The 49,767-nt window shown below is 69.6% G+C and carries 42 protein-coding genes and 4 tRNA genes; 38 read left to right on the forward strand and 8 right to left on the reverse strand.

The features are described from left to right. The 3 genes from VKA86_18215 to VKA86_18225 form a co-directional block, all read left to right on the forward strand. A partial coding sequence (locus tag VKA86_18215) for a hypothetical protein (GenBank protein HKK73143.1) occupies nt 1-549 on the forward strand: 549 nt, incomplete at its 5' end. After that, nucleotides 546-1,811, forward strand: a complete 1,266-nt coding sequence (locus VKA86_18220) for an asparagine synthetase B (protein ID HKK73144.1) — start codon at nt 546-548, stop codon at nt 1,809-1,811. The genes VKA86_18215 and VKA86_18220, both read left to right, overlap by 4 nt. Before the next feature lie 141 nt (nt 1,812-1,952). Beyond that, nucleotides 1,953-2,150: a hypothetical protein gene (locus tag VKA86_18225; protein HKK73145.1), complete on the forward strand. Its 198-nt coding sequence runs from the start codon at nt 1,953-1,955 to the stop codon at nt 2,148-2,150. A gap of 11 nt (nt 2,151-2,161) precedes the next feature. Here the strand turns inward: VKA86_18225 and VKA86_18230 are convergent, their stop codons facing one another. Further along, entirely contained in the window at nt 2,162-2,977 is an 816-nt protein-coding gene (locus tag VKA86_18230) for a type II CAAX endopeptidase family protein (protein ID HKK73146.1), read from the reverse strand. An 88-nt stretch (nt 2,978-3,065) separates the two neighbouring features. Between VKA86_18230 and VKA86_18235 the strand changes: the two genes are divergently transcribed. From VKA86_18235 to rho, 10 genes are all read left to right on the forward strand, one after another. Continuing rightward, nucleotides 3,066-4,622, forward strand: coding sequence for an NAD(P)H-hydrate dehydratase (locus VKA86_18235; GenBank protein HKK73147.1), 1,557 nt, complete (start codon nt 3,066-3,068; stop codon nt 4,620-4,622). Between the two features lie 11 nt (nt 4,623-4,633). After that, a complete protein-coding gene (tsaD, locus tag VKA86_18240; protein HKK73148.1) occupies nt 4,634-5,647 on the forward strand; it encodes a tRNA (adenosine(37)-N6)-threonylcarbamoyltransferase complex transferase subunit TsaD in 1,014 nt (337 codons plus the stop codon). Between the two features lie 235 nt (nt 5,648-5,882). After that, complete coding sequence (locus tag VKA86_18245; GenBank protein HKK73149.1) at nt 5,883-6,857, forward strand: response regulator; 975 nt, start codon at nt 5,883-5,885, stop codon at nt 6,855-6,857. A gap of 27 nt (nt 6,858-6,884) precedes the next feature. Continuing rightward, entirely contained in the window at nt 6,885-9,917 is a 3,033-nt protein-coding gene (locus tag VKA86_18250) for an HD domain-containing phosphohydrolase (GenBank protein HKK73150.1), read from the forward strand. After that, nucleotides 9,893-10,282 (forward strand): response regulator, encoded by a 390-nt coding sequence (locus VKA86_18255; protein HKK73151.1) that lies wholly within the window; start codon nt 9,893-9,895, stop codon nt 10,280-10,282. The genes VKA86_18250 and VKA86_18255 overlap by 25 nt, the downstream gene beginning before the upstream one ends. Before the next feature lie 27 nt (nt 10,283-10,309). Further along, the gene (locus tag VKA86_18260) at nt 10,310-12,877 is read left to right on the forward strand and encodes an ATP-binding protein (protein ID HKK73152.1); all 2,568 of its coding nucleotides are present in this window, start codon (nt 10,310-10,312) and stop codon (nt 12,875-12,877) included. After that, nucleotides 12,874-13,254, forward strand: a complete 381-nt coding sequence (locus VKA86_18265; protein ID HKK73153.1) for a response regulator — start codon at nt 12,874-12,876, stop codon at nt 13,252-13,254. Before VKA86_18260 ends, VKA86_18265 begins: the two co-directional genes overlap by 4 nt. A 75-nt stretch (nt 13,255-13,329) precedes the next feature. Then, nucleotides 13,330-15,336 (forward strand): primosomal protein N', encoded by a 2,007-nt coding sequence (priA, locus tag VKA86_18270; GenBank protein HKK73154.1) that lies wholly within the window; start codon nt 13,330-13,332, stop codon nt 15,334-15,336. A 419-nt stretch (nt 15,337-15,755) separates the two neighbouring features. Continuing rightward, nucleotides 15,756-16,967 (forward strand): hypothetical protein, encoded by a 1,212-nt coding sequence (locus VKA86_18275; protein ID HKK73155.1) that lies wholly within the window; start codon nt 15,756-15,758, stop codon nt 16,965-16,967. A gap of 289 nt (nt 16,968-17,256) precedes the next feature. Further along, nucleotides 17,257-18,567, forward strand: a complete 1,311-nt coding sequence (gene rho / locus VKA86_18280) for a transcription termination factor Rho (GenBank protein HKK73156.1) — start codon at nt 17,257-17,259, stop codon at nt 18,565-18,567. A gap of 90 nt (nt 18,568-18,657) precedes the next feature. On the opposite strand, the gene VKA86_18285 is transcribed toward rho, so the two are convergent. Together VKA86_18285 and VKA86_18290 are read right to left on the reverse strand one after the other, a co-directional pair. Beyond that, entirely contained in the window at nt 18,658-19,458 is an 801-nt protein-coding gene (locus VKA86_18285; protein ID HKK73157.1) for a DUF4397 domain-containing protein, read from the reverse strand. A gap of 127 nt (nt 19,459-19,585) precedes the next feature. Continuing rightward, entirely contained in the window at nt 19,586-19,939 is a 354-nt protein-coding gene (locus VKA86_18290) for a nuclear transport factor 2 family protein (GenBank protein ID HKK73158.1), read from the reverse strand. A 242-nt stretch (nt 19,940-20,181) separates the two neighbouring features. Between VKA86_18290 and rpmE the strand changes: the two genes are divergently transcribed. The 4 genes from rpmE to murA all read left to right on the forward strand — a co-directional run bounded on the left by rpmE (nt 20,182) and on the right by murA (nt 23,842). Further along, a complete protein-coding gene (rpmE, locus tag VKA86_18295; GenBank protein HKK73159.1) occupies nt 20,182-20,409 on the forward strand; it encodes a 50S ribosomal protein L31 in 228 nt (75 codons plus the stop codon). Nucleotides 20,410-20,507: 98 nt separating this feature from the next. After that, entirely contained in the window at nt 20,508-21,569 is a 1,062-nt protein-coding gene (prfA, locus tag VKA86_18300) for a peptide chain release factor 1 (GenBank protein HKK73160.1), read from the forward strand. A gap of 32 nt (nt 21,570-21,601) precedes the next feature. Further along, nucleotides 21,602-22,432, forward strand: coding sequence for a peptide chain release factor N(5)-glutamine methyltransferase (gene prmC, locus VKA86_18305; GenBank protein ID HKK73161.1), 831 nt, complete (start codon nt 21,602-21,604; stop codon nt 22,430-22,432). Between the two features lie 144 nt (nt 22,433-22,576). Further along, a complete protein-coding gene (gene murA / locus VKA86_18310; GenBank protein ID HKK73162.1) occupies nt 22,577-23,842 on the forward strand; it encodes a UDP-N-acetylglucosamine 1-carboxyvinyltransferase in 1,266 nt (421 codons plus the stop codon). Between the two features lie 134 nt (nt 23,843-23,976). On the opposite strand, the gene VKA86_18315 is transcribed toward murA, so the two are convergent. After that, nucleotides 23,977-24,447, reverse strand: coding sequence for an HNH endonuclease signature motif containing protein (locus tag VKA86_18315; protein ID HKK73163.1), 471 nt, complete (start codon nt 24,445-24,447; stop codon nt 23,977-23,979). A gap of 1,275 nt (nt 24,448-25,722) precedes the next feature. Here VKA86_18315 and selB point away from each other — a divergent pair. Together selB and VKA86_18325 are read left to right on the forward strand one after the other, a co-directional pair. Beyond that, nucleotides 25,723-27,624, forward strand: coding sequence for a selenocysteine-specific translation elongation factor (gene selB / locus VKA86_18320; protein ID HKK73164.1), 1,902 nt, complete (start codon nt 25,723-25,725; stop codon nt 27,622-27,624). A gap of 120 nt (nt 27,625-27,744) precedes the next feature. Beyond that, complete coding sequence (locus tag VKA86_18325; protein HKK73165.1) at nt 27,745-29,397, forward strand: FapA family protein; 1,653 nt, start codon at nt 27,745-27,747, stop codon at nt 29,395-29,397. Here the strand turns inward: VKA86_18325 and VKA86_18330 are convergent. Then, nucleotides 29,394-30,782, reverse strand: coding sequence for an NFACT RNA binding domain-containing protein (locus VKA86_18330; GenBank protein HKK73166.1), 1,389 nt, complete (start codon nt 30,780-30,782; stop codon nt 29,394-29,396). The two genes, VKA86_18325 and VKA86_18330, sit on opposite strands and share 4 nt — an antisense overlap. Nucleotides 30,783-30,935: 153 nt before the next feature. On the opposite strand from VKA86_18330, the gene VKA86_18335 reads away from it, so the two are divergent. The 6 genes from VKA86_18335 to dnaB all read left to right on the forward strand — a co-directional run bounded on the left by VKA86_18335 (nt 30,936) and on the right by dnaB (nt 36,481). Then, on the forward strand, nt 30,936-31,808 hold the full coding sequence (locus tag VKA86_18335; GenBank protein HKK73167.1) for a YicC/YloC family endoribonuclease: 873 nt from the start codon (nt 30,936-30,938) through the stop codon (nt 31,806-31,808). 4 nt (nt 31,809-31,812) lie between these two features. Then, nucleotides 31,813-32,418 carry a guanylate kinase gene (gmk, locus tag VKA86_18340; protein ID HKK73168.1) on the forward strand — a complete coding sequence of 202 codons (606 nt, stop codon included), beginning with the start codon at nt 31,813-31,815 and terminating at the stop codon, nt 32,416-32,418. A gap of 106 nt (nt 32,419-32,524) precedes the next feature. Then, nucleotides 32,525-32,818, forward strand: coding sequence for a hypothetical protein (locus VKA86_18345; GenBank protein HKK73169.1), 294 nt, complete (start codon nt 32,525-32,527; stop codon nt 32,816-32,818). A 1-nt stretch (nt 32,819) separates the two neighbouring features. Then, complete coding sequence (coaBC, locus tag VKA86_18350; protein ID HKK73170.1) at nt 32,820-34,073, forward strand: bifunctional phosphopantothenoylcysteine decarboxylase/phosphopantothenate--cysteine ligase CoaBC; 1,254 nt, start codon at nt 32,820-32,822, stop codon at nt 34,071-34,073. A 12-nt stretch (nt 34,074-34,085) separates the two neighbouring features. Then, a complete protein-coding gene (locus tag VKA86_18355) occupies nt 34,086-34,928 on the forward strand; it encodes a uracil-DNA glycosylase (GenBank protein HKK73171.1) in 843 nt (280 codons plus the stop codon). 149 nt (nt 34,929-35,077) lie between these two features. Then, complete coding sequence (gene dnaB, locus VKA86_18360; GenBank protein ID HKK73172.1) at nt 35,078-36,481, forward strand: replicative DNA helicase; 1,404 nt, start codon at nt 35,078-35,080, stop codon at nt 36,479-36,481. A gap of 121 nt (nt 36,482-36,602) precedes the next feature. Here dnaB and VKA86_18365 read toward each other — a convergent pair whose 3' ends face one another. From VKA86_18365 to VKA86_18375, 3 genes are all read right to left on the reverse strand, one after another. Continuing rightward, a complete protein-coding gene (locus VKA86_18365; protein HKK73173.1) occupies nt 36,603-37,400 on the reverse strand; it encodes a 3'(2'),5'-bisphosphate nucleotidase CysQ in 798 nt (265 codons plus the stop codon). After that, nucleotides 37,397-37,789, reverse strand: coding sequence for an STAS domain-containing protein (locus tag VKA86_18370; GenBank protein ID HKK73174.1), 393 nt, complete (start codon nt 37,787-37,789; stop codon nt 37,397-37,399). Before VKA86_18370 ends, VKA86_18365 begins: the two co-directional genes overlap by 4 nt. A gap of 80 nt (nt 37,790-37,869) precedes the next feature. Next, a complete protein-coding gene (locus VKA86_18375) occupies nt 37,870-40,623 on the reverse strand; it encodes a gamma-glutamyltransferase (protein HKK73175.1) in 2,754 nt (917 codons plus the stop codon). A gap of 111 nt (nt 40,624-40,734) precedes the next feature. Here VKA86_18375 and VKA86_18380 point away from each other — a divergent pair, with 111 nt between their 5' ends. From VKA86_18380 to VKA86_18440, 13 genes are all read left to right on the forward strand, one after another. After that, nucleotides 40,735-41,559, forward strand: coding sequence for an ABC transporter permease (locus tag VKA86_18380; protein ID HKK73176.1), 825 nt, complete (start codon nt 40,735-40,737; stop codon nt 41,557-41,559). 10 nt (nt 41,560-41,569) lie between these two features. Next, on the forward strand, nt 41,570-42,325 hold the full coding sequence (locus VKA86_18385) for an ATP-binding cassette domain-containing protein (GenBank protein HKK73177.1): 756 nt from the start codon (nt 41,570-41,572) through the stop codon (nt 42,323-42,325). A 58-nt stretch (nt 42,326-42,383) separates the two neighbouring features. Next, nucleotides 42,384-43,280 (forward strand): MlaD family protein, encoded by an 897-nt coding sequence (locus tag VKA86_18390; GenBank protein ID HKK73178.1) that lies wholly within the window; start codon nt 42,384-42,386, stop codon nt 43,278-43,280. 106 nt (nt 43,281-43,386) lie between these two features. Continuing rightward, on the forward strand, nt 43,387-44,805 hold the full coding sequence (radA, locus tag VKA86_18395) for a DNA repair protein RadA (protein HKK73179.1): 1,419 nt from the start codon (nt 43,387-43,389) through the stop codon (nt 44,803-44,805). Further along, a complete protein-coding gene (gene ispD, locus VKA86_18400) occupies nt 44,802-45,542 on the forward strand; it encodes a 2-C-methyl-D-erythritol 4-phosphate cytidylyltransferase (protein ID HKK73180.1) in 741 nt (246 codons plus the stop codon). The genes radA and ispD overlap by 4 nt, the downstream gene beginning before the upstream one ends. Beyond that, nucleotides 45,542-46,024 carry a 2-C-methyl-D-erythritol 2,4-cyclodiphosphate synthase gene (ispF, locus tag VKA86_18405; protein HKK73181.1) on the forward strand — a complete coding sequence of 161 codons (483 nt, stop codon included), beginning with the start codon at nt 45,542-45,544 and terminating at the stop codon, nt 46,022-46,024. Before ispD ends, ispF begins: the two co-directional genes overlap by 1 nt. Further along, on the forward strand, nt 46,021-46,959 hold the full coding sequence (locus tag VKA86_18410) for a D-alanine--D-alanine ligase (GenBank protein HKK73182.1): 939 nt from the start codon (nt 46,021-46,023) through the stop codon (nt 46,957-46,959). The genes ispF and VKA86_18410 overlap by 4 nt, the downstream gene beginning before the upstream one ends. Then, nucleotides 46,956-48,428 (forward strand): cysteine--tRNA ligase, encoded by a 1,473-nt coding sequence (gene cysS / locus VKA86_18415; protein ID HKK73183.1) that lies wholly within the window; start codon nt 46,956-46,958, stop codon nt 48,426-48,428. Before VKA86_18410 ends, cysS begins: the two co-directional genes overlap by 4 nt. Nucleotides 48,429-48,639: 211 nt before the next feature. Then, nucleotides 48,640-48,715: transfer RNA gene (locus VKA86_18420), tRNA-Thr, on the forward strand. 135 nt (nt 48,716-48,850) lie between these two features. Then, a tRNA-Tyr gene (locus tag VKA86_18425) sits at nt 48,851-48,935 on the forward strand. Between the two features lie 175 nt (nt 48,936-49,110). Beyond that, nucleotides 49,111-49,186 (forward strand) — tRNA-Gly (locus tag VKA86_18430). Between the two features lie 79 nt (nt 49,187-49,265). Then, nucleotides 49,266-49,341: transfer RNA gene (locus VKA86_18435), tRNA-Thr, on the forward strand. Between the two features lie 285 nt (nt 49,342-49,626). Beyond that, nucleotides 49,627-49,767: GTP-binding protein (locus VKA86_18440; protein HKK73184.1), on the forward strand; the 141-nt coding region annotated here is incomplete at its 3' end.

The raw sequence follows: 49,767 nt of genomic DNA on the forward strand, positions 1-49,767 counted from the left end.
GACTTCATGGGCGGTCGGTTGGCCACTGCGCAGGACCGGCTCAAGGCCGTGGCCGCCGAGGCGCCGCGGGCGGGGTACACCAACGACGCCCTGGATCTCGCGCTCGTCCTCGTCGAACACGAGATGTCGGGCGACACCGACGAGGCGTCGCTGCTGCAGTACGGGGCGGCGCTCTACCAGAAGGCCACCCACCAGCCCGACGCCCTGGTCAACACGCTGGTCGAGATCGCCGAGGGCCCCCCGGCCGGCGTGCGCGAGCGCGCGCGGCTCGACCTGGCCCGCCTGGCGCGCGACCGGCGTGATCACGACGAGGCGATCGTCTGGGCTTCGCGCGTGGCCGACGAGGCCGCGATCTCACGCTATGCCGCCCCGGCTCTCGACCTGCAGGGCGAGGTGCTGGAAGAGGCAGGGCGTCCCGAGGAGGCCCTGGCCGTCTACGAACGCCTGGTCCTCGAGCACGAGGGCTACGTGCTCATGGACCGGATCCGCGACCGCGTCCGCGCCCTGCGCGGTGATGGCGACGGTCCGGACGAGGAGGAACTGCCATGAAGCGTCTGTTGTTGTCCGTCCTCGTCGTCCTCACGATCGCAACTCCGGCGACCGCGAACGCCGCGCAGCTGCTCGTGCCCATGGACGAGTCGCAGACGAACCACCTGAAGGCCTACGGACTCGCCTTCAAGGTGCTGAAGAAGGGTCAGCCGATCAGCTGGATGCTCAACTACCGCGGCGGTTCCTTCCTCATGCCGGCGAGCGGCTTCGTCGACGTCGAGGCGCGGCTGATGGGCGTGGAGCTCGAGCGCGTGAGCGCGGCCGACGTGGCCGCGATCCGTCGCACGGTGGCCGACGAGAACATGGACGAGGTCCTGCTCGAGGTCCCGCCGCGGATCGCGATCTACGCCCCGCCCAATCATCAGCCGTGGGACGACGCGGTCACGCTGGCGCTGACCTACGCCGAGATCGAATTCGACACGATCTTCGACACCGACGTCCTCGCCGGGGGGTTGTCGGAATACGACTGGCTGCACCTTCACCACGAGGACTTCACCGGCCAGTACGGGAAGTTCTACATGAATTTCGGGCGCACGCAGTGGTACCAGGAGCAGCAGCAGTTCATGGAAGACCTGGCCGGATCGCTGGGCTTCACCACCGTGCGCGAACTCAAGGGTGCGGTCGCGCTGAGGATCAAGGAGTACGTGTCGGGGGGCGGCTTCATGTTCGCCATGTGCTCGGCCACCGACACCATCGACATCGCGCTGGCCGGTCTGGGCGTGGACTTCGCCCCGTCGGTGTTCGACGGGAGTCCGATCGAGGCCGGATTCTCCGAGCGGCGCCTGAACTACGACAACAGCCTGGCGTTCGAGAACTTCCGACTCCAGACCGATCCGGCCGTCTACGAGTACAGCGACATCGACACGAGCAACTACGCGTCGATGCGCGGGGCCGAGGCCGACTACTTCACGCTGTTCGAGTTCAGCGCGAAGCACGACCCCGTCCCGACCATGCTCACGCAGAATCACCGCAACGTGATCAACGGTTTCCTGGGTCAGACCACCGGGTTCCAGCGGCGTGTGCTCAAGGAGCACGTGACGGTACTGGCCGAGGTCGAGGGGACCGACGAGATCCGCTACCTGCACGGCAACCTCGGGCGCGGGACCTTCACCTTCTACGGCGGTCACGACCCCGAGGACTACACGCATCAGGTCGGCGATCCACCCACCGACCTCGATCTGCACCCCGACAGTCCGGGCTATCGGTTGATCCTGAACAACATCCTGTTCCCCGCGGCCAAGAAGAAACCGCAGAAGACCTGACCCTCTCCGGCGTCGAGTTCGCTTGACACGCCGAACAGGGGCTCCGGATACTCGTCGGGCCCCACGCTGCCCACGCCCGTGGGCGGTCTCGTCGGGAGGAGGTGAGCGATCCGGACTCCGGGGGGCACGTCCGGATCGTCGATGGTGAGTCAGATCGAGAACGGGTTTCCGGACTGCCTGAAGTGCAAGACGGGTGTCCTGCTACCCCTCAGCGACTACGGACGCGACGGCGCGCCGATCCATTTCAAGGCCTGGGTCTGCAACAACCCCGAGTGCGGCTTCAACATCCGGATCGACAACGGTGAGGTCAGCCTGGGACGGTCACCCCAACTCCGCTGATCGGACGCGAGTCAGTCGTCGTCGGGCGGCGGATCGTTCCAGGCTCGCACGCACCGGAGCCGGCCGTAGGCGGCCCAGCCCACGGCGAGTGCGCAGACGGCCCCGAATGCGGCGACGTCGGTCGGCAGGTCCGGCAACGTGGTCCCGTGCGCATAGATCAGCAGGATCGTCAGGTTGTAGGCGGCGTGCAGGATCAGCGGCGCGAGCAGCGAGCCCGTGGCCTCGAACACCAGTCCGAGGAACAGGCCCACCAGCAACAGGCTGGCCAGGTTCCACTGCTGTCCGTGCCAGATCGCGAAGACGGCGCCCGTGAACACGATCGCGGCGGTGCGCCCGGTGGCCGTGCGAGCGGCCTGCTGCACCATGCCCCGGAAGACGATCTCCTCGGCGAGCGGCCCGATCACCACCACCGAGAGGATCGCCAGCACCCACTGTCCGCCGTTGGTCGGGATCGAGCGCTCCACCGCGTCCAGGTACTCGGGAGGCGGCGGGACGAGCTGCTGGTTCCACGTGGCCAGGGCCAGCACCGCGGGCACGATGGCGATCGTGATGCCGACCAGCCACAGGATCTGCGGCGGGGGAAGGGGGGCCACGCGCAGGGTCTCGCCCACTCCGACGCCCTGACGACCGAGGTAGAGCAGGGGAAGAGCGATCATCCCGGCGAGATTCGCCCCGATGCTCACCACGTGGATCGGGGCCTCGTCGAAGGCGACGGTCACGATCATCGCCACCAGGTAGGACGAGGCGACGGCCCCCATGCCGATGGCCAGGATCTGACCGGGGGACCGCAACGAGAAGAGATCGGCTCTGTCCGGTGGAGTCGTCATGCCTAGACTGTAACCGCAGACGTGGATCGAGGCTCGGGTCGACCGAACCGCCCCGGGACCTCGGGGGCGAAAGGATGCGAGCGTGTACGTGACCGACACCGCGACCGTGCGCCGCGTGGACGCGGTCACGATCGAGACCGGGACTCCCGGCTACGAACTCATGGAGCGCGCAGGGCGTTCGGCGGCCACGATCCTGCGCGTGGATCCGCGGCCGCGCCGGGGAACGACCCTTGTCGTCTGCGGCAAGGGCAACAACGGCGGCGACGGCCTGGTCGTCGCGCGCGAACTGCACCTGGCCTTCGACCGTGTGGTGGTCGCGCTGGTCGACGACGACCTCGACGGCGATGCCGGTCGCGCCCTCGCCGATGCCCGCGCGGCCGGGGTGCGTGTCGAGCTGCTCGGAGACGATCCGGCGGCGTGGCTCGATACCCTGCACGAGCGATTCCCGGGGGACGTGGTCGTCGACGCCGTGTTCGGCACGGGGCTCCGCCTGCCGCTGCGTGCGCCCTACGCCTCGCTGGTCGGCCGTCTCGGCGCGCTCGGCCGCCGCGTGTTCGCACTGGACGGCCCGAGCGGCCTGGACGGCGACAGCGGCGAGGTCGATCCGAACTGCCCGGTCGCCGACACCTCCGTGAGCTTCGGGCTCATGAAGTGGGGCATGGTGCTGAAGCCGGGCCGTCGCCACTGCGGCACGCTGCACCTCGTGGATCTGGGCTTCGACCGCGAGACCGTCGAGGCCCAGCTCGACGCCGCGACGGACGCGGCACACCACGTCGACGCCGAACTGGTTGCCGGCTGGTGGCCTCGGCGCGCGATGGACGCCCACAAGTACCGTGCGGGATCGGTCTTCGCCGTGGGCGGATCGGTGGGCATGTCCGGCGCGATGGTCCTGGGCTGCAACGCCGCCTACCGCACCGGGGCGGGACTGGTCGAGGCCACGGTCCCGCGGTCGGTCGCGTCGGCGGTCGACACGCAGTGCGTCGAGACCCTGGTGCATCCCGCGGCAGAGACCGATCAGGGGGGGCTGGCCGACTCTCTCCTGCCCGGTCTGGTGGAGCGGTCCGCCCGACACCGCGCGGCGCTGATCGGCCCGGGCGCGGGGCCCGACCATGAGACGGCGACCCTGCTCATGGAACTGATCTCCGAGGTCGACCTGCCCATGGTCGTCGACGCCGACGGTCTGAACGCGTCGAGCCGCACGAATCGTCCGCACGAGTTCGGTCCGGACACCGTCATCACTCCGCACAGTGGAGAGCTCGCGCGATTGATCGACGTTCCCGCTGCCGACATCGAGAGCGACCGCCGTCGCTGGGTCCGTGAGGCCGCCCGCCGTCTGCGGGCGACCGTCCTGCACAAGGGGGCGCCGAGCTTCGTCGCCCACCCCGACGGCCGACTGGCGGTGATCGGCTCCGGAGGCCCGGAACTGGCGTCGGCGGGGACCGGGGACGTCCTCGCCGGGGCGGTGGCCGCGCTGCTCGCGGCCGGACTCGGCCCGTTCGAGGCCGCCTGCGCCGCGGCCTTCGTCCACGGCGACGCCGGGGCACGGGCGGCCGCGCGCTGTGGAACGTCCGGCGTGATGGCCCGTGACGTCCTCGACGAACTCGCACCCGCGGTCCGCGCGCTCGAGCTGCGGCGCGTGCCCTGAGGGCGGACGCGGTGAAGGTCCTGGGGCTCGAGACGAGTTGCGACGACACCAGTGTCGCCTGCGTCGACGACGGAGGGGTGCGCTCGAATCTCGTGAGCAGCCAGATCTCCCTGCACGACCACTTCGGCGGCGTGGTCCCCGAACTGGCATCACGGGCGCACGTGCGCAACGTGCTGCCGGTGGTCGACGCCGCCCTCACCGAGGCCGGATGGACCCTGCGCCACGTCGAGGCCGTGGCCGCCACCGCCGGACCCGGCCTGATCGGCGCCGTGCTCACCGGGCTGACCGCGGCCAAGGCCCTGGCCTGGGCGCTCGAGGTGCCCTTCGCCGGCGTTCACCACATCGAAGCGCACATGCTGGCCAACGGCATCGACGCGCCCATGCCCCTGCCCGCGCTCGTCCTCGTCGTGAGCGGTGGACACACCGAGCTCGTGTGGGTCGAGGCGCCGGGGCGCTATCGTCGGCTCGGCGCCACGCGCGACGACGCCGCCGGCGAGACCCTCGACAAGGCGGCCAAGCTGATGGGGCTGGGCTATCCGGGGGGACCCGAGATCCAGCGCCTGGCCGCCGAGGGGCGGCCCGGTCGTGTCGAACTGCCGCGCGCCCTGCCGGGTCGGACCGATCTGGACTTCTCCTTCAGCGGGCTCAAGACCGCCGTTCGGCTCCATCTCGAGTCGCTCGGCCCGGCTCTCGGCGCACAGGGACTCGCCGATCTGGCCCACGGGCTCCAGGCCGCCGTGGTCGACGTGTTGGTGTCGAAGACCGAGCGGGCTCTGGACCTGCTCGAGGTCCCGCCCGCCGGACTCTGCCTGGCCGGAGGGGTCGCCGCCAATGGCCCCCTGCGCGCGCGCTTCGCCGATCTGGCCCGCGCACGGGGGCTCGCCTTCACCCCACCGCCGCTGCCCTACTGCACCGACAACGCGGCCATGGTCGCGTGGACGGGTCGTCTGCGGCTCCTCGAGCGCGGCGGCGACCCTCTCGACCTGCGCGCCTTCGCGCGGGGCATCGTCCGCTCCTGGGACTGAACGTCCACGGCGATCCTGGCGCGTTCCCTGCTGCTGCTCCGGACGACGCCGCCCGCGCCGAACCTCCGAGGGGGTCCGAGGCCTCGACTTCGCTGCCCGTTCCGGTCGGTTCGTGGTGCCAAGGCGTTGCACGACAACCAGTTGAGTGGCTTCGCCGCCCGGTGCGTCCGTCCTGTCGGCCGTTCACTCTCGCGGGCGGGGATTTCCCATTCTGCGCGGCACATCGAGGCTCCGGGTGAAAGAACGCATCCTCATCGTCGACGACGAGCCCCACATCCGCCGGATCCTGACCTTTCTGCTCGAACAGCAGGGATACCAGGCTCTCACCGCGCGTGACGGGGCCGAGGCCCTCGAGATGGCGCGATCCGAAATGCCCGATCTCGTCCTGCTGGACCTCATGATGCCCCGCATGGACGGCTTCGAGGTCTGCGATCGCCTACGGGCCGACTTCGCCACGGCCCAGATCCCGGTGATCATGGTCACGGCCAAGGGCGAGGTCACCGACAAGGTGCGGGGGCTGCAGGGCGGCGCGAACGACTACCTGACGAAGCCCTACGACAACAAGGAACTCATCGCCCGCGTCCAGAACGTGCTGACCTGGAGCCAGACCCAACGGCAGGCGAACCCGCTCACGGGGCTGCCGGGCAACCAGGCGATCGAGCAGCAGTTGCAGGAGCTGATCCAGGGACGCGAGCCCTTCGCGTTCATGTACGTCGACCTCGACAACTTCAAGGCCTTCAACGACTGCTACGGCTACCAGCAGGGCGACCGGGTGATCCGGTTCACCGCCGACCTCCTGCGCCACTGCTCCGCCGAGGTCGGTACGCCCACCGATTTCATCGGACACATCGGGGGCGACGACTTCTGTGTGATGACCGCCCACGACACGGGTGAGGTCCTCGGACAACGCATCGCCGACCGATTCGGCGAGGAGTTCACGCAGATGCTCGAGCCCGTGGACCTGTCGCGCGGTCACCTGGAGGTCCGGACGCGGCAGGGTGGTCTGCAGAGGGTGCCCTATCCGACCGTGACCATCGCCCTGGTGCTCGACGCAGGCGGAGAGTTCGAGCACTGGGCCCGCGTGGGCGATGCCGCGGCCGAGCTGAAGGCCTTCGGAAAGTCCCTGAAGGGCAACGTCGTGGTCAAGGAACGGCGCCAATCCGCCGATTCCGAATCCGTAGAACCGCCCCTCGCCGAGGGCCCGGCCTGATCCGCCGGGCCAGGAGCGCCGAGGTCCATGACGAGCCTGGTCCGTAGCTACCGCAACTTCCGCTTCCTCGTCCGCAGCGTGCGCTGGGTCGAGCTGGCGATCTGCGCGGTGATCGTCGTGTTCGCGCACGAGGTCGCCGGTCTGCAATTCGACCTCGGGCCGGTGGCCGCGGTGTTCGGGCTGGGACTCCTGTGGAACTGGGGCTTCTGGTACGCGGGTCGGCGGCACCTCCTGCACGAACGCGGGGCCGAGGGGGCCAAGCTGCTCGTGTGGAGCTGGATCGTGGCGGACGTGGTCACGAACCTGTTGGTGATCACCTTCACCGGCGGTATCGCGAGTCCCTTCCTGTTCTTCCTGGCCTTCCCGGTGGTGCTCAGCACGGTCGCGGTGGGGCGGGCGCGGGCCAGCTACGGCGTCGCGCTCGGCTCGGTGCTGGGTCTGGCTGCGATCTGGGGCATGGATCGAGCCGGCACGATCCCGCACTTCAGCGCCTATCCTCCGAGCACCGAGGAGCTCCTGCTCGACCCGAAGGTCTCGCTGTCCCTGCTCGGAGTCCTGGCCGTCACGCTCATGGGCCTGGCCTACTCGATCCATCGCTTCCGCCCGAACTTCTTCGGGTTCCAGGACCAGATGCGCGAAGGTCGCTTCCGCTTCGACGGGTTCCACGCCAGCAACCTTCGCGAGCTCGCCCTCGACGACGTCCAGGCGGTGGGGCCAGAGGACCTGCTCGAGGAGGCGGTGCAAGGACTGACCCTGCACGACAACGTGGCCTTCGGTGCCGCGGTGGTGCTCCCGGCGGGCAGCGACACGGTCGGCGGTGAACCCGGCAGCGCCTGGCACCTGGGACTGACCCGCCAGCGCGTGGTCAGTACCACCCGGCGTCAGGTCATTCCCACGTGGAGCGAGTTCGAGGCCGAACGCAGCGGTCTGTTCGAGAGTCTGAACGGTGCCGAGCCTGGGGACCTGTTCGAAGGTCCCTTCGAGGTCCTGCGGCGTGACGGTCTGTTCCCGCACTTCGACGACGCGGACAGCTACCTGGCGACGGCGGTCGGACAGAACGGACGGCCGGTGGTGATGCTGGTGGCCGGTCTGCGGCACCCGATCGAGGATCGCAGCGGACTCGTCCTGCACCTGCTGAACATCGCCGCCCAGCTGCGGCCGTTGCTGGTGGCCGAGTCGCGCCTGTCGCAGATGCGCGGCGAACTCACCGAGCTGCACAACGAGAACGAGGCCCTGAGTCGGGCGAACAAACTGCAGAGCGATTTCGTCAGCATCGCCAGTCACGAGCTCAAGACGCCGCTGACGGCGATCGGTGCCTACACCGACGCCCTGCTCATGAACGTCGAGAACGTCGACTTTCCCGAGCGGCGCGAGTTCCTGTCGGTGATCCGGCAGGAGAACGACCGTCTGCTGCGCATGGTGAACCGGATCCTCGACTTCTCGCAGATCGAGTTCGGCAACCGCACCCTGCAGCGGACCGCGATCTCCCTGGTGGACCTGATCGACGATTCGATCACGACGTTGCTCCCCCAGCTCGAGCGCAAGGACCAGCGTGTCGACGTGCAGGCCGAGGCCGACATGGCGGCGGTGGAGATCGACGCCGACCTGATGAAGCAGGTCTTCCTGAACCTGATCGGCAACGCCGCGAAGTTCAGTCCCGAGGACAGCACGATCACGGTGAGCGCGCGCGAGGAAGCCACCTCGATCGTCGTCCGCGTGCAGGACGAGGGCCCAGGGATCCCCGACCACGAGATCCCGCACATCTTCAAACAGTTCTACCGCGTGCGGCGCGAGCAGCAGGACAACTCCGAGGGCAGCGGCCTGGGGCTGACCATCGTCAGCAACATCGTCGAGATGCACGGCGGGCGGATCGAAGTCGAATCGAGGCCCGGCGAGGGTGCGTCGTTCCGGTTCCGGCTGCCGAAGCAGCAGTGCGTGAACGAGGAACGCACCACGGTCCTCGGCGACGTCACCCGCCGCGCCGAGTTCCAGCACCTCATGCGGCTGCTGGTCCGCATGCTCGCCGACTACATGAGCTGTAAGATCGTGTCGGTCATGCTGTTGTCGCACGACCGGAGCGAGCTGAGCATCCAGGTGTCCTACGGTCTCGAGGAAGAGGTCGTGAAGTCGGCGCGCGTGCCGATCGGACAGGGGATCGCGGGTCGGGTGGCCGCCACCGGACGGCCGTTGCTGATCGAGGACATCGAAGAGCAACGGGAAGCGGTCCCGGTGGGCCGGGACAATCACCCGCAGTACGAAACCAAGTCGCTGATCAGCGTGCCGCTGAAGCTCGACGGCGAGGTCGTCGGGGTCGTCAATTGCAACAACAAGGTGAGCGGCGAGTCCTTCTACCCCGACGATCTGTCGTTGCTGGTCACCCTGACCGACAAGGTCGTGCACGCCCTGGGGCGGGCGCTGCGCTACGAGGACGTGCGCGACGAGCTCGAGCGTACCGTCGATGCGCTCGAAGCCCTGCTGCGGCTCCAGCACGAGGGTGTGGGAACGTCACGGCGGGCGGCGCGCCTGGCCATGGACCTGGGCCGGCGGTTGGGCCTGACCCGCCGTCAGATCCTGGCCCTGCAGTACGCCTGCCTGATCCACGACGTGGGCATGACGGCCATCGACTCGACGATCGTCCGCAAGGCCGGTCCGCTCACCGAGCAGGAGCGCGAGATCGTCGAGAGCCATCCGGGGCAGGGGGTCGACCTGCTCGAGCCCTTCCTGTCGGCCGACGATCTCGACGAGATCGTCCGCTACCACCACGAACGCGTCGATGGCACCGGATACCCCTCGGGTCTGACCGGTGAACACATCCCGCTGCCGGCGCGGATCCTCGCGATCGTCGACGCCTACGACGCCATGACCAGCGACCGCGCGTGGCGTGGAGCTCGGAGTCCGGCGGAAGCCGCCGCGGAACTGATCGACAACGCCGGCACGCAGTTCGACGCCGAGGTCGTGCAGACCTTCCTCGACGTGCTGGCCGAGAACGCCGAACTCTCCCGACGCGAGTACATGCGTCTGAAGGAAGACCAGACATGGCTGCACCTCGCATCCTCGTAGTCGACGACGAACAACCGTTGGCCCGCATCCTGTCGTTCGCCCTGCAGAACGAGGGGTGCTCGGTCGAGGTGGCGAGCGACGGGATCGACTGCATGAACAAGATCGCGCGTTTCGAGCCCGATGCCGTGCTCATGGACATCATGATGCCCAAGCTCGACGGGCTCGAGACGATCCGTCTGCTGCGACAGAACCATCTTCACCGTGGGGTGACGATCATCGCCATCAGTGCCAAGGCGGCACCGGTCGCTCAACAGGCAGCGCTGGACGCCGGCGCCGATCTGTTCATCAAGAAGCCCTTCCAGATCGCCCGCGTGGTCGAAGACGTCATGCAGCGTCTGACCGCGGGCGACTCCTCCGGCCGCTGACGCGCCCGACGAACGGGGAAGACCGTCGTGTCCTTCGTCCACCTCGCCGGTTTCTACGACACGCTCGGGCTCGTGGTGATCGGGGCCGTCGTCGTGGTGGGTCTGGTGTCGAGGGCGCGCGGTGTGTGGTCCCGAAACACGTACCTCGCTGGCACCGACGGAGAGCCTCGGCTCCGCCCCGTGGACGAGGCCACCCTGGCCGACACGATGCTCGGGCTGACCACCGCCACCGAGCAGGGGGCGGTCCTGAACGGTCTCGCCCGCGACGTGCACGAGCACTTCGGGCTGGCCGGTGTGGTCGTCCGCGTGCGCAACACGAGGGCCCGCATCTTCGAGGCGCGAGCCTTCGCCGGGCTCGACCCCGAGGACGTGGCGCGGGTGAGCACCTTCGACGTTCCGGTCGAGGACTTCGAGGAACTCACCCGGGGCGCGTCGGTCGTGGGACGCTGCTTCTTCGTCCCCGCCGATGATCCGCATTGGTCCGACCACGTCGGGATGGTGGATTCGGTGGCCGGGGACGGTGTCCTGGTGGTTCCCTTCCACGACGAGCGCGAGGAAACCCTGGGCTATCTCCGTGCGAGTACGCGCAGCGATCCCGATGTCCGCGTGGCGGCGCAGATCCGAATGCTGGTGGCGGCCGCTGCGTCGGGGCTGGCGTCGGCGCGTCTGCGATCCATGCTGGAACGGCGAGAACTCGAGTACGCGATCGTGAGCGAACGACTGCGCGAGGCGCACGGTCTGCGCGACAACTTCGTGGCCAACGTGAGCCACGAACTGCGCACCCCGTTGACCTCGGTCAAGGCCTACGCCGAGACCCTCGCCCGCGGGATCGACGACATGGACGCCGCCACACGGCGTGAGTTCGTGGGTGTGATCGAGCACGAGGCCGCGCGCCTCGACCAGATCTTCGACGACCTGCTGGACGTCGCCCACCTCGAGGGCAGGGCGCGGCGTGTGGTGCACGATCGCATCGATCTGCGCGATCTCGCCCGAACCGTGGCCTCCGACCAGCACGACGACCTGGTGGGCGCCGGTCTCGACCTGCGTGTCTACGGACCCGAGAGCCCCGTGTACGTCCAGGGCGACGCCGATGGTCTACGCCAGGTCCTGTACCACCTGCTCGACAACGCGCGCAAGTTCACACCCGAGGGTGGACGGGTGCGCGTGGAACTGCACGAGGACGGAGGGTCGGCCGTCGTGACGGTCGAGGACACCGGGATCGGCATCCCCGAACCCGAGCGGCACCGGGTGTTCGAGCGCTTCTACCAGGTCGACGGCTCGGCCACGCGCTCCGTCGGTGGTCAGGGGCTCGGGCTCGCCCTGTGCCACGACGTGGTCGGCTGGCACCACGGCCGCATTCGGATCGAGGAGGGCGCGGAGGGGGGTGTGCGGATCGTCGTGCAGTTGCCGCTGCGTGGGCTCGTGGTGCGACAGGTGGCCGACGATCCGGCTGCCGATCCGGCCGAACGCATGCAGTGGGAGTCCTTCCTCGGGCTGGCGACCCATCTGGTGAGCGAACTCACGCGGACCCGGGTCGCATCGGTGATGCTCGTCGACGAACTCTACTCGGTGTTGAGGATCGAGGCGGCGGTCGGGCTCGACGAGGACGTGGTGCAGAACACCATGGTGGGGCCGGGCGAGGGCGTCGCGGGTCAGGTCTGGGAACGCGGAGAATCGGTTCTGGCGCCGGATCTCGACGAGGACGTGCGGTTCTCCGGTCTGCGCGACGACGTGAACTACGAGCGGCGCAGTCTCCTGAGTGTCCCTCTGCTCTGGCAGGGGCGGACGGTCGGAGTCCTGAACGTCAACGTGAAGCACGACGGGTCGGCCTTCGACGACGACGATCGTCTGCTGCTCGAGGCCCTGGCCGAGCGTCTGGTCGTGGCGCTGGATCGCTTCGAGCGGTTCCGGGCCGGATTCCAGCGACTGGCGGCGGTCGAGAGCGGGGTGCGGGCCATGCTCGACGTGGGCCGCGAGCGTCAGTCCGCGATCCGCGAGCTGTTCGCGAAGGTCGGTGTGACCACCGGTCGACGGCTGGGGCTGGACGAAGAGCAGCTCCGATCGTTGGCCTACGCGTTGCGCACCTACGACGTGGGCCTGAACGAGATCAGCGGACGGATCCTGCGCAAGGTCACGCCGCTGAGCCGCGACGAGCGGCAACGGATCGAGGAGCACGTCCGGCTCGGCGCGGAGCTCGTGGCCGACCTCGAGCCCTCGCCGCAGGTGCGGAAGCTCATCCTGCACCACCACGAGAACGTCGACGGCAGCGGGTACCCCGATGGCCTTCGCGGCGAGGCGATTCCCGTGGGGGCACGCATCGTGCGTCTGGTCGACGTGCTGAGCGCTCTGCTGCAGGACCGGCCGTTCCGCAGTGCGGTGCCGCTGGGGCCGGCGATCGGACTCGTCGAGGAGGGCGTCGGGCAGGCCTACTGCCCGCGGGTGACGCCGGTCTTCCTCGAGGTGGTCGACGAGAACGCGTCCCGTATCCGAGAAGTCCTGGCGCCGGTGACCGCGGAGTCGCCGGCCGAGATCGAACTGCAGCTGCCGACGGCAGCGGTCGAGACAGGGTCGCCGACCCGGAACGGTGGATCATGAGCAAGAGCATCCTGGTCGTCGACGACGAGATGTACATCGTCAACATCCTGGATTTCACCCTGGCCACCGAGGGGCTGCGGGTGATCACCGCGGCCAACGGCGAGGAAGCGCTGCGGCAGGCGATCGAGAACCCACCGGACCTCGTGATCCTGGACGTCATGATGCCGAAGATCGATGGCTTCGAGGTCTGCCGGGCGCTCAAGGCCAAGGACGAGACCAAGGACGTCCCGGTGATCCTGCTCACGGCCAAGGATCGTGATTCCGACCGGGAGAAGGGCCGGGAGGCCGGTGCGGACCTGTACGTGACCAAGCCCTTCAGTCCGACCCGTCTGCTCGAGGACGTGCGCTCCCTGTTGCAGATGCCGACCGTGGACTGAGCCGGCGGCGCGACGCCGGGCGCGCGAGGGCCTATACTGCCGGCCATGGACGCGTCCGCCCCGGAACCGGCCGGCGTGGACCCGGCGAGCGAACCGCGCTTCGTCGAGGTCGCGCTCGACCTTCCCGTTCCCAAGACCTTCACCTATCGCGTCGCCCCCGGACAGCGTGTCGCCGAGGGCTCGGCCGTGCGTGTGCCCTTCGGGCCGCGCAAGCTCGTGGGCGTGGTGGTCGGGGTGTCCGACTCCGCCGAGGTGCCCCGCGTGCGGGACGTGCTCGAGGTCCTCGACCCCGTCTACACGGTTCCGGAGCCGGTGCGCCGCCTCGCCCGGGACGTGGCGCGGTACTACGCATGCACCGAGGGAGAGGCCCTGCGCCCGACCCTGCCGCCGCGCCCCGGCACGAAGGGCCGGCGCTCGCCCTTCGATCCCGAACCCGACGCCACGGCCGACACCGGGCCGGAACTCACGGCGCCCCAACGGGACTGCGTGGAGCGGGTGGCGCCCGCCGTGGACACCGGACGCTTCGAGAGCTTCCTCCTGCAGGGAGTGACCGGCAGCGGCAAGACCGAGGTCTACCTGCGTCTGATCGCCCGGGCCCTCGAGCGGGGCCGCGGCGCGTTGCTGCTGCTGCCCGAGATCGCGCTCACGCCGCAGACGCTGCGACGACTGCGGAGGCGCTTCCCGGGGGAGGTCGCTCCGTACCACAGCCGGCTCTCGCACGGTGAGCGCTGCGCCGTCTGGGAAGCCGCCGCGCGCGGTGAGGTCCGCGTGGTGGTCGGTCCGCGCAGTGCCGTGTTCGCCCCGGTGCGCGACCTCGGACTGATCGTCGTCGACGAGGAACACGAGTCCAGCTACAAGGCCGACGATCGCCCCCGTTTCCACGGACGCGACGTCGCCCTGTTGCGGGGTTCGGAGGAATCGGTTCCGGTGATCCTGGGTTCGGCCACCCCCAGCCTCGAGACCGAACACAACGCCCGCGAGGGCAAACACGTGCGCCTCCGCCTCGACGATCGCGTCGGTGCGGTCGGAGGCATGCCCGAGGTGCGGATCGTCGACCGTCGTAGGGATCGCCGTGACGCGCGCGAACCGCTGGGCCGTGAGCTGGCCGGCGCGATCGAAGCAGCCCTGGGGCGTGGCGAGCAGGCCATCGTCTTCCACAACCGGCGCGGTTTCGCTCGCTACGTCCAGTGCTTCTCGTGCGGCGACGTGGTCGAGTGCCCCCGCTGCGACATCAGCCTGACCCTCCACCTGCAGGGCGACCGCCTGCGCTGCCACTACTGCGGCTACTCGCGCCGGCGCCCGGAGACCTGCGACGCGTGCGGGGCCGAGGTCCTCGACCCGCGCGGTGCCGGCACGCAGAGGGTCGAGTTGGCGCTCGAGGCCCGCTTCGGCGAGGCGCGGATCCTCCGTCTGGACCAGGACAGCACCAGCGGCCGCGACTCGCACCGGAAGATCCTCGATCGCTTCGGCCGTGGCGAGGCCGACATCCTCGTGGGGACGCAGATGGTGGCGAAGGGGCTGCACTTCCCCCGGGTGACGGTGGTCGGGGTGGTCGACGCGGACCAGGGCCTGCACTTCCCGGACTTCCGCGCGCACGAACGCATCTTCCAGCTCCTGACCCAGGTGGCCGGACGCAGTGGGCGCGGCGACCCGGGCCTGGTGGTCGTCCAGACCTTCGATCCGGAACACCGGGTGCTCCGGCGCGTCCGGGAACACGACGTCGACGGTTTCCTGGCCGAGGAGTGGGAGGAACGCCGCGCGCTCGGGTACCCGCCCCATCGACGCCTCGCGGCGGTGACGGCCACCGCGCCCGACGAGGCGCGTCTCGACCGGGTCCTGGAGCACCTGGCGCAACTCCTTCGCGCAGGACTGCCCACCGACGAGGTGCAGGTCCTGGGTCCGGCCCGGGCCGTGTTGCCGCGGATCAACCGACGCCACCGCGGACAGATGCTCCTGAAGGGGCGCCTGGGGGCCGAACGGAAGGCGTGGGTTCTCGACCGCCTGGCCCGTACGCGGGAAGAGGTGGCGGGGGGGCGCGCGGTCGACCTGGCCCTCGACGTCGACCCACTGCACCTGCTCTGAACCTGCTCTGATGCCCGGATCACGGAAGTGGCGGTGGGGCCAGCGGTTGACACGTGCCGGCACGAAGGCTATACGTTTAAGCACCGAAACCGGCACGATGGCCTCCGGAAATCGTGTCCGGCCTCCGAACTGGCCGCCGTGCCGAATCTGCACTTCCCGCTCCAGCCCAACGCCGTCGCGACCCCCGTCCCCGCGGCCTTCTCGCCCTCGGACGGGATTTCGATCGATCGACGCCGTGGTCCGGTTTCCGCGGGACCTTCCCGCCGAGCCCTCCACGTGTCGACCGACGAGCCGTAGCGGCGGGGCGACCCGAACGCGTCCGTTGCAACGGCGTCCCCACCACCCGTTCGCTCGAATCGTTCGCCGGAGACGTCCGCATGAGCGTCCGCCCGAAGTACGGACACAAGGAGTTTCTTACGATGCGCAGGACCGTCCACCTGGTGGCCTGGGCCCTGGTGCTGACCACGACCGTTCTGGTCGGCTGCAAGTCGGCCTGGGTCAGCTCGGGTCTGATCTATCGCGAGCAGCAGGGTGACTACGCCAAGGCCGAAGAGATGTTCAAGCGCGCCATCGACCGCAGTCGCGGCACCGAGGCGATCGCGTTCTACGAATTGGCGAACACGCTCGTCTACCGCGTCGAGAACGAACACCTGGCCAACGGCGAGATCGACTCGGCGCGCATCAAGATGAAGCTCGCCCACGACAGCTACATGAAGGCGGCCGAGCTGGAGCCCGAGGAATACCGCTTCGATCCCGACGCCGAGACCGAAGAGGAACGGCGTGTGGTGGAGACCGCGATCCAGTCGGCCTACGCGCGTATGTTCAACGGTGCCGTGCAGCGGATGAACAGTGGCCGCATCGACGAGGCGATCACCTGGTTCGATATCGCCTATCTCGCCGACCCGCGCGGCGCTTCGGGCTTCGAGGCGGCTCTACTGCGCAACCAGCTACGCTACAACCAGGTGGTGGACGAGGGCGGCACCGATCCCGACCCGGAGCGGCTGCTGGCCATCCTCGCGGACCTCGACCAGCTGGAGGTCGATTCCGAATGGGAGGCATCGGCCGAGAAGAAGGCCGAGCTGGTGAACGCGAAGGCGCGGATCCTGCGTGGGCTGGGTCGTGAGAGCGAGGCCACCGCTCTGTACGAGGGGATGCTCGCCGACGACCCGAACAACATCGAGCTCCTGCAGCAGGTGGCGCGTGCGCGCCAGGCCGAGGGTGAGTACGTCCCGAGCGCCCGGCTGTACGAGCGGGCCTTCGAAGCCGCACTCGACGACCCCGAGCGCGACGACGACCTGCGTTTCGAGATGGGCTACTTCGCCATGAACGGTTACGTGCGCGGGGAATCCTACGAGAACGTTCTGCGCATGGTCGAGCGGACCCGTCAGTTCGCCGACACGAACGAACGGCGTTCGCGTCTGGCTCGGGCCAAGGCGCGTGCCCACTACGAACTCGAGGAATACGAGCAGGCCGTCGCTGCGATCGAGCCCGTCGTGCAGGACGGTGGCTACGACCCGAACAACATCGAGGCCTGGCAGATCTACTACCTGGCGCTCAACCAGGCCGGGCGCGTCGAAGAGTCCCAGGCGGCTCGCGAGCGCTTCGTCGCCCTGCGTGACGGAACCAGCTGAGCCGCCGGCTCAGGTCCAGTCTCTTTCCCGCGGGTGATCCGGCTCCGGCCGGATCGGCCCGCCCCCAGCCATCGAAAAGCCCACTCGCAAGAAGAAGCGCAGTTCGCGGACCCGCAGAGCGTCGCAGACGTCCTCGGCGCCGCGCGACGCCGTGCCCGTCGACAAGGCCCAGGACGACGAGGGTCTCGCGTCCCCGACCACCGCGGTCGAGGGCGAAGAGGACAGCTCTGCCGTCGGGGGGAAGGGCGACGAGTCCGGCCGGGCCGAGTCCGGGCCGCGGCCCGAGAGCCTGAACCTCGCGTCGCTGAAACAGAAGACCATCAGCGAACTGCTCGAGATCGCCGAGGAGTACGAACTCGAAGGGGTCGCCCACCTGCGCAAGCAGGAGCTGATCTTCCGTCTGCTCGAGGCCCAGGCCGAGCGCGACGGGCTGATCTTCGCCGAGGGCGTCCTGCAGGTGCTGGCCGAGGGCTACGGATTTCTTCGCAGCCCCGACTACAACTACCTGCCCGGTCCCGACGACATCTACCTGTCGCCCAGCCAGATCAAGAAGTTCGATCTGCGCACCGGCGACACGATCAGCGGCCAGGTGCGTCCGCCCAAGGACGGCGAGCGCTACTTCGCCCTGCTGAAGGTCGAGGCGGTCAACTACGAGAACCCCGACGTCAGCAAGCAGATGCCGCTGTTCGACAATCTGACCCCACTCTACCCCGAGGAGCGGTTGTACCTGAGCCAACCGAGCCCCGAGGGCGTGGTCGACGAGGACGTCCCCGAACTCGCGCAGCTGCACGGCAACATGATCGCCGACGACCTGTCGATGCGCGTGATCGACCTGATGTGTCCGATCGGCAAGGGACAGCGTGGCCTGATCGTGGCGCCGCCACGCACGGGGAAGACGGTCCTGCTGCAGAAGCTGGCCAACGCCATCGCCAAGCACCATCCCGAGGTGACCCTGATCGTGCTGCTCATCGACGAGCGGCCCGAGGAGGTTACCGACATGCAGCGGACGGTGAAGGGCGAAGTCGTGAGCTCGACCTTCGACGAACCGGCCGAGCGTCACGTGCAGGTGGCCAGCATGGTCATCAAGAAGGCCAAGCGCCTGGTCGAGCACGGCCGCGACGTGGTCATCCTGCTCGACTCGATCACCCGTCTCGCGCGGGCCCACAACACGGTGGTGCCGCACTCGGGCAAGATCCTGTCGGGTGGTGTGGACGCCAACGCCCTGCAGCGTCCCAAGCGCTTCTTCGGGGCGGCGCGCAACGTCGAGGAGGGCGGTTCGCTCACGATCATCGCCACCGCGCTGATCGAGACCGGCAGTCGCATGGACGAGGTGATCTTCGAGGAGTTCAAGGGCACGGGGAACATGGAGTTGGTGCTCGACCGCAAACTGAGCGACAAGCGCGTGTTCCCGTCCATGGAGATCTTCAAGTCGGGCACGCGCAAGGAAGAGCTGCTGACCGACGAGAAGGAACTCAACAAGATCTGGATCCTGCGGAAGTTCCTGAACGACCGGTCGCCGCAGGAGGCCATGGAGTTCATGCTCGACAAGCTGGCCAAGACCGAGTCGAACACGCAGTTCCTCGAGTCGATGAACGCCTGACCGTCGCCGGATTCCGACCGGAACGACACGAGGCCGTGGGTTCGCACCCACGGCCTCGCTCGTCTCCACCGTACGTCTTCCGTGGAACGATCAGTTACCGTAGCCGGCCTTCAGTCCACCGAAACTCGACGCTTCGGTGTCGACGATGTCGGTCGGCGGCAGCTGGAGGACCGTCCCGTCGGGCAGGGCCGCGAAGACCCCGAACGCCGGGGACGCGCCGAGGAACCCACTGGCGAAGACCACGGCAGCTCCGCCACCGAGCGTCGACAGGTCGGCGGTGAAGCTACCGGCCACGGCGGCCGGATCGCCGGCCACCGTCACATCCACGATGTAGCTGTCGGCCGGGACGTCCACGTAGTCCGGACTGAACTGCTCGAAGCTCACACCCTCGAAGAGGGGGCCGACGTCCCGTGCGAGCACGTCGACCGCCGGGGCGTCCGGCGCACCGTGGTGCAGCAACAGCCCCACCTCGCCGGCGTTCGCCGTGGTACGCCACCCCTCGAAGGGAATCAGTGTGAAGCCCGTGTCGATGCCATCGGGGTTCGACGGCAGCGAGCCGTCGAGCACGCCGGTGGCCATGACCACGTAGCTCTCGCCCGCGGTCAGCGTGAACGGGAAGGTCCCGATGATGTCGGCGACTTCGGAGCCGGGACCGGGCGCGATGCCGATCTCGATCTCCTGTCCGGCCGGCAACTCGACCACACCGGCTGTCCGGAAGGCGAATCCCGGGACGGCGATCGCGCCGTCGAGATAGACGTCGACCACCTCGGCCGCCGGATCCGGCGAGTTGTGGATGACGAGGACGTCCGCCGTCTGCGCCGCCGCTGGCCCGGCCGCGACCACGAACGCCGTGATCAGGAAGAAGGACAGGAAGCGCTTTCCGTTGGTCATGTCGGTCTCCGGAAAAGGGGGTGGGGTCAACGGAAGCCACTCCAGCGCGGGAGTGTGAGCTCCCATACCAGGTCGCTTCGTGCCTCCACGGGTCCGTGGATGCAGTCGGCGTACGCCGGATTCCGGACTAGCCGGCCGGGTAGTAGAAGCGCTCCCGGACGATCTTCCCGTTCTTCCACTCCTGCACCGCGACCTGCTCGACGTGGATCTCCTTGCCGTTCACGTCGACCCAGTCCATGACGTTCTCGTAGGCGGCGCAGCTCTCGCCGGTGCAGACGTTCTTCGCCTCGAAGCCCCGGAATTCCTTCACCGAGTCCACGAAGGCCTGCTCCCGCTCCAGGTTCGCGGCGAGACCCACGGTGGCGCCGTAGGCGGGCTCCTCCATGACGACCTCGTCGTCGTAGAACTCGTGCATGGCCTCGAGAATGCGGCCCGCCTGGACGTATTCGAGCAGCTCGTGGATCCGGACGTCGGTGCTCATGGTCGGCCTTTCCGGTATTATGGGTGTGTGAACATGTGTTGTTCAAACAATAGTAATTCGAGCCGATGCGCAAGGCGGGCGCCGGTCCGAGGCGACTCGGCCGCCGTCGCGTGGCGGACGGGCACCTTCCGTGGTACCCTCTCCAGTCGCGCCTTCGGGGCGCACCGCTGCCGGGTCGTCTGGAAGCGAGGGCAGTCCGGCCCTCCGGATCACACGGCCTCACCAATCCCAGGGCGGTCGAGATGAAGCAGGGAATCCACCCCGAGTACGTGGACACCAAGATCACGTGCCTGTGCGGCCACGAGATCGAGACGCGCAGCACCGCAGGTCCCGCGATCCACGTCGAGGTCTGCTCGAACTGCCACCCCTTCTACACGGGTCAGCAGAAGATCGTGGACACCGCCGGTCGCGTGGAGCGCTTCCGTCAGCGCTACAAGGGTGCGTCGTACAAGAAGGAAAAGAAGGGCTAGGCCCTCCCGGGGGCAGAGGCCGCCGCGATCCCGACCGTCGGGCGTCGACCGGCGGTCGCGCCGTCGTTGCCCCTCGGCCCATGGACCGAAGGACCACCGTGCGTGAGATCCTCGAACAGAAGCTGAGCCGGCTGGCCGAGGTCGAGCAGTTGCTCGGCGATCCGGAGCTGGTGCACGACCAGAAGCGTTTCCGCGAGGTCAACGTCGAGTACAAACACCTGCGCGAGATCGCTGCGCTGGCGCGGCCGTACCTCGAGGCTCTCGACGAACTCGAGAGCGTCCGTGAGCTCGCGAGCGGTGACGATGCCGAGATGGCCGAACTGGCCGAGGCAGAGATCGAGGAGCTCGAGGTATCGATTCCCTCCATGGAATCGAAGCTCCAGGAACTGCTCCTGCCGCGCGATCCCGACGACTCGCGCGACGCGATCGTCGAGATCCGGGCCGGCGCCGGCGGTGACGAGGCGGCCTTGTTCGCCTCCGACATCGCGCGCATGTACCAACGCTTCGCCGAGCGCCACCACTGGAAGATGGAGCTCATGGAGATGAGCGAGTCGGCCAGTGGGGGCTTCAAGGAGGCCATCTTCTCGCTCAAGGGCGACGGGGCCTACGGCCGTCTCCGTCACGAGAGCGGTGTCCACCGCGTGCAGCGCGTGCCGGCCACCGAGTCGCAGGGTCGGATCCACACCTCCACGTGCACCGTGGCCGTCCTGCCCGAAGCCGAGGCCGTCGAGGTCGAGATCGACGAGAACGACCTCCGGATCGATGTCTACCGCTCCAGCGGGCCGGGCGGGCAGAGCGTGAACACGACCGACAGCGCGGTGCGGATCACACACGTGCCCACCGGGCTCGTCGTGGCGATCCAGGACGAGAAGTCCCAGCACAAGAACCGGGCGAAGGCCCTGCGGGTGCTGCGCTCGCGCCTGTACGAACAGGCCAAGCGCGAGCAGATGGAGGCCGAGTCGGCCGAGCGTCGATCGCAGGTCGGTACCGGCGACCGGAGCGAGAAGATCCGCACCTACAACTTCCCGCAGAGCCGCATCACCGACCACCGCATCGGCTACACGGCCCACAACCTGGGCGACCTGCTCGATGGCGACCTCGACGCCCTGCTCGATGCCCTCGCCGAGCGGCAACGCGAGCAGCTGATGCAGGCCGAATGACCATGGCGGGCTCGGAGCCCCTGTGGACTCCCATGCCGTTGATCCGGGTCACGGCGGAGTTCTTCACCGACAAGGGCATCGACTCTGCCCGCCTCGACGCCGAGCTGCTCCTGGCCCACGTGCTCGGTTGCACACGTCTGCAACTGTACCTGGACTCCGACCGCCCGATCGTGCCCGACGAGCTGAACCGTTATCGGGAACTCGTGAAGCGGCGTGGCCGACGCGAGCCACTGCAGCTGTTGATCGGCCACGTCGAAATCCTCGAGCACGAGTTCCTGGTGCGCCCGGGAGTCTTCATCCCGCGTCCGGAGACCGAGGTGTTGATCGAGGTCTGCCGCGGTCTGGACCTGCCCGAGTCGCCCACGATCGTCGAGGTCGGAGTGGGGACGGGGTGTGTCGGGCTGTCGCTGATGATGCATTTCGCCGGGGCGTCGTTGATCGGCTTCGACGTGAATCCGAGAGCGATCGAGTTGACGGGTGTCAATGCCGAGCGGCTCGGCCTGCGCTCGCGGGTCGAACTCCGCGAAGGCGACGCCCTGGAGCCGGGCCTGCCCTCGTGCGATCTTCTCGTGTCGAATCCGCCCTACGTGCCCGGGCCCGTGGTGGAGTCGCTCCAGCCCGAGGTGCGTGACCACGATCCGCCCGAGGCCCTCGACGGCGGTCCCGGCGGCCTCGACTTCCTGCGACGTCTCGTCCCCCTGGCTGCGCGTGCGGTGCGTCCCGGAGGCTGGATCGCACTGGAGCACGGCGACGAGCAGGGCGCAGCGGTGGTCGCGCTGGTGTCGCAGTCCGGTTTCGGTGATGTGGAGGTCGTGTCGGATCTCGCCGAACGGGACCGGGTGACGGTGGGTCGGCTCGCCTGAGCCCGTCGACCGCCGGTCCGGGATCGGTGGGCGGTCGGCGCGCGCTGGGCGCGCCACGATCGGCTCCCCTCTGGACGTCACCGGCCCGATCGCCTAGAAACGAACCCGTCCCACCCGCCTCGGTGCCCAACCCCGGAGCCCACCGTGGACCGCTTCCACATCGAAGGCCCCTGTACGCTTTCCGGCACCGTGCGTGTCGGTGGGGCCAAGAACGCCGTCCTGCCACTCATGGCCGCGACCCTGCTCACGCAGGGAGTGAGCCGCATCCACAACGTCCCGCAGTTGAGGGATTCACGCACCATGGCCCGCGTGCTCGAGACCATGGGCGCGACGGTACGCTTCGAGGACCACGAGCTGGTCGTCGACACCACCGACGCCCGCGGAATCGACGCGCCCTACGACCTGGTCAAGACGATGCGCGCGTCGATCTACGTGCTCGGTCCGACGCTGGCGCGCCACGGCGAGGCCAAGGTCTCGTTGCCCGGCGGCTGCGCGTGGGGCCCGCGCCCGGTGAACCTGCATCTCAGGGGCATGGAGGCCCTCGGCGCGACCATCGACCTCGAGGGTGGCTACATCCACGCGAAGGCCGACCGCCTGCGCGGTGCCGACATCTCCTTCGAGATCAGCAGCGTGGGCGCCACCGCGAACGTGTTGATGGCCGCGGTGCTGGCCGAGGGCCGCACCGTGCTCGACAACGCCGCGCGCGAGCCCGAGGTCACGCAGCTCGCGCAGGCCCTCGTCGCCGCCGGCGCGAAGATCGACGGCATCGGCACGACCCGTCTCGAGGTGACCGGTGTCGAACACCTCGAGCCCCTGGACATCTCCGTGATCCCCGATCGCATCGAGGTGGGGACGTTCCTCGCTGCCGGCGCGATGCTGCACTCGAAGATCCGCGTGGAGGGCGTGCGCCCCGAGCACGTGGCCTCGACCGTCGATGCGCTCTCGATGACCGGCGCCCGCTTCGCCGTCCACGACGACGCCGTCGACGTCGACGGCAGCAGCGCACACCGCCCGCTGAACGCGGTCACCCGGCCCTTCCCCGGCTTCCCGACCGACATGCAGGCCCAGACCATGGCCGTGGCCTGTCTCATGGACGGCATCAGCGTGATCACCGACACCATCTATCCCGACCGCTTCACCCACGTGGCCGAACTGCAGCGTCTGGGCGCGAGCGTTCGTGTCGAGAACAACGCCGCGATCGTCCGCGGCGTCGAGCAGTTGAAGGGCGCTCCCGTCATGGCCACCGACCTGCGTGCTTCGGCCGCCCTGATCCTCGCCGGTCTCGCCGCCCATGGTACCACCGTCCTCGACCGCATCTACCACATCGACCGCGGCTACGAACGCATCGAGCAGAAACTCGGCGCCCTCGGCGCGAAGATCGAACGCGTCGAGGGCCCGGCCACGCCCTGAGCGGGTGACGGTGGCTCGTTCGACGCGTGGCGCGCCGCTGTGATCGGGCCGGGTGATCCCGATGGTCGGAGTCGTGTGGCGCCGTGCGCTTCGCCCCGGACGCGACGGCGTCCGAAGGTCACGCCCCACCCCGATCACGACGCACCGACCGGATCGGCCGCGACGTCCCCCGGGACCGCGTTCGCGATCGGTCGCGATCCAAAGGTCTGCTCCGCGCGCCGACGATTGTGCGCCCCGCACAGCACACGAAGGTTGTCGGGTTCGTGGGTTCCACCCAGGGCGAAGGGCCGGACGTGGTCGACCTGGAGGTCGTGGGTGGCGGTGCAGCGCGTGCCATCGGGCGCGACGTAGGTGCAACGGTGGCCGTCGCGGTCGAAGACCTGGTCGCGGGTGGCACGAGGGATGTGGCGGGTCGGATTCTGCGGCTTCGCGGGTTCGGCGTTCTTCCTCCGCGGTTTCGGCCCGTCGTGGTCCAGGTAGAAGTGGACCAGGGCGTTCAGCGCGTCCTCCATCGACATCGCCTGCGGCTTCGTCCGCGACAGCTTCGCGCGGGCGCGCTCGAAGGCAGCGTGGTCCTCGGCGGTGAGTGTGAACGAGAGGGCCATGCGGGATTCGACGGTGGGCTCGGGGGTCGTCGCAGGGGCCGAGGTCCTCGCTTCCGGAGCGGAACGGCCGGAGTCCGCACCGCGCGGCCGATCGCGTCCAGCGACTCTTGACGCAGGAGCACTCACGCCCGGTGCCACTTCCGTAGTGGAACCGCCGCCCGCTTGCGACGCGGAACTTCCACAGAACATCCCCACCTCGGCCGACGGCGCGGAACTCTTCTTCACCGCGACCGGCTTCACGCGTTCCGCTGGCTTCTCGACCGGCCGAACGCCAGCCACGATCGACTCGACCTCACGCGGCGAACGACCGTCGATCGACTGCAACAAAGCCGCGGGATCGGATGCCTCCTCCAACACCGGCGCCATCTTCGCAAGAGCGCTGAGACTCGTGCGATGATCGCGCAACATCTCGATCACCACGGGACACCGCACCGCACACCGCATCGCCGCGAACCGACGAGACGCCGCGGCCGGCGAGTACCGCAACCGCTCGACCAACAACTGGAACACCGATCGATACCCTGCATCGACGTGCGTCCGCGTGCGCTGGCACTCGACCAGGACCGAAATCAACGCCACCGTCGCCGCGTGTTCGGACCGACGCAACGACTCCAACCGCTCGATCACCTGCATGTCTTCGAACCTCCGGGGAGGCGGCTCGAAGGCATTGTACACCCTGTTTCGCGACGCCCTGACAGAGCCCAGGATGTACAGCGCGACATCGAGACGGCGGATCACTCCACCACGACGACCAACAACCACGACGGGGCGGATCAGCGCCCCAGGGGCCCGGTTCTACACACGACCCCACAACACCGAAATCCCGCCCACGAAAACCCTGTCAAGCCCCTCGCGAACAAAGCTGTGGATGCTTGTTGCGGAGTCGCGCTCCGGCGCGACCAGGCGGGCGACGCCGCGCACGTTCCACCGTTGCGACACGGAACATCCACAGTCTTCCCAGCACGACCCGGCGCCACAGCCCCTGCGACGCTCCCTGTTCCATCGCGGAACATCCCCAAACCCCCAACGCCCCAACTCCCAACCGCCATCCCCCAGCGCCACCGCCCCAACGCCCAACGCCCCGGCGCCACCACCCCAACGCCCACCGCCCCGGCGCCACCGCCCCGACTCCCACCACCCCATCCCCCATCCCCCGACCCCGCTCCAACCCCAAGCACCCTCGACGCCCGCACCCAACCCTCCTATCTTCGCGCCAAGGCCCACTCACCGACTCACCCACCCACCTGACCGCCCATCCCTCCGCCGCCACACGACATGACCACACCGCGCACGCTCATCCTCGGCACCGCCGGCCACGTCGATCACGGGAAGACCACCCTGATCGGCGCGCTCACGGGCACCGACACCGACCGGCTCGAGGAAGAACACCGCCGCGGGATCTCGATCGAACTCGGCTTCGCGCACCTCGATCTGGCCGACGATCTGCGCCTGGGGATCGTCGACGTGCCGGGTCACGAGCGTTTCGTGCGGCAGATGGTCTCGGGTGCGGGCGGGATGGATCTGGCCATGCTCCTGGTCGCTGCCGACGAAGGCGTCATGCCGCAGACACGCGAGCACTTCGACGTGCTGCGCATGCTGGGCGTGCCGGCGGGCCTGATCGTGCTCACGAAGATGGACATGGCCGATCCCGACCTCGCCGACGTGGTCGAGGAAGAGGTCAAGGAACTGGTCGAGGGCAGCTTCCTCGAGGGCGCGCCGATCGTGCGGGTGAGTGGACAGACGAAGGAGGGTGTGGACACGCTGCGTTCAACCCTCGAGGAGGTCGCGAGGGCAGCGCCGGTCCGCTCGCGTGCGGGGCACTTCCGGTTGCCGGTCGATCGCGTGTTCGTGCTGCGGGGGACGGGGGTCGTGGTCACGGGCACGGCGTGGTCGGGCACGGTCGAGCCGGGCGATACGCTGAAGCTCTTGCCGCAGGGCACCGACGTCCGCGTCCGCGACGTGCAGAGTCACGGTGCGACCGTCCCGCGCGCGGGTGCGGGCGAGCGCATCGCGTTGTCGGTGCACGGTGTGAAGAAGGAGGACCTCGAACGCGGTGACCAGCTCGTCACACCGGGGCCGTGGGCGGCGAGTACGATCGTCGGGGCGCGACTCACCGCGGTCGAGGATCCCGAGCTGGCAGCGCGCATGCGCCCGCGGGCGCGGGTGCACGTCCACCACGCCGCGCGGGGAGTGATCGGACGCATCGATCCGCTGGAGGGCGAGGGCCCGTTCGGGCCGGGGGATTCACGCTTGGTCCGGCTGCTCCTCGAGGAACCGATCATCGCGCGGCCGGGCGACCGACTCGTCGTGCGGACCTACTCCCCGATGATCACCGCCGCCGGCGGCGTGGTCCTCGATCCCCAGGGCCGCAAGGGGGAACGCCGTGCCCGGACCCTGGAACGACTCGAAGCCCTCGAGTCGGGCGGCGGGAACGCCTGGGCCTTCGTGGCCGAACCGGCCGCGTGGGGTCGTCCCGAGTCGGAGGTCCTCGACCGGCTGGCCATGTTGGGCCACGACCCCGCCGATGCGAAGGCGGCGATCGAGGCCGAGGTCGAGGCCGGTCGTCGACGCCGGGTCGCGGGACGCGTCGTCGACGCCGCTGCCTTCGACGGAGCCGCGGAGCGTGCCCTGGAGAGGCTCCGGGCCCATCAGGAGTCGGCGCCCATGACCGTGGGACTCCCGCGCGAGGAGTTGCGGCAGTTCCTCGGACACACCGGGAGCTCCCACGACTTCGCCCGTGTGCTCGCGGTGTGGGCCAGGGAACACCCCGTGTTCGTGCGCGGCGATCGTGTCCGTGCCGACACCGCGGAGCCGCCGCTCGACGAAGCCCAGCGCGAAGCCGTGGCCCACATGGAGTCGCGCGTCCAGCGGGCCGAGCCACTGTTCGAGGCCGCGCCGAAAGACCTCGAACAACCGGCCCTGCGCCTGCTGGTGGACTCGGGCCGCGTGATCCGGCTCGAGGGCCGCCTGCTCGTCCACCGCGATCGGCTCGACGAGCTCGCCCGTCGCGTGGGCGAACACTTCGAACACGAGGATGCGCTCGAGATCGGGCACGTGAAGGAATGGACCGGCGCCTCGCGCAAGTATGTCGTGCCGCTCATGGAGTGGCTCGACCGCGCCGAAGTCACACGCTTCGAGCGTGGCATGCGGCGGCGTGGACCGCGCTGTCCGGACTGACGGTCCGCCGGCGCGCGAGGACTCCTTCCCGAGGGTCCGTCCGGGATCGGGGCACAGCACCTGCATTCCGGACGAGGACCGCGCCACGGGTCGATTCCCGGCCCCCGCGCGGCGGAGACCATGACCTCGCGCGAAGACCTCCACGACCTCCCGGGTGGCGTCACCACCGACGACGCGGATCCGGCGCCCCTCGGCACGACGGAAGCTCCTTCCACCGACGGGGCAGGGCCTGCCGACGACGTGATCGACGCCACGGAGAAAGCCATCTCGACCGCCGCAGACCCGCCGGCCGCCGACCCGTCGATCCCCGACCCGTCGGCCGCCGCAGACCCGCCGGCCGCCACCGATCCCGAACCCGACCCTCTCGCCGACGGTCTCTCGGTCCAGATCTCCGAGGACCGGATGACGGCGACCCTGACGCTGCCTCCGCTCATGGGCGCGCCGACCCCCGACCCGTCGGCGATCGTGGAATACCTGCGCGACGAGCACCGTCTGGTCGACGTCGACAAGGACGCCGTGGACCAGGCCGTGATCGAGGCGACCGGTTCCGAGTCGAAGGCGACCGCGGTCGTCGTCGCGCGCGGCGCCGAGGCCGTTCCCGGCGAAGACGGGCGACTGGAGTGGCTGGGAGACTTCTTCGAGTCGCGCGCGCTCAAGATGCCCGACGGACGCGTGGACCACTACCACCACACGAAGGTCAGCGTGTGCGAGGGCCAGCCGATCCTGAAGATCCATCCGCCCAGCCGGGGCCAGCCCGGGACCGACGTGGTCGGCAACACCGTCAAGGCCCACCCGGGCTCCGAGGCCGAGATCGAACTCGACGAGACTGTCCGTCGCGACGAGCGCGATGCGTCCCTGGTGTGCGCAGCGCGTCCGGGCATGGTGGAGTTCTACCGCGGCAAGGTCCTCGTGAGCGAGGTGCTGATCGTCGACGAGGTGGACTTCTCCTCCGGCTCGATCGACTTCGAGGGCGCGGTGCAGGTGCGCAATTCCGTGGCGCCGAAGTTCACGGTGGCCGGCAGCGGGACCGTGATCATCGGTGGTCCCGTCGAGAACGCGCGCGTCGAGTCGAAGAAGAGCATCACCATCGACAAGGGCGTCATGGGCAAGGGCGACGCGGTGGTGACCTGCGCCGGCGACCTGTCGATCGGTTTCGCGCGGGAGACGGCGATCCACTGCGGTGGCCGGCTCGACGCGCGGCGCGAGCTGTTGTGGTGCGAGGGCGAGGTCCACGGCGACCTCATGGCCGAGACCGGACGCATCGTCGGAGGTCACTGGCGGGCCGGCGGACGCGTGGTGGCCGACGAGGTCGGATCGCGCGAAGAGGTCACCACGATCATCACGCTGGGCGAGGCGCCCGAGCAGAACCGCGCGCTCAAACTCCTGACCCGCGATCGCAAGAAGTACCAGGAGCAGCTCGTGGAGTTCCGCCGCAAGTACCTGCCCATGATCCAGGGAAGGCTCGGCCGGATCGGCGCGAAGGAACGCGAAGCCCTCGAGCAACGCCTCTTCCTGTACCAGCGTCAGGCCAGCCGCTCGCGCAAGCGCGAGTACGTGCTGCGCAAGAAGCTGAACATCCAGCGGCGGGCGTCGTTCCTCTGGGTGAAGACCATGATCTTCGCCAGCACGCGTCTGCGCATGAATGGCGGCAAGCACGTCCACGAGTTCAAGGAAGAGCAACCCGGACCGGTGTGCGTGCGCTACGACGCCGACACCCGCAGCGCGGTGATCGAGCACATCGGGCTGGAGGACTGCGCCTCGCGCTTCCGCTAGTCACCGTCGCGGCGTTCGCAGCCCGACGGGATCCCTGGTTCCACGAAGACGGTCTCGGCGCGGTCGGCGACGACCTCGCCGGGTGCCGCCTTGCGCGGCTTGCGGACGTGGCGGCGTTCGCACACCAGGACGGGAACCGTCGACGAGGTCTTCGCCCGGCTGTAGTGCGCGGCCACCTGCGCGACCCGGGCGATCAACCGCCGCGGCAGGTCACGGCCACCGCTGCGCAGGATCACGTGGCTGCCCGGGACGCCCTGGGCGTGCAGCCACAGGTCGCGGTTGTGGGCGTGATGCTTCAACAGTTCGTCGTTGTCGCGCGCGCTGCGCCCCACGCGCAACTCCCAGCCGTCGAGCTCGAAGCTCCAGTAGGGCAGCCGTTCCGCCGGGCGTTTCCCGCGTTCGCTCGCGGGTTTCGGTGCCTTCGGGACCGGGTCGAGTTCGTGGGCAGCGGCGAAGTCGAGCCACGCGTCGAGGTCGGCCCCGGCGTCGAGCTCTTCGAGCGCAGCGCGGCGTTCCACCAGCGTGGTCAGCTCGGTCCGCTGCTCGTGCAGCCGCCGCTCCACCTGTTCCAGTTTCCGCTCGGCGCGCGCGGCCCTCTTGTACCAACGATCCAGATTGGCTGCGGGCGGGCGCGAGGGATCGAGGACGAGGCGCACCGTCTCGCCGTCGAAGTCGGTGAGGTCGACGTGGTCACGGCCGGCGTCCACCCGATGGAGGTTCGCCGCGAGCAGATCGGCCCTCGCGCGGATGCCCTGGTCGCGGCGGGCGTCGTCGAGGTCGCCCTCGAGCTGCCATACGCGTCGTTGGGCGCGTTTCGCGGCCTGGTCGGTGCGCTGACGCAGGGTGCGGGCGGTCTGCTGGAGCAGGCGCGCCCGGAGCGTGGCTTCGCAGCGGTCGCGGTGTTCGTCCGGGTCGAAGTCGGAGTCGGGTCGGGGCGGCCGGGGACGCAGGGGACGGTCGTCCATGCGCCCCTGGCGCGCGAGGTCCTCGCCCGCCGCTCCGGTCAGCCAGATCCCGCCGGGCCGCGGGAAGAAGCGCACGTCGAGGTGCAGCGGTGGCGCCGGGCCGAGTTCGAGACGCAGGCCGTCGACCTGGCCGTCGTCGGTCTCGAGAACTTCGGCGCCCGTCAGCACCCGGTCGCCGAGATGGGCGGGGAAGGGACTGCGGGCGTGGCGGCCGAGCAGTTCGAGGAAGCGGCGGGGCAGAGGGCGATCGGTCAGCCAGGCCATTCGTTCACCGCCCTGGGCCACCATCCACACGAAGCGTCCGCCGATTCGGACCGACACCCACCCGGGTCCGCTGATCGCCCCTTCGACGCGGGCACCCGACAAGGTGTCGGTCAGCGCCTCGGCCAGACCGTCGAGCCATCGATGGGGAGGATCCACGCGCGTCTCCATGCGGCGAAGCTAGACGGCGGCCCGCTCGCGGGCAAGCCGCTGGCCCGCTCGTAGGCGAGCCGGCGACTTCCCCGCTTGCCGGCCGGGCCGGGCGGCTCCATCCTGGGGCCGGTCGATCGCGGACCCCTCCACGAGGTGACCATGAGGAGCATGACTGGAATCGGGCACGGGCGCGCCCACGACGGCACGAACGAACTGCGCGTGGAGATCCGGTCGGTGAACCACCGCTTCCTCGACGTGGTCATGCGCCTGCCCGACGCCTTCGCGTCGTTCGAGACCGAGATCCGCCAACGCCTGCAGGAGGTCGTCGACCGCGGGCGTCTCAGCGTGACCCTCGAGTTCGAGCAGACCACGCCGCAGCTCGAGGTGACCTTCCACGAGCCCTTCGTGAAGGCCTTCGTGGTCGAGGCCCGACGGATCGCCCGGGCACACGGAGTGCGCGACGACCTGAGCGTGAGCGATCTCGCCCAGATCGACCGCGCCTTCGTCGTGCGCGAGAAGGATCTGCCCGAAGAGATCCTGCGTCCGTTGCTCGACCGGGCCTTCGACCAGGCGCTCGACGACTACCAGACCATGCGCGCGGCCGAGGGCGCGAAGCTGCGCGACGATCTCAGCGCGCGCGTCGACCGCATCGAGCGGCACGTGCAGGCCGTGAGCGAACGCGCCCAGGAGGTCCCCGCAGAGTTGCGCCGTCGCCTCGAGGAACGCCTGGAACGCATGGGCGCCAAGGACCAGGTCGATCCCCAGCGTCTGGCCGCCGAGGTCGTGCTCCTGGTCGACAAGGCCACCGTCCACGAGGAACTGGAGCGCATGGAGAGCCACCTCTCGCAGTTCCGCGAGACCATCGCGGGCGAGGGGCCGACCGCCAAGCGCCTCGGTTTCCTGCTGCAGGAGATGCACCGTGAGGTGAACACCACCGGGAGCAAGAGCAGCGACCTGACCATCACCGACGCGGTCGTACGGATGAAGGAAGAGATCGAGAACATCCGCGAGCAGATCCAGAACCTGGAGTAGGCGCTTGGACCTCGGGACCTCTTTCCTGTTGCTCGTGACCGGGCCCTCCGGCGCCGGCAAGACCAGCCTGTACCGGGGCCTGCTGGCCGAGGACACGCGCCTCGGGTTCTCGGTGAGCTGCACCACGCGTCCGCCACGCCACGGGGAGGTCGACGGCCGCGACTACCATTTCGTCGCGCGCGACGAGTTCGAGCGCCGGCGCGAGGCGGGCGAATTCGTGGAGTGGGCCGAGGTGCACGGCCGTCTCTACGGCACGCTGATCTCCGAGCTCGAGGCCGTGGCCCGCGAGGGACGGATCCCCGTTCTCGACATCGATGTCCAGGGCGGCGTCGAGGTCATCGAACGCTTCGGCGACCTGTCCGTGTGCTCGGTCTTCGTGTTCCCACCGGATCTGGAGGTGCTCGAACAACGCCTGCGCGGACGCGGGACCGACGACGAGGCCACCGTCAGCCGCCGCCTGGCCAACGCTCGCGAGGAGATCCCTCGGGCGGAGCACTACCGCTACTGGGTCGTGAACGACGATCTGGAGCGCGCGCGCGACGATCTCCGCGCGATCCTGCGGGCCGAGCGACTGCGACGGGAGCGTCACGCGCGGCGGCCCGTCGACTGAGCCGCGCTTGCGGCGGCCGGCAGGGGGACCTACCTTCGATTCTTGCCGCGAACCGCGCGCCGCCCCCGCGGAGCGCTGTCCCACGATTCGACCAGGAGACGCGTGCATGACCTACATTCCCCGTCGTGAGGTGACCTCGCGGATCGCGAACAAGTACGAGGCGATCCGGGTGCTGGCCCTGGAGTGCCGCCGCCTGAACGACTCGATGCGGGCGCGCGAGGAGACCACCGACCTCAAGATCACCACCATGGCGGTCGACAAGCTGACCTCGCAGGGTATCGAGTACTACGACGCCCGCGAGCGCCGCGAGCAGGAGCGCTCCGAAGCCATGCTGTCCGATGCCGAGTCGATGCTCGGCGGCGCTGCCGAAGCGGTCGAGGGCGGCGGCGAAGAGGAGTGACGTGACCCCGACTCCGCACGACGTCGACACGACCCCGTCCGGGACCGGACGGGGTCGTCGTGTCCTGCTCCTGGTCACGGGTGGGATCGCCGCCTACAAGGCCTGCACCATCGTCCGTCGCCTGGTCGACGCCGGGTGTCACGTGCAGGTCGCCATGACGGCCAGCGCGCAGCGCTTCGTCACTCCGCTCACCTTCCAGGCGCTGAGTGGTCTTCCCGTCGGGACCTCGCTGTGGGGCGAGGGCGGAGAGGATCCCCTCGATCACATCCACTGGGCCCAGGACTGCGACCTGCTGCTCGTGGCGCCGGCCACGGCGAACTTCCTGGCGAAGATGGCGCACGGCCTGGCCGACGATCTCTGCAGCACGCTGGCCACCGCGAGCACGGCCCCGATCGTGGTCGCACCGGCGATGAACGACCAGATGTGGCGCAACCCGCCCAACCAGGAGAATCTCGAACGTCTGCGTGGCCGCGGCGTCGAGGTGATCGATCCCGGGAGCGGCTACCTGGCGTGCGGGACGGTGGCCGAGGGCCGCCTGGCCGAGCCCGAGGTCGTGGCCTCCCACGCGCTCGCCCGTCTCGCGCCCGGGCCCTTGTCCGGGCGCACCGTGCTGGTCACCGCGGGTGGCACGCGCGAACCCGTCGACGCGGTACGATGGATCGGCAACCACGCCAGCGGACGGACCGGCATCGCTCTGGCCGAGGCCGCCCGTGATCGCGGGGCACGGGTGGTCCTCCTGCTCGGACCCACCGAACTCCCGCCGCCGCAGGGCGTCGAGGTCGAGCGCTTCGTCACGGTCGACGATCTCGGAGAGCGCCTCGAGGCCCACGCGCCGTCCGCCGACGCGGTGATCATGAACGCTGCGGTCAGCGACTGGCGTGCGAAGGATCCCGCGTCGGCCAAGCTCAAGAAGGAGACCGGCACGCCCGAACTCCGGCTCGAGGCCACGCCCGATCTCCTCGCCGCGCTCGGCGCGTCGAAGCGCGGTGGCCAGGTGCTCGTGGGGTTCGCGCTCGAGACCGGCGACGATGCCGCGGTCGAGGAGCAGGTGCGTGGCAAACTCGGGCGCAAGAAGCTCGATCTGGTCTGCGGCAACCGCGCCGACGTCGAGGGCGAGGGATTCGGGGGCGACACGAATCGTCTGTTTCTCTACTCTGCCGACGGCGAGGGCCGGTGGACCGAGCGCGGTTCCAAGGCCGAGCTCGCGCGCGTCGTCGTCGACCGTGTGGCGCGTCTCCTCGATCCCACGACCTGAGTCGGAATCCCCATGAGCGATCCCCGCGACGACCTCCGCCGTTGGTTGGCGCAGCAGGCCGAGGCCGGCCACCAGCGTGTGTGGTTCGAGCCCCGTCCGGCGCCCGCGGTGCTGCGCACCGCCGCCGAGGCCGCGGACACGGCGGCGCAGGCCGTCCCGGCCGAGCCGTCGGGTCCTCCCGAGCCGCCCGCCCCCCTGCGTCCCGCCGCGCAGGTCGCGCCGCCCGATCCGGACGCTCGGGCGCGCAAGGCCGAAGCACTGGCCGCACTCGACCGGACACAGGTTTCGATCTGCACGAAGTGCGTGTTGCACTCGTCGCGGACCCGGACCGTGTTCGGCGTCGGCAATCCCGATGCGAACGTCGTGTTCGTGGGCGAGGCCCCCGGGCGTGACGAAGACCTGAAGGGCGAGCCCTTCGTCGGTCGCGCCGGACAGCTGTTGACGAAGATCCTCGCTGCCATCGGTTTCGAACGCGACGACGTCTACATCGCCAACGTTCTCAAGTGCCGTCCGCCGAACAACCGCGATCCCTTGCCCGACGAAGTCGGTCACTGCGAGCCCTACCTGCTGGCCCAGCTCGACGTCATCCAGCCGCGGGTGATCTGTGCGCTCGGCAAGCACGCCGCCCAGACGCTGCTGCGAACGACCAGCGCGCTGGGTCGCCTGCGCGGAACGGTGCACGACTACAACGGCATTCCGATGATCGTCACCTACCACCCGGCGGCGTTGTTGCGCAATTCCCAGTGGAAGCGGCCGACCTGGGAGGACGTGCAGAAGCTCCGTGCCCTGCACGACGAACTGGTCGCGGAGAGCGCCGGTAGGGCATCGCCAAGCGTCGATGGTGACAGTGCTTAGAGAAGTTATCCCCGAAATCCTCACCAGTCGGTCCCAACGTCGTCCCCCGTTTTGTCCGCGGCACCGTTGGCAGCGTGGATCCACGTGTGCGACGTTTCGGGGCGTCCGAACGTGGTTGCAGTCGTGAGGAGTCCGACGGGAGACGTCGATTGACCGAACCTCGCCTCCAAGTCCGAACCGAGCGTGGTCCTGGCCCCGGCCTGCCCACCGATCGGCCGGCTCCGCACTCGCTCGAAGCCGAACGAGCGGTGCTGAGCGCCTGCCTGCGAAGCCAGGACGCGATGGGCGAGGCCGCCGGACTCCTCACGGCGGCGGATTTCCACGCGCCGCGACACCGTGCGGTGTTCAAGTGCTGTGAAGGCCTCACCGCGCGTGGCGAACCCATCGACGCCGTCGCCGTGGCCGTCGAACTCGACAAGATGGGCGTGCTGGCCGAGTACGGCGGCCCGTCGTTCGTCGACGAACTGCTCGACGTGGGCAGCAGTCCCGCCAACGTCCTGTACCACGCGCGTGTGGTCAGCGAGCGCGCCCGGCTGCGGGAACTCATCCGCGTGAGCCACGAGGTCAGCCGCGAGGCCTACGACGTGGCGACTCCGGCCGACACCCTGCTCGACCGCGCCCAGCAGGAACTCTTCGAACTGTCCTCGAAGACCGAGGCGCGGTCGTTCCGCCCACTGAAGGAGCTCGCGGGCGAGACCTTCGAACACATCCAGAAGGCCTTCCAGAACAAGGACAAGATCACCGGCGTGCAGACCGGTTTCGCCGATCTCGACCGCATGACCGGCGGTCTCCAGCGCAGCGACCTGATCATCGTGGCCGGACGCCCGGCCATGGGCAAGACGAGCTTCGCGCTCAACCTCGCCTTCAACGCCGCGCACCAGTTCGACGCGCCGGTCGGCGTGTTCAGTCTGGAGATGAGCAGCGAGCAGCTGTGCATGCGGCTGATCTCGAGCGAGGGCCGCCTGGACAACCACGCCGTGCGCACGGGCAAGCTGCGCGAAACGGACTGGCCGCGCCTCACCCAGGCCCTGAGCAACCTGACGAACACATCGCTGTACATCGACGACACCTCGTCGATCTCGCTGCTCGAGCTGCGGAGCAAGGCACGTCGTATGGTGCAGTACCACGGCGTGAAGCTGCTGGTGGTCGACTACCTGCAGCTGATCAACGCGGGTTCGCGGATCGAGAACCGGCAGCAGGAGATCAGCACCATCAGCCGTTCGCTCAAAGGTCTGGCCAAGGACCTCGACGTGCCGGTGGTCGCGCTCAGTCAGTTGTCGCGCGCCGTCGAGAGTCGCACCGGCAACCGGCCCATGCTCAGTGACCTGCGCGAATCCGGAGCGATCGAGCAGGACGCCGATCTGGTCATGTTCGTCTACCGGCAGGAAGTCTACGAACCCGAGAACCCCGACGTCCAGAACATCGCCGAGCTCATCCTGGGCAAGCACCGCAACGGGTCGATCGGAACCGTGAAGTTGTTCTTCGACCGCCAGTACACGCGCTTCAGCAACCTGGCGGCCGATCCGTCTGCGCACGCTGGGGGAGAGGGGTAGGGTCGCCGCCCGCGCGGACCGGTACGAGCGAGGGGGAACGCCGCCCGGATCGACGACAGGGACCGTCGTGGGCCGACCTCCGCAAGACCGCGGACGGATCCGCGGTGCTCGTGCCGGGAGTTCAGACGCCGAGGCGTGTGCGGATGGTGTGCAGCCGCTGTGGTCCGGCCGCGACCAGCCCGGGGAAGAGCACGCTCTCACGATTGAAGCGTGGCGGCTGACCGTTCTTCAGCACGACGTCGCCGCCGGCCGCTCGCACCAGGGCCACGCCCGCGGCCACGTCCCACTCACTCTTCGGCACGAGCGTCCACGTGGCGTCGGTCTCGCCGGCTGCGACCATGGCGAACTTGAAGGCTACCGAGCCGGTCGGGGTGACCGTGAACTCGGCGTCGGTGAAGTCGTCCCACTCGCCGCGCTTCGTCTCGCTGCGGCTGGCCAGGACCTCGATCCCTTCCAGGCTGTCGCCATCGCGCACGTGGCACGGAGATCCCGCGCTCCAGCAGCCCTGACCCACGGCCCCGACCACGTGCAGTCCGCTCACGGGATTGAAGATCCCGCCGGCCACGGCTTCGCCGTCGATGGTCAGTCCGACGCTCACGCACCACTCGGGAATGCCCTGCACGAACTCCTTCGTGCCGTCGAGAGGGTCGACGATCCACACGCGGGAGTGGTCGAGGCGTGAGAGGTCGTCGGCCGTCTCCTCGCTGAGCCAGCCCTCGCCCTCGCGCAAGAGCTGTTCGCGCAGGACGGCGTCGACCGCCAGGTCGGCCTCCGTCACGGGGTCACCGCCCGCCTTGTGATCGACCCGTGCACCGTCGCCGGCGTAGCGGCTCAGGATGGGGCCGGCGGTGTTCAGGGCGCGGCGGATGCGGTCGAGGTCGTCGGGCAGGAGTCCGGAGACGGGATCGCTGGCGCTCAACCCGCCGACTCCTCGGCCCGGGTACCGTGGGCAGGGCCGTCGAAGGAGGCCACGGCGCGTCGGGGATCGGGATAGACGTCCCACATCGCGAGCAGACCGACGACCTTCAGGATGTCCTTCACCCGGTCGTTCACGCCGGCCAGGACCGCGCGTCCGCCAGCGTCCTCGATCTTGCGGCGCGCGCCCACGAGCAGGCCGATGCCGGTGCTGTTGATCCACGCCAACTCGGTCATGTCGAAGACGAAGTGGCGCCGGCCCTCCTCCAGCAGATTCTCGATCTGCGGGACGAAGAGCTGCTGGGAGAAGTCACCGGTCAGAGGCGTGAGCAGTTCGAGAATGGTCACGCTGTCGGTGGAGTGCTCGCTGATGCGCATGACGCGCTCCTGCATCGTTCGGATCGTCGATCGTGGTACCGGGTGGAGATTGTACCACGGCCGTCGGCCGCGGGGGACCACGGGTCGCAACGGGATCAGTCCACGGTGCGCGCCAGTCCTCGTTCCCGGGGATCGGCCACCGCCTGCAACGCGCCGTCGGCCGCGCGTTCGAGTCCGACGACCCTGGCCGTTCCGTCCGAGGGCTCGATCCGATACCCGAGGCGCTGGACGGCGCGGACCCATCCGGGCGGGACACGGTCGGACTCGAAGGTGACGGCGGAACCGGCGAGTCCGATCCGTGGCGCGGCGACGGCCCGGTCGAGGGGCCAGGCGTCGGCGAGGCGCCGGTGCAGGACCTGGGCGGCGGCGGCCGGGGCGTCGGCAGCGCCCGTGGCGGCGAGGGCCAGCCACACGTGGCCGTCGCGGGTGGTGATCCCCGGTGTCGACGCCGTGCGGATGGCGGCGCCGGGCCGGACACGGTCCGGGCGGGTGGGTGCCGACGTGGGGTCGGCGGCCGTGTCGAAGCGCAGCATGCCGTCGTTCAGTCCGACTCCGGTCCCCGGCGCGATCCAGGCGGCGCCGAAGCGACCGTTCAGTTCGAGGGTCATCGCGACCGCGTGGCCGGCGGCGTCGACGACGGCCAGGTGCGTCGCGCCGCGCTCCCGGCGCGGATCGGGTGCTTCGGTCCGGGGTGCCGGTCCGATGGTGCCGGCCCGGGGCAGGCGCCGCGTGAGCCGCGCCAGGTCGGAGTGCGACAGCAGTTCGCGCAACGGGACGGGCATCACCGATGGATCGCCGACGTGGTCGCGCGCCGCCGGTGTGACGAGCCGCAGCGCCTCGATCCAGGCGCGGGCGCGGTCGGCTCCGGCCGGGTCCGCGTGGTCGGCGCGCTGGGCGTCGAGCAGGGTCCAGGTCCAGGGCAGGACCAGGGCGGATTCGCCCGGGGGCGTCGCGGTGTGGAGCACGACGCGCCCGTCCCGGCTCAACGGCCAGCGAACGGCTTCGCGCTCCCGGACGCGATAGGCGCGCAGGTCCTCGATCGACCAGATTCCGCCGGCGCGTCGGACGTCGTCGACCACCGACCTTCCGATCCGGCCTCTCGACCAGACGCCGGCACCCTCGCGACCCAGCGCCAGCAGGGTCTCGGCCAGATCCGGGCGGACGAGTCGTTCCCCGGCCTGGACCAGGCGGCCGTCCGGCAGATAGGTCCTGCGCGTCGATTCGAAGGCCTGGAGACGGGCACGCTCGCCGGCCAGCGCACGCGCGGTGCCGGTACGCACGGCCGCGCCCCGTGCGGCCGCCTCGAGCGCCGGGCGGAGAAGGCTGGGCCAGGCCAGCGCACCGTACCGGTCGTGGATCCGTTGCAGTCCGGGCACGGTTCCCGGGATCGCCGCCGCGAGAGGCCCGCGTGATGCCGCCGCGGTCAGACCCTCGGCCTCGAGTTCGTCGAAGAAGAATTCGTGCGCGGCGAGCGGTGCGCGCAGTCCGAAGTCGAACGATCGCGTCGACATGTCACGCGCGTCGTGGACGACCGCGGATCCGCCACCCCCGAGTCCCGCGACGTCGGGACGGACCACGCACAGGGCGAAGGCCATGGCGACCGCGGCGTCGGCCGCGGTGCCCCCCTCGCGAAGGATCTCGATCCCGATGCGGGTCACCGCCGAGTCGGCGCTGACCGCCGCTCCGCCACGACCGAGCACGCGGTGGGCGCCACCGCCCCGGGTCCACGCCGAAGTCAGCACGGCGAAGGCGCGCTTGTCGCGCACCGAGGAGCTCCGCGCCCACCGCCGACGGAGGTCGGCATCGTCGCCGGTCGCGAGGTCGTAGGCGTGCCACAGGACGCCCCGGGTCCACCCCGTCGCCCCGGTCCGGTCGAGGGCGCGTAGCGTGCCGGCGATCGCGCGCGCCTGGTCGCGCTCGTCGGGCGGCGCGAAGCGGTCCGCCGGTCCCCGTACGACGCGCCAGGCCCGGTCGACCGACCGGTATCCGGCTGCGGTCAGCACCACGGGTCTGCGCCATCGTCGCGCGGTCTCGGCCAGCAGTTCGAGACGCGGCGCGAGGGCGCGGGCGATCTCGTCGACGGCCACGCTGTCCTCGTCGGTGGCCGACCACACCGACGGTCGGGGTCGGGGATCGGGATCGTCGTCGCCCGGACGTGAGACCGGCTCGTCGAGTTCGATCCCGATCAGGTCGAACTCGTCCCAGAAGTCGATCCGCTCGACCTCGTCGATCGAGCCCGCGCCGAGCGTGAGGAGACCGTCATAGCGAGCACGGACGGTCGCCACCAGACGGCGCCAGTCCGCCTCGCGGTGCGTGGTCGCGCTCAGGGCCGAGGGGAGCACGAGCAGATCGACCCCGACGTCGTCGGCCGTCGTCGCCCAACGGCTGCACCAGGCCCGGAGCCGGCCGAAGAACTTCGACCACGCCGCGTCGTCGTGCATGGCGACCCGGCCACGGGGGCCGCCGTCCAGGCGATCGACCCGAAGTCGGAGGACCAGCCGGAGCCCGAGTGCGTGGGCGCGGTCGACGGACCAGCGCAGACGTTCCACCTCGACGGAGCGAGGGGTCGCCGGTGTGTCGAGGAAGGGGCTGTCGGCGCGTGCGACGAGCGCGACCACGTCCACGGCCACGGCCGTCGCTCCGGCGCCGGCGATGCGCTCGAAGCCCTCGCTCGCGGCCGGGCCTCCCGGACTGCGCTCGGGTGGATCGTTCCAGCCCCGTTCCAGGATCACGCCGTCCAGGCGGGCGACGGTGGGGGAAGCGCCCACCGACCGGGGATCGGGTTCCCCCAGCGCGGATCCGGTGATCAGCAGGAGACCCGTCGCGACGAGGAGGATCAGGGTGGGCACGGGTCGACCTCGCCTCGGCGGGTGTCCGGGGAACGGAGTGTGATCGGGTGCGGACACGGCGGGTCGGCCGTCGAACGCGTACCGGTCGAGCGAGTTCCGGAGGTTGTCGCGTTGCCGTCGATCGATCGCGCGTCCATACTGCCGCCCATCATGTGGATCCTCTTCGAGCGCCTCGGCGCGTCGTTCCTCGGAACCCTCACCGACCTCGGCCGGGTGGGCGTACTGCTGGCTCGCATCGTGCGCGCCTTCGTGGCGTTGCCGAAGAGTATCCACCTCGTCCTCCACCAGATGCGCATCATCGGGAACGGCTCGATTCCGCTGGTCCTGGTGACCTCGATCTTCACCGGTGCCGTCGCCACGATCCAGGCCCACTACCAGTTCCAGGACTACGTCCCGATCCGTTTCCTGGGAACGGTGGTGGCCAAGAGTGTCCTGCTGGAACTGGGGCCGGTGCTCACGGCACTCGTGGTCGGGGCGCGTGTGGGCGCGAGCATCGCCGCGGAGTTGGGGACGATGCGGGTCACCGAACAGATCGACGCCCTCGAGATGATGGCGATCGATCCGACCCGCTACCTGGCCCTGCCGCGTTTCGTCGCCGCCTGCATCATGCTCCCGGTGCTGACGATCTTCTCCAACGCGATCGCCATCGGCGGGGGCTTCTTCGTGGCGGTGTTCACGCTCGATGTCACGTCGAAGACCTTCAGCGACGGTTTGCGCTTCCTGTTCGAGACGCAGGACCTGTGGGGCGGGCTGATCAAGGCGCTGTGCTTCGGAGCGATCATCGCGCTGTCGGGCTGCGTGCACGGCTTCCACGCGCGGGGCGGCGCGGCCGGTGTGGGGGAGGCGGCCATGCGCGCCGTGGTGATGTCGTCGTTGCTGGTCCTGGTGACCGACTACGTGCTGGCCGCGGTGATCTTCCAGGTGCTCTTCGGATGAGCGGGGTGCGATGAGCCAGGGAATCGTCATCCAGGGACTGCACAAACGCTTCGACGACAACGTCGTGCTCGACGGCATCGATCTGCGCATCGAGCGTGGCGAGCAGCGGGTGATCCTGGGCCGCAGCGGGCAGGGCAAGAGCGTGCTGCTGAAGCTGTTGGTGGGTCTGCTCGAGGCCGACGCCGGATCGATCGTGGTCGACGGGCAGGAGGTCACGCGCATGCGGCGCGAGGAGCTGTACCAGCTGCGGCGACGGTTCAGCATGGTGTTCCAGGGCGGCGCGCTGTTCGACTCGATGACCATTCTCGAGAACGTGGGGCTCGGACTGCAGGAGCACACGAAGCTGTCCGACGGCGAGATCCGCCGGCGCGCCGAGGAGGCGCTGGCCACGGTGGAGCTGGTCGACGTGGGTTCGAAGCTCCCGTCGGCGCTCTCGGGTGGGATGCGCAAGCGCGCCAGCCTGGCGCGGGCGATCGTGACCGAACCCGACTACATCCTCTACGACGAGCCGACCACCGGCCTCGACCCGATCACCAGCGACGCGATCAACCGTATGATCCGGCGGCTCGACGACGAACTGGGCGTGACCTCGCTGGTGGTCACGCACGACATGACCAGCGCGTTCACCGTGGGGGAGCGATTCACCCTTCTCAACGACGGGTGCGTGTGTTTCGAGGGAACCGCCGACGAGGCACGCTCGTCCACGGACGGTCCGATCCGTCAGTTCATCGACGGGAACAGCGAGGGCTCGCTCGAGTGCAACTGATCCGGGGGGGCGGCCGATCGAGGCCGCGCCGCCGGGTCGAAGGGAACGGGGGAAGACGATGACGCGACGAGGTACCGAGATCCAGGTCGGGCTGGCGCTGATCGCGGCCCTGTTCGTGCTGATCTTCGGTCTCATGTGGTTCCAGAACTACCAGATCGGCTCGTCCTACCAGCGGATGAAGGTGCGCTTCGAGAAGGTCGGGGGGCTCGGGGCCGGCGATCCGGTCGAGGTCCGGGGGATGGATCTGGGCAAGGTGATCGGTGTCGACCTCGCCGACGACGGCGTCCTGGTCACGCTGCGTCTGCCCGGCAGCGTGACGGTGCGCGACGACGCAGAGATCCGTCTGGGGTCGGCCGGGATCATGGGGGAACGGATGGTCGCCGTGGAACCGGGAACGGGCACGCCCGTCGACCTCGAGGACCGCGTGTTCGAGGGCGTGTACCAGCCCTCCTCGACCGACATGGTGGGGACCCTCGAGACCATGAACGAGCGTGTCGTGCAGTTCCTCGACCGCACCGAGGATCTCGTGGTGAGCCTGCAGGAGGACCAGGTCCTCGTGCGGACGCTCGAGAACACCGCCCGCGCGGCCGAGACCGCCACCGACGTGCTCGAGGAGAACCGCAGCGACATGCGCCGCGCCGCCACGAGCATGGCCGACCTCGCCGAGCGCATGGGGTCATTCCTCGATGAGAACGACGAGGAGCTCGGCGAGGGAATCGAAGGGCTGGCGCGCGCCAGCACGACCCTCGACTCGCTCGCCCACCAGATGGCGGGCGTTCTCGACGGCACCGAGGAGGTCCTGACCGCGTTGAACGAGCAGAAAGGTGCCGCCGGGCGGATGATCCACGACGAACAGGCCGGCGAGGACCTCGTCGAGAGTCTGCGGCAGCTACGCTTCCTGGTGGAGGACCTGCAGCGCAATCCCCAGCGCTATCTGACGGTGAAGATCTTCTAGTTCGGTCGTATGCTGCCCGACCCGGCGCGATCGTTCCCACGCCGGGTCACGCCTCCACACCCACGCCTCCCCCGCGTGTCCCGCCGGGCGGGACGGAGGAGGAACCATGGCCAAGGACACCCGCCGCTTCCAGTGCTCGGAGTGCGAGCACGTCGAGCTCCGTTGGATGGGCCGATGCCCGTCGTGCGGGGCGTGGAACAGCCTGCAGGAGACCCGTGTGGAGCCCCCGGAGGGGGACGGCGCACCGGGGCGGCGCCGGGCCGGTCGTCGCGGGGACTCGTCGCGCCCGTTGTCCCGGCCGACGCCGATCGACCGGGTTCCGCGTGCGGCCTTCGAGCGCCGTCCCATCGAACCCGAGGAGTTCTCGCGGGTGCTCGGCGGTGGTCTGGTCCCGGGCAGCCTGCTGCTGCTCGGCGGCGCGCCGGGCGTGGGCAAGTCCACCCTGCTGACCATGATCTGCGGACAGCTCGCCCGTCGCGGCGAGTCGGTGGTCTATCTCAGCGCCGAGGAGTCGGGCGCCCAGGTCCGTGCCCGGGCCGAACGTCTGGGCGCGACCCACGACGCGTTCCTGCTGGTCGAACAGCCGGTGCTCGAGCGCGTGCTCCCCGGTCTGTACGACGATCCACCCGCTCTGCTCGTCGTCGACTCCATCCAGACGGTGATCTCGGAGGAACACGACTCGACGCCGGGTCTGGTGTCGCAGATCCGCACCTGTGGCAGCCTGCTCGCCGACTTCGCACGGACCACGGGCTGTGCGGTGGTCGTCGTGGGCCACGTGACCAAGGACGGAGACCTCGCCGGCCCGCGGGTGTTGGAGCACCTGGTCGACACCGTCCTGTATTTCGAGCCGCAGGACGAGGACTCGGTGCGCATGGTCCGGGCGTTCAAGAACCGCTTCGGGCGTACCGGCGAGCTGGCCGTGCTCGAGATGACGTCGACGGGGCTCCGACCCGTTCGTGACGCCAGTGCGCTGTTCCTGTCGGGACGCCGGCAGGGAGAGACCGGCTCGGCCGTGAGCTGCATCGTCTCGGGGACCCGCCCGTTGTTGGTGGAGGTCCAGGCGTTGCTCGTGAGCAGTCAGTACGGAACCCCCACGCGCGTGGTCACCGGCATCGACACGAAGCGGGTGGCCCAGCTGGCCGCGATCCTGGAGGCGCGCGGCGACGTGCAGTTGATCGGCAACGACGTGTACGTCAAGGTGGCCGGTGGCCTGCGCCTGAACGACCCGGCGGCCGACCTGTCCCTGCTACTCGCCATGGCGTCGAGCCTCAGGGAGGTGCCGCTGCCCTCGGACCTGATCGCCCTCGGCGAGGTCGGTCTGACGGGCGAACTGCGACGCGTGGGTCAGCTCGACCTTCGATTGGAGGAAGCACGCGCGCACGGCTTCCGGCGGGCCCTGGTCGCGGCCCATGATCCCGGATCGGTGCCGCGGATCCAAGGGATCGAGGGAATCGCCGTGTCGACGGTACGCGACGCCATCCGCGCGGCCTGGGCCGGGGCGACCACGGCAGGAGGGACCCCGTGAACGCGAAGCGCAGCCGAGGGCCGGGTACGATCGGGTTGGTCCTGGCCGCCGGCGAGGGTCTGCGAGCCGGCGGCCGCAAGCAGTTCCGCGAGGCCGGGGGGCGCAGTGTCCTGCGCCACGCGGTCGACGGGCTGTGCGCCCTGCGTGAGATCGGCGGGGTGATCGTGGTGGTTCCCGAGGACGCGATCGAGGCCGTGCGCGAGGAGCTGGACGACGTTCCGCGGCTGGTCGACGTGATCGGCGGTGGGGTCACGCGCAACCGGTCGTCGCGCAACGGCGTCGCCGCGCTTCCCGACTCGTGCCGCTACGTCCTGATCCACGACGCCGCGCGGCCCTTCGCATCTCCGAAGCTGATCCGCCGCGTCCTGCGTGCGGCCCGCGACGTCGGCGCGGCCGTCCCCGCCGTGCCGGTGAGCGACTCGGTGGTCGAACTCTTCGCCGACGGCGGTCTGCGCCGCTATCTCGAGCGCGATCGCATCCGCGCGGTGCAGACCCCGCAGGCCTTCGCCCGCGAGGTGATCGAGGCGGCCTTCGCCCGTACCCGCCGCGACGACTTCACCGACGACGCCGGTGTGGTCCGCCGGACGGGGCGTCCGGTGGCCGTGGTCGAGGGCGACGCGACGAACGTGAAGATCACCTCGCAGGAGGACCTCGAACACGCCCTGCGGCTGCTCGCGCCTCCGGCCACGGTGACCCCCCTGCCCGAGCTCCCGCGTCGCCGGAGGAAGAAGACGTGATCCGCGTGGGGCAGGGCATCGACCGGCACCGTCTCGAGGCCGGCCGTCGTCTCGTTCTGGGCGGCGTCGAGATCGAGCACACGCACGGACTGGTCGGCCACAGCGACGCCGACGCCCTGCTGCACGCGATCTGCGACGCGTTGCTCGGCGCGATCGCCGACGGCGACATCGGCCGCCACTTCGCCGACACCGACCCCGCCCACGCCGGCCGCGACAGCCGCGACTTCCTGCGCTCGGTCCGCGACCGCGTGCGCGGCGCCGGCTACGCGGTGGTGAACGTCGACTCCACGGTCATGGCCGAGGCACCCCGCCTGGCCCCGCACGTCGAGACCATGCGCGCGAACATCGCCGAGGACCTCGGGATCGACGTCGGGCGCGTGTCGGTGAAGGCGACCCGCGGCGAGGGGCTGGGCCCGGAGGGGCGGGGCGAGGCGATCACCGCCCACGCCGTGGTCCTGGTGGCCGCGGAGGACACGGCATGACCGCGCCGCTCGCCGTGACCGTGCTCATGGGCGGCGGCACCCGCGAGCACGAGGTGTCCCTCGACACCGGCACCGCCGTGGCCGATGCCCTCGACCGGCGCGGGCATCGCGTGCGCCGCGCCGTGCTGACCGACGCCGCGCTCGGTCCGCTGCTCGGGGCCGTCGACGGCGCCGACGTGGTCTTCGTCGCCCTGCACGGCGGCGCCGGCGAGGACGGCCGGGTGCAGGCGGCCCTGGAACTGGCCGGGGTGTGCTACGTGGGCAGCGGACCGGGGCCGAGTGCCGTCGCCATGGACAAGATCTGGACGAAGCAGATCGCGCGGGAATGCGGGGTGCCGACGACGCCCGAGCACGTCCTCGCTCCCGACGCCGCCGACGACGAGGTCCGGGCCGCGGCCGAGGATCTCGGGGGAAGGGTCGTCCTGAAGCCCACCGGCGAGGGCTCGGCGGTCGGCGTCACCCTCTGCGCCGATGCCGACACCGCGGTCGCCGCCTGGCGCGAACGCGACCTGCCCGGCGTGCGCTTCATGCTCGAGCCCTACGTCGAGGGCCACGAGCTGACCGTTCCCCTGCTGTGGGACGAGTCCTACGGGGTCATCGAGATCCGCCCGCGCGAGGGCTTCTACGACTACACGAACAAGTACACCGCCGGGCGCACCGAGTACGACTGCCCGGCCGATCTGCCCGCACCGGTGGCCGAGGCGGTGGCCTCGCACGCGCTGGATCTGTATCGTGCGCTGCACCTGCGCGACATGGCGCGGATCGACTTCCGCATGGACCACGACCACCGGCCGTACCTGCTCGAGGTCAACACGATCCCGGGCATGACGGGAACCAGCCTGTTGCCCATGGGCGCCGCCCACGCCGGCATCGACTTCGACGAACTCTGCGATCGCCTGTGCCGCCGGGCCTTCGCGAGGGGGAGCGCGACGTGACCGACACCACCACCCGGCCCACCCTGCGGGTCCACGACCACTTCACGGGCAAGAAGGAGGACTTCGCGCCCCTCGATCCCGACCGCGTGACCATGTACGTGTGCGGGATGACCGTGCAGGGACCGCCGCACATGGGCCACATGCTGGCCTTCGTGGCGGCCGATCTGGTGCGGCGGACCCTCCAGTTCCTGGGCTGGGAAGTCTTCCACGTCCAGAACTTCACCGACATCGACGACAAGATCATCGTGCGGGCCGCCGAGATGGGCATGACGGCCGAGGAACTCGCCCAGAAGAACATCGATCTGTTCCTGGAGGCCTCCGACGCGCTGAACATCCAGCGCGCGCACCTGTACCCGCGGGTGACCGAGCACGTCGACGACATCATCGCCTACATCCAGCGCCTGATCGACGCCGGCCACGCCTACGCCGCCGGCGGGAGCGTGTGGTTCGACGTGCGCAGCTATCCGGAGTACGGCCGCCTGAGCCGGCGCAACGTCGACGACATGATCAACGCCGTGCGCAAGGACCTGGACGAGAGCAAGCGCGATCCCCTGGACTTCGCCCTGTGGAAGGCGGCGAAGGAGGGCGAACCCGCCTGGGACAGTCCCTGGGGTCCGGGGCGCCCCGGGTGGCACATCGAGTGCTCGGTCATGAGCACCAAGTACCTGGGCGAGACCTTCGACTTCCACGGCGGTGGGCGCGACCTCATCTTCCCGCACCACGAGAACGAGCTGGCCCAGAGCTGCTCGCTGGGTGGGGAGTTCGTGCGCTACTGGATGCACAACGGGCTGCTGACCCTCGACGGGCAGAAGATGGCCAAGAGCACGGGGCACTTCTTCTCGGTCGAGGACGTCCTCGGTGCCTTCGATCCCGACATCGTGCGCTACTACCTGCTGCGCGGTCACTTCCGCAACCAGATGGAGTTCAGCCGCGAGCGCGTGGAGGAGGCGGCGTCGGCCTACGACCGCATGCGGCGGGCGCTGTTGCAGCTCGAGGAGCTGAGTGCGGACGAGGAACTCGGATCGGGGATCGAGCCCGGGATCACGACGAGCGCCGGGGTCGACATGGAGGAGGCCGCCGACCGTGCCGAGCAGGCCTTCGTCGAGGGGTTGTGCGACGACTTCAACGCCGAGGCCGCGATGGCGGGTCTGTTCGAGCTCGTGCGCACGGTGAACCCGCTGATCGCCCGTCTCTCGCCCGCCGAGCTCGATGCCGGTCCGACCCGGCGCGTCCTCGCGGTGCTTCGCGGCAGTCTCGACGCCATCGGGTTGTTCGAGGACGTGCGGCCGGAGGCCGCGGAGGTCCCGCCCGAGATCCTCGAAATGGTCCGTCGAAGGACTAAAGCCCGCGAGGAGAAGGATTTCGGACTGGCGGACTCGCTGCGCGACGAGGTGCACGCTCGCGGATACGTGATCGAGGACGGGCCCGACGGAGCACGGGTGCGACCGGCGGGATCCGCCGCCTCTTGACCCGGTGGGCGCTCTGGACTAATCTTCCCGGTCCGCGCGGATCGAGCGGATCGGTGAACCGGTCGGCCCCCGCGGTCCGGAGCACGGGAGTGCGGAATCCACGACAGATTCGAGCCCAGGCTCAGCGCGCCGCCGCGATGGGTGGCGCAGCGCCGGGCTCGCGCGCCGTGGGTCGGGCCGGATCTGCGGGCTCCGGGAACGAACGACGACCGCTGGCGTAGCTCAATCGGTAGAGCGTCTCACTTGTAATGAGAGGGTTGGGGGTTCGAGTCCCTTCGCCAGCTCCAGATGGATCGCGCCGGCCGGTCCGGCCGCCGGTGAACCGTCCGGAGGCGGGTGGCGCCCGCCGACGCGCGTTGTTATGAGTGTACGCTCCCGTGCCGTGTGGCGCCGCCACGGCGACCGCGGACGACGGGACCCGTGGGGAGGTTCCCGAGTGGTCAAAGGGGGCAGACTGTAAATCTGTTGCGTTACGCTTCGGAGGTTCGAATCCTCCCCTCCCCACCAGCGCATCTCGTGCCGGGTCGACGGACCGCCCCGGACCGGACGAAGACGAAACGAGACGGTCGGCGCGACGAGTCGAGGAACGACTCCCGCCCCGACCACCACCGCGCGGCGCACCCCCATCCGGTCGGGCGCGCCCGGTGGTGAGCGGCCGGGCCACGACCCGGGACGGATGAGAGCGGGAATAGCTCAGTTGGCAGAGCATCAGCCTTCCAAGCTGAGGGTCGCGGGTTCGAATCCCGTTTCCCGCTCCAGTCGAGACGTCGAGGCTCGAGCCCGGCGTGCAGGAAGAACGGACCCGCACGGCGCCGCGCGGGTCGGAAGGAGTCGGGAGCCCTCGTAGCTCAGCAGGTAGAGCACTTGCATGGTAAGCAAGCGGTCAGCAGTTCGAGTCTGCTCGAGGGCTCCATTCGAATCCGGACGGTCGTCACCGGCCGAGGGCCCTGGCCCTGAACTCCGGCGACGACCCGAGGTGGTGCTCCGGCGCCGGTGATTCCGGCCCGGTCGCATCGAGAGCGATGCGCCGCGACGCGGAGCGGTTCCGCGTGCGGCGCTTTCGTGTCAGACAGCAGGGCCCCTCGGTGGCACGTCGGCCGCCGCCCGGGTCCGGTCCACAGAACGGGGCTTTCCCCGACCCCTCGGCCCTGGGTCGCGCGTCCGTCGTGGTTCGACCCTCCAGGAGGCACGCGTTTCAATGGCTCGCCAGAAGTTCGAACGTACGAAGGACCACGTGAACGTGGGGACGATCGGGCACGTGGATCACGGGAAGACGACGCTGACGGCTGCGATCACGAAGACGCTGGCGGCGAAGGGCTTCGCGGATTTCCAGAAGTTC

This window comes from Candidatus Krumholzibacteriia bacterium, from assembly GCA_035268685.1.
In the GTDB taxonomy this organism is placed as follows: domain Bacteria; phylum Krumholzibacteriota; class Krumholzibacteriia; order JAJRXK01; family JAJRXK01; genus JAJRXK01.

Bases quoted from the DNA above. Each gene is read 5' to 3' on its own strand.
- VKA86_18335 (HKK73167.1), top strand. From the start codon at position 30,936: ATGAGGAGCATGACTGGAATCGGGCACGGGCGCGCCCACGACGGCACG.
- VKA86_18275 (HKK73155.1), top strand. From the start codon at position 15,756: ATGCGCAGGACCGTCCACCTGGTGGCCTGGGCCCTGGTGCTGACCACG.
- VKA86_18250 (HKK73150.1), top strand. From the start codon at position 6,885: ATGACGAGCCTGGTCCGTAGCTACCGCAACTTCCGCTTCCTCGTCCGC.
- VKA86_18315 (HKK73163.1), bottom strand. From the start codon at position 24,447: ATGGCCCTCTCGTTCACACTCACCGCCGAGGACCACGCTGCCTTCGAG.
- VKA86_18370 (HKK73174.1), bottom strand. From the start codon at position 37,789: ATGCAGGAGCGCGTCATGCGCATCAGCGAGCACTCCACCGACAGCGTG.
- VKA86_18265 (HKK73153.1), top strand. From the start codon at position 12,874: ATGAGCAAGAGCATCCTGGTCGTCGACGACGAGATGTACATCGTCAAC.
- prmC (HKK73161.1), top strand. From the start codon at position 21,602: ATGCCGTTGATCCGGGTCACGGCGGAGTTCTTCACCGACAAGGGCATC.
- VKA86_18290 (HKK73158.1), bottom strand. From the start codon at position 19,939: ATGAGCACCGACGTCCGGATCCACGAGCTGCTCGAATACGTCCAGGCG.
- VKA86_18285 (HKK73157.1), bottom strand. From the start codon at position 19,458: ATGACCAACGGAAAGCGCTTCCTGTCCTTCTTCCTGATCACGGCGTTC.
- VKA86_18355 (HKK73171.1), top strand. From the start codon at position 34,086: ATGAGCGATCCCCGCGACGACCTCCGCCGTTGGTTGGCGCAGCAGGCC.
- rpmE (HKK73159.1), top strand. From the start codon at position 20,182: ATGAAGCAGGGAATCCACCCCGAGTACGTGGACACCAAGATCACGTGC.
- selB (HKK73164.1), top strand. From the start codon at position 25,723: ATGACCACACCGCGCACGCTCATCCTCGGCACCGCCGGCCACGTCGAT.
- VKA86_18325 (HKK73165.1), top strand. From the start codon at position 27,745: ATGACCTCGCGCGAAGACCTCCACGACCTCCCGGGTGGCGTCACCACC.
- VKA86_18255 (HKK73151.1), top strand. From the start codon at position 9,893: ATGGCTGCACCTCGCATCCTCGTAGTCGACGACGAACAACCGTTGGCC.
- VKA86_18220 (HKK73144.1), top strand. From the start codon at position 546: ATGAAGCGTCTGTTGTTGTCCGTCCTCGTCGTCCTCACGATCGCAACT.
- radA (HKK73179.1), top strand. From the start codon at position 43,387: ATGGCCAAGGACACCCGCCGCTTCCAGTGCTCGGAGTGCGAGCACGTC.
- VKA86_18390 (HKK73178.1), top strand. From the start codon at position 42,384: ATGACGCGACGAGGTACCGAGATCCAGGTCGGGCTGGCGCTGATCGCG.
- VKA86_18385 (HKK73177.1), top strand. From the start codon at position 41,570: ATGAGCCAGGGAATCGTCATCCAGGGACTGCACAAACGCTTCGACGAC.
- VKA86_18410 (HKK73182.1), top strand. From the start codon at position 46,021: ATGACCGCGCCGCTCGCCGTGACCGTGCTCATGGGCGGCGGCACCCGC.
- VKA86_18230 (HKK73146.1), bottom strand. From the start codon at position 2,977: ATGACGACTCCACCGGACAGAGCCGATCTCTTCTCGTTGCGGTCCCCC.
- VKA86_18225 (HKK73145.1), top strand. From the start codon at position 1,953: ATGGTGAGTCAGATCGAGAACGGGTTTCCGGACTGCCTGAAGTGCAAG.
- VKA86_18345 (HKK73169.1), top strand. From the start codon at position 32,525: ATGACCTACATTCCCCGTCGTGAGGTGACCTCGCGGATCGCGAACAAG.